The following is a 57,671-nucleotide window of genomic DNA, read 5'->3' as shown; positions in this document are numbered from 1 at the left end:
TCGGACTCGACCTGCTGCGTACCGCCCTCGGGGCCGACGCGGGCGCCGTGCGCTTCATCGACATGACCACGGTCGGGCGCAACCCCGGGCGCATCATTCCGGCCGTGCTCCGCGCCTTCTGCGACGCGCAGCCGCCGGGTCCGGTCCGGATCATCGGCGAGCCGATCTGGCCGGGGCGCACCGCGCTGGAGTACCCGGCCTGCGTCCAGCACGAGGCGCTGATCAACACCGCCTTCGCCGGGCGGCAGGTGACGATCCTGTGTCCGTACGACGCGGCCGGGCTCGCCCCCGACGTCCTGGACGACGCGCACGCCACCCATCCGGTGGTGATCGAGGCGGGCCGCGAGCGGCCCAGCGACCGCTACGCGCCGGACCACGCCGTCGCCTCCGGCAACACCCCGCTGCCCGAGCCGCGGGACGCCGCGTCCTTCGCCTTCGACGACCAACGCCTGCGCGACGCGCGGCGCTTCGCCGTCCGGCTGGCGGGCGGCTTCGGCCTGACCGGCACCCGGCTGGACGACCTGGCCCTCGCGGTCTCCGAACTCATCACCAACAGCGTTCTGCACGGCGGCGGTTCCGGCACGATCCGGCTGTGGACCGAGAACGACCAGGTGGTCTGCGAGGTCCGCGACGGCGGCAGGCTCAGCGACCCGATGGCGGGCCGCCGCCTGCCTCCGAACGGCCGTCCGGGCGGTCGCGGTCTGCTGATGGTCAATCACATCGCGGACCTCGTCCGCGTCCACGCCGCCCCCGACGGCACGGCGATCCGCTGCTACCTCGGCGGCGCTCCCGTCCCGGCCGGAGCCGCGGACTGACCGACCCCGAACCGCCCCGCCCCGCCGACGTCGCGTGAGCGGGGCCTTTCGCTGTGCGCGCACGGTGTGGTCTCGCGGTACGCGGACGGCGGGGACCCTCTGCCAGGCGGACCCCTTGACGGCGGGGACCCTCCGCCACGCCGAGCCCCTTGACGCCGGGGGAGGGGCCTGGCTACATGAACGCGGTGACATGGGAGCGCTCCCATCGTGCCCTGCGCTGCCGAGCCGTCACCCATCCCCCCACGAACTGGTGAAGGGACTTACCAGTGACACGTCATCCCGCCCGTCCTCGCTCCGGGCCGCTCGCACGGCCCTGGCTGCCCCGTCCGCCCCGTCCGCTCCGTCGGAACCGGCCCCATCCGCTCCGGCGGCTCCACCGGCTGCGCCCGGCGGTCGCGGTGCTCGCCGCCGTCGCGGCGCTGCTGCTGCCGCTGACCACCGCGACGACCGCGCACGCCGACCCCGTCTCGACCTGCGCGCCGCAGGGCACCCTCCCGGTGGCCGGCGGCGAGTACACGCTCCAGGCCAACGAGTGGAACTCCACCGCCCAGCAGTGCGTCACGTACTCCAGCGGCACCGCGTGGTCGCTGGCGACGGCCGACTTCAACCTGCCGACGAACGGCGCGCCCGCCACGTATCCCTCGCTCTTCAAGGGCTGCCACTGGGGCGACTGCACGCCGAACAGCGGTATGCCGATCCAGATCAGCAAGCTGGGCAGCGCGGTCTCCTCGTGGAGCACGGTGCAACCGGCGTCCGGCGCCTACGACGTCGCGTACGACCTGTGGATCAACTCGACGCCGACCACGGCCGGTCAGCCTGACGGCACCGAGATCATGATCTGGCTCAACAGCCGCGGCGGGGTGCAGCCGTTCGGCGGGAAGAGCGGCACGTCGGCCGCCGCGGGGCACAACTGGGACGTGTGGACCGGCCGTCAGACCTCGTGGAAGATCATCTCCTACGTGTTGCAGGGCGGCGGGACCTCGGTCTCGAACCTCGACGTCAAGGCGCTGATCGACGACGCGGTCGGCCGCGGTTCGGCCGACCCGGCGCACTACCTCATCGACGCAGAGGCCGGTTTCGAGGTCTGGCAGGGCGGCCAGGGTCTGGCCACCACCGGCTTCTCCTTCAGCGCGAGCGCGGCGGGCTCCGGCGGCACCGGCTCCGACACCCAGGCGCCGACCGCGCCCGGCGGCCTCGGCGTCACCGGGACCACGGCGACCTCGGTCTCCCTGGGCTGGTCGGCGGCGACCGACAACGTCGGGGTGACGGCGTACGACGTCTACCGCGGCGGCGCGTTGGTGGGGACGACCGCCGGCCGGTCGTACACCGACTCGGGGCTGACCGCCGCGACGGCGTACACGTACACCGTCAAGGCCCGCGACGCGGCGGGCAACACCTCCGCCGCCTCGGCGCCGGTCACCGCGACCACCTCCAGCGGGTCCAACGGCGGTGGCGGCAGCGGCTGTTCCGCCAGCTACACGGTGAGCAACGACTGGGGGAGCGGCTTCACCGCCGATGTGACGGTGGCCAACAGCGGTACGTCGGCGACGCGTTCGTGGACGGTGTCGTGGACCTACCCCGGCAGCCAGCGCGTCACCAACTCCTGGAACGCCACCGTCGCCCAGTCGGGCGCGGCGGTGACCGCGGCGAGTCTCGCCTACAACGGCGCCCTCGCGCCGTCCGCCGAGACCCACTTCGGCTTCCAGGGCACGTACAGCGGCGGGAACGCCGTTCCCGTGCTGACCTGCAAGGCGACCTGACGCACCGTCCGGTCGCGCCTCGCGGCGGCCCGGCGAGCGGGGAGACCCGCTCGCCGGGCCGCCGTGCGTAGCGGACACATTGCGCCGCCGCACGGCTGATTCTTGGTGTGGACATGACTAAATCCTGGGACTAGGGTGCGACTTGGTCTAGACCTGGATCGGTGTGGTCTTGTGCCGCACGGGCAGGTCCGGGCCGCGTACGACCGTAGACATCCGCGGAACTCCCCCACGTTCTCAAGGAGTACGCCATGCGCAAGAAGATCAGTGCGGCCGTGATCGGGCTCGGCGTCGCCGGTTCGTTCGTGCTCGCCACCGGAAGCGCCAGCAGTCACGGCTACATCAGCACCCCGCCCAGCCGCCAGGCGCTGTGCGCCGCCGGGACCGTCACGAACTGCGGCGACATCCAGTACGAGCCGCAGAGCGTCGAGGGCCCCAAGGGCTTCCCGGCCGGCGGTCCCGCCGACGGCAAGATCTGCAGCGGCGCCAACAGCCGCTTCGCCCAGCTCGACGACCCGCGCAACGGCGGCTGGCCCGCCACGCACGTGACGGGCGGTCAGAGCTACACCTTCACCTGGAAGTTGACCGCACGGCACTCGACGACCGACTTCTCGTACTACCTGACCAAGGCCGGGTACGACCCGAAGAAGCCGCTCACCCGGGCGATGCTCAACACCACGCCCTTCCTGAAGATCCCCTACAACGGCTCCCAGCCGCCCGCCACCGTCGTCCACCAGGGCACGATCCCCAGCGGGCTGAGCGGCAAGCAGCTCATCGTCGGCGTCTGGACCATCGCGGACACCGCGAACGCCTTCTACTCCTGCGCCGACGTGCAGTTCTGACGCACCGTCCTGGGCCGCCGCCGTCCTGCTCCGCTGACGGTGCGTCACCGTAACGCCTGGCGTGGGCAGCCGCGCCCGCGCCGCCGCGTAGGGCAGTGTCGAAGCCGGAACCGGGCCGTTCGGACGCCCGGACGGCGCGCGACACGACGACGGAGGCGGCAGCGGGATGCGGACACGACGGGGACGGCGACTGACGCGGGGCCTCGGCCCGAGGCGGGCGCGCGGCGGAGTGCTCGCCGTGGCGGCCCTCACGGCTGCGGCGGCGCTCGCCGGAACGGGAGCGGGCGCGGCGACGGCGACGGCGGCGCCCGGCGACGGGGTACGGGACTCGGCCTTCGCCCCGGTGCCGGACGCTTCCGCTGCCGCGCCCGCGCCCGGCGGCCCCGACCTGCCGGGGTGGCGCAGCCGCCGCGCGGCCGGGCCCGAGCGGGACGAGGAACTGCGCGCCGTGGCGGCCCGCGACTCGCTCGACGCGTGGTCGGTCGGCTACCGCGAGGACCCGTCGGGCGTGAACGTCCCCGTCGCCGAGCGCTTCGACGGCGCCCGGTGGAACGCCACCGGCCCGCTCGCCCACCGGCCGTCCGGCGGCGCGGCGGCGAACGGCAAGCTCGACGCCGTACTGCCGCTGTCCGCCCGTGACGTCTGGGCCGTCGGCTCCTGGAACGACGCCGCGGCGTTCCAGGACCGCTCGCTGGCCGAGCACTTCGACGGCCGCCGCTGGCAGGAGGTCCCGCTGCCCGCGGAGGCCGCCGACCGGTCGGCGTACCCGTCGGCGCTGGCGGGCACCGGCCCGGACGACCTCTGGACGGTCGGCGTCACCGCGCAGGACCGGATCGGCGCGCCGCGCCCGCTGGCGTACCACTGGAACGGGCGCGCCTGGTCGTCGGTCGCCACCCCGGAGCCTGGCGGCGACGCGCTGCTGTCGGGTGCGGCGGCCGACGGCGACGGTCGTGTCTGGGCCGTCGGTGTCGTCTACGACGCGCGGGGCGAGGGCCGCCCGCTCGTCGAGCGCTGGGACGGCGCGGCCTGGCGGATCGTGCCGACGCCGCACACCGCCGGCCGCGGCGAGTCGCTGGAGAGCGTCGCCGTGCTCGGCCCCGACGACGTGTGGGCGGTCGGCGGGAGCAGCACGCCGGACGGCACGAACTCCCCGCTGACCCTGCACTGGGACGGGCGTACGTGGACGGAGGTCGCGGGGCCCGCCGTCCACGCGGACCTGCACGGCGTCACCGCGTACGGCGAGCACGGCCTGATCGCCGTCGGCGAGCAACAGGGCGTGGCCACACCGGCGTTCACCATGCGCTGGGACGGCGCGGCCTGGCACGCCGAGCCCGCGGCGACTGACGCGGCGGGCCAGGGTGCCTCGCTCTTCGGCGTGGCCGCCGTGCCGCACCCGCTGCCCGGCACACCCACCGCGTGGGCGGTCGGCTCGACGCTTTCCCAGTTCCAGCCGACCTGGCGGCCGATCGTCCAGGGCTACGGCGGGGTGCCGGTGCGCTGAGCGGCAGGGGCCGCCTCCGGCGCGAGACGGCCCCCCTTGCTGGCCGGCTCCTCAGGTACGGCCCGTGGTCCAGGCGCCGGTTGATCGAGGCCCGGGTGTGACCGAGGCCCGGGTGTGACCGAGGCCCGGGTGTGACCGAGGCCCGGGTGTGATCGAGGTCCGAGGTGGTCGAGGCCCGGGTGTGTTCGAAGCCCGAGCTCGGGCTGGTCGAGGTTCGAGGCGATCGAGGCACGGGTTAATCGAGTGGTCCGGCGGGCGGCCTGCGGCGATGATGCCGGGATGGAACGTGACTTCGACGCGCTGGTGGCGGAGGCCGACTCGGTGTCGGTCGACGGGTGGGACTTCTCCTGGCTGGACGGGCGGGCCACCGAGCAGCGGCCGTCGTGGGGGTATCAGCGGCGGATGGGCGAGCGTCTCGGCCGGGCGTCGGCCGCGCTCGACATCCAGACCGGCGGCGGCGAAGTGCTCGCCGGGGTGCCCGCGCTGCCGCCGCTGATGGCCGCGACCGAGTCGTGGCCGCCGAATGTGGCCAAGGCGACCGCTCTGCTGCACCCGCGCGGCGCGGTCGTCGTCGCGGACACGGACGAGCCCCCGCTGCCCTTCGCCGACGAGGCGTTCGACCTGGTGACCAGCCGCCACCCCGTGACGGTGTGGTGGGACGAGATCGCGCGCGTCCTGCGCCCCGGCGGCACGTACTTCTCCCAGCAGGTCGGCCCGGCCAGCGCGTTCGAACTCGTGGAGTTCTTCCTCGGAGAGCAGCCCGACGCGGTGCGCGGCGCGCGCCACCCCGACCTGGCGCGTGCGGGCGCCGCCGCGGCCGGACTCGAGGTGGTCGACCTGCGCGCCGAGTCGCTGCGAATGGAATTCCACGACATCGGCGCGGTCGTCTACTACCTGCGCAAGGTCATCTGGATGGTCCCCGGCTTCACGGTCGCCGAGCACCGCGACACCCTGCGCGCCCTGCACGAACACATCACGTCCGAGGGGTCGTTCACGGCCACGGTGACCCGCTTCCTCATCGAGGCGCGGAAGGCGGCCTGACGCCGGGACCGCCCCCCGCGACGCCCGTCGCGGTTACGCGCGGGGCCGGTCGGTGTGGAAGGTGCCGAACGCCCCGTCGTGGTGGACCAGCGGCGAGTCCGCGCCGGGACCGCCCGCGTCCTCCACATGGCCGACCACGAGGAAGTGGTCGCCGACATCGTGGACGTGCACGGTACGGGCGGTCAGCCAGGCCGGCACCCCGGACAGCAGCGGCAGCCCGCCCGTGTCCGGTGTCCAGGCCACCCCGGCGAACCGGTCCACGCCACTGCGCGCGAAGCCCCGCGCCAGGTCCTCCTGGTCGGACCCGAGCAGATGCACGGCGAAACGGTCGGCCGACCTGACGGCGCCCGCCGTGGACGCCGTGGTGGACAAGTAGAAGGACACCAGGGCCGGTTCGAGGGACGCCGAGGTGAAGGACGTCGCGGTGAATCCCGCGGGACCCGGCACGGTCACGACGGTCACCGCCGTCGCCTGCCGCCGCAGCGTACGCCGCAGCAGATCGGCCGGACGTACCGCTCCGGCGGCGGAACGGGTGTGATCCACGGGTGAGTTGGTGGCAGCGGCGAGCGACGGGGTCGCGGTCATGACGGGCGGTCCTTCCGGGTCGGATGCCAGGGGAGTGGCCGGACCCCTTACGGGGCCCGGCGCATGGCGGGGCGTCAGGGCGCGGCGACCGGGGTCACCGTGAGGATCGGCGGGAGCGAGGGAGCGATACGCAGCCGCTCCAGCCACTGGACGACGAGGGCGGCGACACTGCGGTGCTGGATGTCGTTGAGCACGTCGTGCCTGCCGTCCGTCACCGTGGCCAGGGTCGCCGCGGGCAGCCGCGCGGCCAGGGAGTGGGCGACGGACGGCGCGGAGACCGGATCGGCCGCGCCGTGCAGCACGAGGGCCGGGAACGGGAGCCCGGCTGTGAGCGCCGCGTCGGCGGCCTCGGCCAGCGCGCCGGGGACGGGGGCGGCGAGGGCGCCGGCGACGAACAGCGGATCGGCGTCCAGCCGCCCCCGGTGCGTCGGGCACGCCGTGCGTACGGCCAGCTCGTCGTCCCACCCGGCCGCCGCGCCCGGTTCCGGCGCCCCGGCGAGCAGCAGCGCGTCCGGTGCGACGCCCGTACGCCCCGCGGCTGCCAGCGCGTGCAGGGCCCCGCTGTCGGAACCGGCCAGCACCAGCGGCCTGGCCGCGCCCGCCGCGATCGCTTCGACGGCGCCCGCGACCGGCTCGGGATCGCCGTCCTCGGGCACGTCGAGGACGTGGACGACATACGCGTCGGCCGCCAGCCGTCGGCCGAACCGCTCGTACACGCCCGGGTGTTCACCGCGCCCGGGGAGCAGGACGACGGTGCCGCGGTGCGCCAGGCCCGCGGCCGGGTACCAGTCCGCGACCGGCGCGGCCTCCTCCGCCGGGCTCGGGACTCGCGGGTGCACCGGGTCTCCGGTGGCCTCGGCGAGGCCGACCGGGGCGCTCATCGGGCACCGCTCACGGCGGCGACCGCGGGAGCGGAGCCGGACACGCCCGTCGCGTCCGCGTCGCGCCGGGCCACCTCGGCCCGGACCAGCGGCAGCAGATCACGGCCGTAGTCGATCACGTCGTCCAGCGGGTCGTAGCCGCGGATCAGCAGCGTGGTGACGCCGATGTCCACGTAGTCCAGCAGCGCCTGGGCGACGGTCTCCGGCGTGCCGACCAGGGCGGTCGAATTGCCCGCCGCCCCGGTCGCCTTGGCGGTGGGGGTCCACAACGCGCGGTCGTGCAGCTCACCCTTGGCCGCGGCGGCGAGCAGCCGCTGCGAGCCGGTGTTCTGCGGCTGGGCGTCCGGGCCGACCGGCAGGGTCGTGCGGCGGCTGCCGACGAACGAGCCCGCCGCGCCACGGGAGTTGATGGTGTCCAGGATGCGGTGCGCGCGGTCCCACGCCTCCTCCTCGGTACGGCCGAGGATCGGCCGGAAGGAGACGCTGATCCGCGGCGGCTCGGTGCGGCCCGCCGCCTCGGCCGCGGCCCGCACGGACGCGATCTGCTCCGCCGTCTCCGCCAGCGGTTCGCCCCACAGCGCGAAGACGTCGGCGTGCTTGCCGCCGACCCGGTAGGCCGCCTCGGACGAGCCGCCGAAGTACAGCGGGATGCGGGGCTCGGTGACCGGGCGCACCTCGGAGAGGTAGTCCTCATAGTGGTAGAAGCGGCCCTCGTGGCTGACCGGTTCCGTGCTGGTCCAGGCGGACTTGAGGATGTCGAGGTACTCGTCGGTCCGCGCGTAGCGGTCGTCCTTGCCGAGGTGGTCGCCGTCCCTGCGCTGCTCGGCGTCATGCCCGCCGGTGATGATGTGCACCGCGGTGCGCCCGCCGGAGAACTGGTCGAGAGTGGCGAAGGTCCTGGCCGCAAGGGTCGGGGCGACGAAGCCGGGGCGGTGCGCCACCAGCAGGCCCAACCGCTCGGTGTGCGCGGCGACATGGGCGGCGACCTGCGTACCGTCGGGGCTGCCGGAGCCGTAGCCGATCAGGACGCGGTCGAAGCCCGCCTCCTCGTGGGCGAGGGCGAACCGCCGCGTGTAGTCGGGGTCGACGACCGGCCCGGACGGAGGACGGACCTCGGAGACGTCGCGGGTGCCGATCATGCCGATGAACTCAACAGGCATGGCTGCTGGGGCCTTTCGTGAGAGGGAGCGGAAGAGAAAGCGAAAAGGGGGTCAGCGGGCGGACCCGCCGAGATCGAGGGCGGCGCGCCCGGTGCCGAGCAGCACCGAGTCGTCCTGCGGGGTGTGGACGCGGGAGCACAGCACGTCCCGCAGATGGCGTTGCAGCGGGTTGTCGTTGGTCAGGCCGTTGTTGCCGATCAGCGCGACGGCCTGCTCGACCGAACCGATCGCGGCCCGGGTGCCGAGCACCTTCGCGCCGCCCGCCTCCGCGGCGGCGAGCGGATCACCGCTGTCGACGGCCTCGGCCAGCGCCGCCACCAGCCTCTCCGCACCGGCCAGTTGGACCTCGATCTCGCCGACCGCGCTCTGGAAGCGCGGCAGCGTGGCCAGCGGAGCGCCGAGCGCGCTGGGCACGCGCTCGTGCAGGAAACCGGTCAGCCACCGCTGGGCGGCGCGCGCCACGCCGAGGTAGAGCGCGGTCAGGCCCAGCGAGTTCCAGGCACCGCCCACGACGTCCCGGCCGCCGTCCTGGCCGGGCTCCGCGAGCCCGGCGGTGCGGCCGAGCGGCACACGGACCGAGTCAAACAGCACGTCGTCGCTGCGGCTGGCGCGCAGCCCCAAGTGGTTCCAGGTGGGCCGCACTTCGATGCCCGGCGAGTCGGTGCGCACCAGGAACGAACCGGTCCGCACCGGCTCCTCGTCGGTGCGCGCCCACACCATCATCCAGCGCAGCGCCACCGCGCCGGTCGAGAAGATCTTGTGCCCGGTCAGCTCCCAGTGGTCCTCGCGCCGCCGCGCGGTGGCCGCCGGAAGCCCGCCGCGTACCGGACTGCCCAGATCGGGCTCCACCCGCAGGGCGTTCACCAGCGCCGGGCGTCGCGCGGACTCGGCCAGCAGCTCGCCGTAGGTGTCCTGCGGCCAGTGCGGGGCGCGGGCCTGCGCCGCGTGCGCGAACAGCGTCATCGACGTGACCAGCGCGACCGCCGGATCGCCGCCGCCGAGCGCCCGCAGGATGCGTACGGTGTCGGCGAGACCGGCCCCCGCGCCGCCGTGGCCGCGGTCGACGGTCGCGGTGAGCAGTCCGGCGGCGTGCACGGCGGCCACGCCCTCGTGCGGGAAGCTCGCGTCCCGGTCGTGCTCACCGGCCCGCGCGGCCAGCGCCGCCGCGACCTCGGGCAGCCGGTCGTAGTCGGGTGCGGGCAGGCCGGTGGCGGTGGCGTCCGCGGGCGCGGCGGAGCCGGTGCCGGACGAGGACGCGAGGTCGGTGGTCACGGTGTGGCCTTCCTGTGGTGGGGCCGTTCGAAGTGGGGATCGCCGGGCTCGGGTGGTCCGAGGCGGCCGTACGGGCCGGGCGCGTACGTGTCAGCGGTGGCCGGTCCCGCGGCGGCCGTCGAGGGTGTCGCGTGCGCCGTACGGCCCGCGCGCGGATCGTCGGCGAAGGCGGGCGGCCGGCGGACGGTCACCTCGGGCGGCGGCCCTCCGGCCCACAACTCGACCTCGACCAGCGCGTGTTGGCCGGTGCAGCCCTGGGAGAGCCGGGAGCTGGGGATGTCGGCGGTCAGCACGTTCGGATTGCCGTGCGCGCACAGCGGCGGCTCGTGACCGGGTACCGGGTCGAACCACGCGCCGGTCGGCAGCCGTACGACACCGGGCCGTACCCGGTCGGTGAGCACCGCGCCCGCCAGGCAGGCGCCCCGGTCGTTGAAGATCCGCACCAGATCGCCGTCGTGGACCGAACGGGCCGCCGCGTCCGCCGGATGGATCCGCAGCGCCTCGCGCCCGGCGACCTTGGCGTCCAGGCTCGCGGCCCCGGTGTCGAGCTGACTGTGCAGCCGGTTGGCGGGCTGGTTCGCGATCAGCAGCAGCGGCAGCCGGTCCGCGGCCGGGGCGCCCGGCCACTCGTCGGGTTCGAGCCAGGCCGGGTGGCCGGGGCAGTCGGGCAGCCCGAGGGCGGCCACCGTCGCGCTGGTCAGCTCGATCCGGCCGCTGGGGGTGGCCAGGGGCGCGCCCAGCGGGTCGGCCCTGAAGTCGGCGAAGAGCGTGCGCTCGGCGGGCTGCGGCGGCAGTTCCCACTCGCCCGCCGACCAGAAGTCCGCGAAGGCGGGCGGCTCGCCGCCCCCGGTCGCCGCCAACTCCTCGGCCCACCGGGTGTACAGGTGCTCCAGCCATCCCGCCGGGTCCCGTCCCTCGGTGAACCGCTCGCCGAATCCGAGGCGTTCGGCCAGACCGGCCAGGATCGCGTGGTCGTCGCGGGCCTCGCCGACCGGCTCGACCGCGCGGTGCATGGCGATCAGATGGGTGTCGCGCCGCCCGCCGCCGATGTCCTCACGCTCCAGGGACGTGGTGGCGGGGAACACCAGATCGGCGTGGCGGGCGGTCGCCGTCCAGTGCGTCTCGTGCACCAGCACGGTGTCCGGCCGCCCGAAGGCGCGCCGCAGCCTGCCCAGGTCCTGATGGTGGTGGAAGGGGTTGCCGCCGGCCCAGTGCACCAGCCGGATGTCCGGGTAGCGGCGGCGTGTGCCGTCGTAGTCGTACTCCTCGCCGGGACGCAGCAGCAGGTCCGCGATCCGGGCGCAGGGGATGAACTCCGCGACGGGATTGGGCCCTTGGGGCAGATACGGCAGCCGGACCTGCGGACCGGTGTCGCCCACGTCGCCCATCGAGCCGTAGCCGTGGCCGAATCCGCCGCCCGGAAGTCCGATCTGGCCAAGCAGCGCGGCCAGCGCGAGCGCCGCCCACACCGGCTGCTCGCCGTGCTGGATGCGCTGCAACGACCAGGTGACGGTGACCAGGGTGCGCTGCCGCGCGGCGCTGCGGGCCAGGTCGCGGATTCGGTCGGCCGGGATGCCGGTGAGCGCCGCGGCCCACCGCGCGTCCTTCACCGTGCCGTCGTCGGCGCCGCGCAGATAGCGCAGGAAGGTGTCGGCCCCGGCGCAGTACCGGTCGACGAACTCCCGGTCGTACAGCCCCTCGTCGACCAGGGTGTGGGCGAGCGCCAGCATCAGCGCGGTGTCGGTCGCCGGGCGGATCGGATACCAGTCGGCGTCCAGGCCGTCCGGCAGGTCGTCGCGCAGCGGGCTGACCAGCGCGACCCGGGCACCGGCCGCGGCCAGCGCCGACAGATGGCCGGGCGTGCCGTGCCGGGTCACCCCGCCGGGGGTGACATGCACGTTCTTCGCGGGGATTCCGCCGAAGGCGATGATCAGTTCGGTGTGCCCGGTGATCGTCGGCCAGGTGGACGAGGACCGCAGCACCGACTCCGCGTCGCCGACCAGATACGGCAGCAGCACCAGCGAGGTGCCCAGGCTGTACGAGTTGCGCGAGCCCGTGTAGCCGCCGAACTGCGCCAGGAACCGGTGGAGTTGGCTCTGCGCGTGGTGGAAGCGCCCCGCGCTCGCCCAGCCGTACGAGCCGCCGAACACCGCTGTGTTGCCGAACTCGTCGCGGACCCGCGCCAGTTCGGCGGCGGCCAGGCCAAGCGCCTCGTCCCAGCCGAGTTCCACGAAGGGCTCGTCGCCGCGCCCGGAGGTGGGACCGGGGCCGTGCTCCAGCCAGCCGCGCCGGGCGGCGGGCCGCCGGATCCGGGTGGCGTGCCGGAGCGAGCCCGGCACACCGCGCAGCAGCGGTGACGGCGAGGGGTCGGCGGGGTGCGGGACGGCGGTGACCGTGCCGTCCGCGTTCCGCCGTACCCCGAACGCCCCCCAGTGGGAGGTCGTCGGGGTGACCGCCCCGGCCCTCCTCCCCACCGAGGGCGCGCTCCCGGTCCCGGCGGTCATACGGCAGCCGCTCCGGTCAGCGCGGCGCCGTCGGTCTGCTCGCGGACCAGCCGCACCAGGGAACCGTAGTCGCGGGCGTCCTCCAGCGGGCTGAAGCCGCGGATCAGGAGGGTGGACACGCCCAGGCCCACGTAGTCCAGCAGCGACTCGGCGACCTGCTCGTAACTGCCCACCAGCGCGGTGGAGTTGCCCGCGGCCCCGGTGACCTTGGCGACCGCCGTCCACAGCCGCTTGTCGTGCACGTCGCCCTTGGCGGCGTATTCGAGCAGCCTGCGCGAGCCCTCCTGCGCGGTGTGGTCGAGGTTGAACGCCTTGCGCACCTCGCCCGCCTTCTCCTTCGTCAGCCGCAGGACGTCCTCGGCGCGGCGCCACGCCTCGGCCTCCGTGGCGGCCGGTATCGGGCGCAGGCTGACGCTGAACCGCGGGTCGCGGCCGTACGGCGACGCCGCCGCGCGGACCTGCCGGATGCGCTCGGCGATCCCCGCGAGCGGCTCGCCCCAGAAGGCGTACACATCCGCGTGCTTGCCGCCGACCCGCACCGCGTCACCGGACGCGCCGCCGAAGTACACCGGGATCGGATCGGCCGGGCGGACCGACGAGTAGCCGCCGCGCACGGTGTAGAACTCGCCCTCGTAGTCGAAGGGTTCGGCCGACTCCCACTCCTTGCGCACCACGTCGAGGAACTCGTCGGTGCGCCGGTAGCGGGTCGGCTTGTCGCTGAGGTCGCCGTCCCGCGCCTGGTCGGCGTCGTCGCCTCCGGTGATGACGTGCAGCGCGACCCGGCCAGGGTGGAAGGCGTCGAGCGTGGCGTACTTGCGGGCCGTGAGCGTCGGGGCGACGAAACCGGGACGGTGGGCGAGCAGCACACCGAGCCGGGTCGTACGGCTCAGGATCTGGTCGGCGACGGTGAAGCCGTCGGGGCTCGCGGAGGAGTGCGCGACCAGCACACGGTCGAAGCCGGACTCCTCGTGCGCCAGGGCCAGTTCGGTCAGGTAGCCGGGGTCGACGACAGGCCCGGACGCGGCGCCGGTCTCACTGAACTGCTGGGTGCTGGCGATGCCGATGAATTCGATGGGCACGAGGTCTCTCCCGAAGATCGTGGGGTTGCTGGTGGTGGGCGCGGGTCAGCGGGCGGCGGCGACCGGGTGGTGACAGGCGGCGGCCCGCTCGCCCGAGTGCGGCGAACTGCCCGGTTGCGTGCGGCAGTCGGCGTCCGCCAGCGGGCAGCGGTGGGCGAAGACGCAGGCGCCGGGGTCGGCCGCCCAGACCGGCACCTCACCGGGCGGCCCCGGCCGCTCGCGCCGCTTCGACGGATCGCGGTCCACGCGGGGCGCGGACGCGGTGAGCAGCGCGGTGTACGGGTGCAGCGGGCGGGCCAGCACATCGGCGGTCGGGCCCTGTTCGACCAGCCGCCCCCGGTACAGCACCGCGATCCGGTCGGCGATCCCGGCCAGCGAGCTGAGGTCGTGCGAGATGACGACGACGGCCACGCCCAGGTCGCGGCGCAACTCGTCCAGCAGCCGCAGCACATGGTTGCGGTTCGAGGCGTCCAGCGCGCTGACCGGCTCGTCCGCCAGCAGCAACGCGGGCCGCGTGACGATCGCCCGCGCCAAGGACACGCGCTGACGCTGGCCGCCGGAGAGCTGGGCCGGAATCCGGCCGCCCAGGGTGTCCGCGTCGAGCCCCACCCGGTGCAGCGCCTCCGCCACCCGGCCGCGCCGCTCGGCGCGCTCCACCCCGGCGACCGCCAACGGCTCGCCCACCAGGTCGTTCACCGTCAGATCCGGGTCCAGCGACCGCAGCGGGTCCTGGAACATGTACTGCACCAGCCCGGACCGCCGGTGGTCGCGCAACTCTCGTCCGCGCAGCGCGCCGACCTCGACGCCCGCGACGCCGATCCGCCCGGCCACCACCGGCGCCAGCCCGACCACGGCCCGCGCCAGCGTCGTCTTACCCGACCCGGTCTCGCCGATCACCCCGAGGATCTGACCGGCCGTCACCTCCAGGTCGACACCGCTCAGCACGGGGGCGCTGTGGCTGTGGCCGGGGCGCCGCTGGTAGGTGACACCGAGCCCTTCGACCTGGAGCGCGGGCGCGGACGCCCGCGTCTCGCGTTCGGCGGCGGGCACCGCGGACGGCGCGACCGGCCGCTCGATGTCCGCCGTGGGCGGGGAGACGTCGGAGACCGGCGCCGTGCGGGCCGCGGGGGTGGTGGTCATGCGGGCACCTCCTGGAGGGGCGGCGGGGACAGGGCGAGTTCCGCGGCGCGCACGCAGCGGACACGGCGGCCGTCGGCGGTCGCGGTGAGCGGCACCGGCCGCGTACGGCAGCGGTCCTCGGCGAAGGCGCAGCGGTCGGCGAACCGGCAGCCGACCGGGGCCTCGCCCGCCTCGGGCGGACGGCCGGGGATGACGGCCAGCTCGCGGCGGTTCCAGTCGCCGAGGGAGGCGACGCGCAGCAGCGCGGCGGTGTAGGGGTGCGCGGGGCGGTGGACGACGTCCTGGGTGGGACCGTCCTCGACGATCTCGCCCGCGTAGAAGACCAGCACCCGGTCGGTGACCTCGGCGACGACGGCCAGGTCGTGGGTGACCAGCAGCAGGGCGAGACCGCGCTCGTCGCGCAACTGGGCCAGCAGATCGAGGACTTCGGCCTGCACGACGGTGTCGAGCGCCGTCGTCGCCTCGTCCGCGACGAGCAGCCGCGGATCGCAGGCGACCGCGATGGCGATCAGGACGCGTTGCAGCATGCCGCCCGACAGCTCGTGCGGGTACCGGTGGTAGACGTCGGCGGGATCGCGCAGGCCGACCGAGGCGAAGAGTTCCACGGCCCGCTCGTGCGCCCGCGCCCGTTTCAGACCGAGGCGTACGCGCAGCGGCTCGGCGAGCTGGCGGCCCACGGTCAGCGCCGGGTTGAGATACGAGGCCGGGTCCTGGAAGACCGCGCCCAGCTCCACCCCGCGCAGCCGCTCCCACTGCCGCTTGTCGAGCGCGGTCAGATCGGTACCGGCCGACGAGGCGGCGCCCGACGACTTCCTGGCCGAGGACTTCGCGGCCGACGCCTTGCCGAACGACCGGCTTGCGGGCGACGAGCTTGCGGGCGACGCCTTTTCGGCCGCCGACGCACCCGCCGCCGACCCACCCGCGGCCGAGGCACCCGCGGCCGAGGCACCGGCCGTCGCCGTACCGACCGCTTCCGTACCGTCGGGATCCGCACCGGCCAGCGCCGCGCTGCCCGCCGACACCTCGCAGCCGGGCGGCAGCACGCCGAGCAGCGAGCGGCAGGTCAGCGTCTTGCCGCTGCCCGACTCGCCGACGACGCCGACGGCCTCGCCCGCGTGGACGGTGAAGGACACGTCGCGGACGGCCTCGGCGCGACCGCCGGAGACGGTGATGTGCAGCCCGTCCACGGTGAGTACGGGTCCGGTCGCACCGACGGTGCGGGCACGGCCCGGCTCAGACAGCGACGACACGGTCATCGGCCTTCCTCCCCTGGGGTTCGCGGGCGGCTCGCGGCTCGGCCCCGACATCGGCGCCGCTGTCCCGTACGGCGTCCGCGAGCAGATTGAGCGCGCCGACGGTGATCATGATCAGGACGCCGGGCAGGGCGGGCGCCCACGGCTGCTGGGCGAGATAGCCCAGGTCGCTGGCGAGCATGCCGCCCCAGGTCGGGGCGGGCGGCTGGACGCCGACGCCGAGGAAGGTCAGCGAGGCGACGGTCAGCAGCGCCGTCGCCAGCGCGTGGGCCGTGGTCACGGCGATCGTCGGCAGCACCTTCGCGGCGATGTGGGTCCGCAGGATCCGGCCGCGCGAGGCGCCCATCAGCTCCGCGGCCTCCACGTACTGGGCCTGCTTCAGGCCCAGCGCGGCGGCGCGGGACACCCGGAAGAACAGCGGGGCCAGCAGCACGCCGAGCGCGAGCATCGCCTGGTTGAGGCCGTTGCCGAAGACGCCGATCGCGGCGATGGCGAAGAGCGTGAACGGCAGCGTCATCAGCGCGTCCACCGCGCGCAGCGCGGCCCACTCGAAGCCGCGGCCGAGCCACAGCGACGCGAGGCCCGGCACGACGCCGAGGACCATCGCCGCGCCGACCGACTCGACCGCGCCGAGCACGGAGCGGCCGGTGCCCGCCAGCAGCCTGCTCAGGACGTCCCTGCCGAGGTAGTCCGTCCCCAACAGGTGTGATCCGCTGGGACCTTGGAGCACCCGCGCGGTGTCCTGCGCGAGCGGGTCCTGCGGGGCGATCACCCCGCCGAGCACCGCGAGCAGGGCGACGACGGCGAGTACGGCCAGTGCGAAACGGGCGGCGGGCACCCGTCCGGTGCGGCGCAGCGTCCTCATGAGACACCGCCACGTGACGCGCCGTCAGCGAGCGCGGCGTCTCCCGATGCCGCGTTCGCCTTGGAACGGCCCCTGCGGGCGGCCGGGTTGAGCGCCAGCAGACCGGCGTTGATCGCGATGTTGGCGAGCAGGACCACCGCCACCGTGACCAGCAGCGTGCCCTGGATGACCGGCACATCGTGCTGCTGTGCGGCCTGGAGGGAGAGCTGCGCGATACCGGGCAGGTTGAAGATCCGCTCGGTGACGACCGCGCCGCCGATCAGCATCGGCACGCTCATGCCGAGGACGGTGAGCGCGGGTCCCGCCGCGTTGCGCAGCACGTGCCCGAAGAGCACCCGCCGGGCCGACAGACCGCGCATCATCGCGCCCGTCACGTAATTCGCCCGCAACTCCCCGACCAGCGAGGCCCGTAGCTGCCGGGCCACGTTCGCGGCGGCGTCCAGGCTGAGCGCGAAGGCGGGCAGCGCCGCGAAGCGCAGCCACTGCGCCGGATCGTCGCCGAAGGCGGTGTAGCCGCCGGACGGCAGCCACCCGAGCTTCACCGACACCACCGCGATCAGACCGATCGCGACGACGAAGGCCGGCAGCGTACCGAGCACCGAGCAGGCCGCCGTGATCGCGCGGTCCAGCCGCCCGCCGTTGCTGTACGCGGCGGCGATCCCGCCCGCCGCGCCGAGCAGCACGGCGATCACCAGGGCGAGACCGGCGATCGACAGGTCCACCGGCAGCGCCCGGAAGACGCTGTCGGAGACCGGGAGCGTGGTGAACCAGGAGCGCCCGAGATCGCCGGTCAGGGCGTGGCCGAGCCAGCTCACGTACTGCACCGGCAGCGGCCGGTCCAGGCCGAAGGCGTGGTTCATCCGGTCGATGTCGGCGGGCGTGGCGGTCTCGCCGAGCACCGCCGCGCCGGGGTTGGCGTTCGACAGCGCGCCGAGCCCGAAGGTCAGCAGCGACGACAGCAGGAACACGGTGGCGGTGGTGAGCACCGCGGAACCGATCGGCCGCGGCGCGATCAGCGCCCGGCGGGCCCGTGCCGACCGCCGCCGGGGCAGCGCGGCGGCGAGCGCCGTCATCCGACGGTCACCCCTTCGAAGCGCTGCACCACCGTGGTCTCGGGCAGCGCCGACACCCCGCGGGCCCTGGCGAGGATGCGCGGCACCGTGAACAGGAAGACGTTCGGCGTGGTGCGCACCGCGGTGGCGCTCGCGGCCTGGAGGACCTTCGGGTATTCGGGGGAGTCGAGCGGAGTGCGGGTCACCTTGTCGATGGCGGCGGCCAGCTCCGGCGGCGTGGTGCGGCCCGGATTCATCAACCCCTGCTCACCGAACAGCACTTGGAACGCCTGCACGGCGGAGTCGCGGCCCGCGAACTGGTCGACGGCCAACTGCCGGTCGTGCTGGATGTAGATGATCTGGGTGAACTGCGCCTCGGGGATGACCTCGATCTTCGCGTTGATCCCGACCTTCTTGAGCTGCGCCTGGATCTGCTCGGGCTCGCCCTGCGCGGCGCCCGTGGTCAGCGTGAGGTCCAGGCCGCCCGCGTGCCCGGCCTCCGCGAGCAACCGCTTGGCCTTCTCCGGGTCGTACGGGAAGAGATTCGCGCTGGCCGGGTCGTACCCCGCGTAACCCTTCGGGAAGGGCTGGTAGCTGACCTCGCCGTGGCCGAACGCCTGGGTCTTCAGCAGCGCCTCACGGTCGATCGCGTACTTCAGCGCCTCGACCACCTTGGGGTCGTCGAACGGCGCCTTGCTGCTGTTCACATCCAGGGTGGCGACCACCATCGAGGGAATGACCTGCACTTCGAGCCCGGCGGCCTTGGCCGCCTCGACCTGGCTGCCCGGGATCTGCGCCACGTTGTACTGCCCCGACTGGAGCGCCGCGACGACCGTGGAGGCGTCGGGCAGCGGGTACAGCTCGAAGTTGTTCAGCTTGATTGACGCCGCGTCCCAGTACGTGGGGTTGCGCCGCAGGACGGCCTTGGCGTTCTGGGTGTACGAGGTCAGCGTGAAGGGTCCCGAGCCGGCCGGTTTGGAGGCGATGCCCGCGGCGTCCGAGGTGAAGGCGGCCGGATTGACGACCATCCCGGTCTTGCCCGCCAGCAGGTTGGGGAGCTGGTAGTCCGCGTGCGTCAGGTCGATCACGACGGTCGTGGCGTTCGGCGCGGACACCGCCTTGACCGAGGTGAGCTGCGGTGCGACCAGCGACTTGGGGTCGGTACGGCCGCGGTCGAGGCTCTTCTTGACGGCGGTGGCGTCCAGCGCGGAGCCGTCGGAGAAGGTCAGTCCGGGACGCAGGGTGAAGGTCACCTGCGTGCCCAGGGCGTTGTACTTCCACGCGCTGGCGAGCGCCGGTACGGCCGCGCCGTGCGGGTCGAGCTTCGTGAGGCCCGCGTAGACCAGGGAGAGCGAGTGCACGTCCCATCCGGCGGAGGAGAAGACCGGGTCCCACGAAGTGGGCAGCGCCCAGCCCCACTTGAGGACGGAGGAGCCCGCGCTGCTCCCCGAGGTACCGCTGCCACTGCCGCAGGCCGCGAGCGCCAGGGCGGCGCCCGCGCCGAGGCCGAGCCCGAGGAAGGAACGTCTGCTCGGGGAGGAGGGAAGGGAACTGGTCACGGCGGCACGATTCATGACGAGGCGTCACCTTTCGAGGGTGCGTTTCGAGGGGGTGCCCTCGACGGTGAGGGCGGCGCGACGGGGGCGGTGTACAGCGTGCCGTTCCGCTCGGCGACGGCCAGGAGACCGGCGCGCCGAGGACGGAGGCGGCACGGATCGCGGTGCGGCGCCATGGCGGCGGCACTGTGCGGTGGGCGTGACAGGGGAGTGCCGCGCCGGGGGCGGGTGCCTCAGGCGGTTACGGCGGGGGTCATGGCGTGGACGTCACGGGACGACGGGGCCACGGAAAGACGAGCGGGAGGACGCGTGGGCGGGGCGCACGGGCCTGGACACAGGCCGGCCGATCGGGGGCCTGGGGCCTGGGGTCTGCGGGGCGGTCAGGCGCCGCGCGAGGGCCACGGGCGTACGGTCAGCGACAGAGAGCGCTGCTGGTACGCAGGAAGTCCACGTAGCGGCACACCACACCGGGGTGCGTCGTAAGCATGTGCCCATCCTGACTGCCGGGGTGAGCCGATGTCAATGGACACCAAAAGGTGTCTCATTCGGTGGAACGGTGACCGCGTGCGAAAGACCCGCTGGTCAACGCGGCAGCGGGGGTACGGATACGGGGGCCGGGTATGCCGCGGCCTCGGCCGGGTGGAGCCACAGCGGGCCGTTCCCGGTGGCCACCGGGACGGCCGACGCGGGCGGCGCGACCCCCGGCGCCAGCAGTTCCCACTCCGGCCCGGTCAGGCTGCGGTGGTACGCCAACAGGGCCTCGGCGGACGGCTGTTCGGCCGACACGGACACCCCGGGGGCGACCGCGAGCGCCGCCTCCAGATAGCTCGCCGCCGGGCGCCTGCCGGGCACCACGCGACGCCCGAGCGGCCCGGTCAGCACGACGGTGGGCAGCGCGTACCGCAGCTCTCCCGACGGGGTCTCCTTGGCGGTGCCCGGATGCGGCCCCGCCGCTGTGACGGTCAGCACATCGGCCAGCGGGGCGCGCGTCTCGCGGTGGTCAGCCGTCACCGCGGCGAGCACCCGGGGGGACGCGGCGTCGGCGGCCAGGCGTACGGGGTCGAGACCGGGCACGCCGTCGGCGGCGGCCAGCGCCAGGTCCAGTGTGTCGGCGGGCTCGCCGGTCACGAACATCGTCTCGCGCAGCCGCCGCAGCACCTGGTCGGCCACCTGCCCGCCCTGCGCCTCGGCCGCCTTGGCGACCAGCGAGGCGGGCCAGCTCGTCGCCGCCACCCGGCTCAGCCGCACCGCGTGCGGAGCCCCGGTGTGCCCGCTGATCTCCCGGACGAAGCCCTCGTACCACCGGGTCTCGGCCGCCGGATCGGGCGCCGGGTCGTCGTCGGTGTCGAAGAGGATGCCGAACACCCGCCGCCATGACGCCTGTTCGCCGAGCGCGGCCCGCAGCGCGCGGAAGACGGGCTCGGAGCCCCACGCCCACGGACAGAGCGGATCGGTGTACTCGGTGACCTGGAGGCGGTCGGTGCCACCGGGCGGCGGGGGACCGGTCATGCCACGCCCGCCAGGCGGTCCTCGCCCGCCGAAGGGGCGGCCGGAGCGGCGATCGGAGCGGTGTCCGGCGCGGCGGCCTGTGCGCCGCCGGCCGCGGCCGACCCGGACGGCAGCAGCGCGGCGATCGTCACCCCGGCCAGCACGGCGGCGGCGCCCTCCTCGATCGTGCGCCACACACTCGGCAGGCCCGTGGCGGGCGTCGGATAGGCCAGCTCGGCCAACGGCTCGCCGCGCAGCGTGATCACCTCGCCGTCCACGGCGCGCACCACGTCGAGCAGCGTGATCTCGGCGGCGGGTCTGGTCAGCCAGTAGCCGCCCTCACAGCCGCGCTGGCTGCGCACCAGCCCCGCCCGCCGCAGCTCGCCGACCACGGACTTCAGGAATCGGAACGGAATCTCCTGCGAGGAGGCGATGGCCTCGCAGGTCAGCGGGCGGTCGATGTCGCAGGCCAGCTCCATGAGGGCCCGCGCGGCGTAGTCCGCCTTCGCGGAGATATGCATGGCTCCAGTATGGCGCGCCGGACGGCGGAAGTCGGCACCGCGGGCGGCTCCACCGGCCACGGAAGGGTGCGTCTGTGCAGGTGAGCCGTAATGGACACCTCTTGACATCTTTTCCGGGCGCCCTCTAGCGTCGTCTGCCATGAGCGACCAGCCGACCATCGCCGGTGAGGGATTCCATCCGCATCTCCCGGCCGGTTCCGACCCTTCGCACGGCTCGCTGCGCAGCCGACTGCACCACATCAAGGCCGACGGCCTCGACGGCGACACCGCGCAGACCGGCGGCATGCGGCGGTTCGCGGCGATCAGCGGCGGGACCGTCGGGTCCGAGCGGCTGTGGATGGGCCAGACCCATGTCGCCCCCGCCACCGCCTCCTCCGACCACCACCACGGCGAGTCGGAGACCGCGATCTATGTCGTCAGCGGACGCCCGGAGTTCGTCTTCGTGGACGACTCCGGCGGCGAGCCCGAGGAGGTACGGCTGCGCGCCGCGCCCGGCGACTACATCTTCGTACCCCCCTTCGTGCCGCACCGCGAGGAGAACCCGGACGACTCCGAGGAGGCCGTGGTCGTCATCGCCCGCAGCACCCAGGAGGCGATCGTGGTGAACCTCCCGAGCCTGTACGCGCTTCCGGGTGACGGCTCCTGACGAGCCGTCACCCGGAAGGTCACGCGAAGCGGTCACCGAGACCGGTCACCGGGGGCCGGTGCCGTCACGTGTGTCCGAGACCGGCGGCCGAGGTCAGTCGTTGACCAGGTCGAACTCCTCCCAGGGGCCGATCGCCGCACGGTTGGCGATCAGGGCGGCGGCGCCCGCGTTCTCCGCCGTCACGTACTGATGGTTGGAGTGGGCGCGCAGCGTCACCGCGCCGTCCGGGTCGTGGATCAGGTCGAAGGTCTCGGCGGCGCCGATGGTACTGCTGCTCGCGATCAGCGCACCGGCCCCGGAGTTGGGGGTGGTCACGTACTTGTTGTTGGCGTGCGCCCGCAGCGCGACCGTCCCTGAACCGAGGTCGATCGCGTCGAAGGTCTCCCAGGGGCCGATCGCCGTACGGTTGGCGATGAGCGCCGCCGCGCCCGCGTTCTCCGCCGTCACGTACTGGCTGTTGGCGTGCGCCTTGAGGCTGATCGTGGTGCTCTGGCCCGGATTCCCCGTCCCGCCGCCCGGGATGGTGGTCTGGCCGGTGAGGCGGATGTCGCGGGAGGAGGAGCCGACGTAGACGGCGTTGGTGCCGGCCGCGTTGGTCCAGGTGGTGGTCCAATACTGGAAGCTGCGGGCGTCCAGGGTGACCGTGACGTGCTGGCTCTGGCCGGGGTTGAGGCTGACCCGCTGGAAGCCGCGCAGGTTCTTGGGCGGTTCGCCGGTGGTGGCGGGCTGTCCGACGTAGACCTGGGCGACCTCGGCGCCCGCTCGTGTGCCGGTGTTGGTGACGTCGAAGCCGACGGCCACGTTGCCGTTCGCGTCGGGCGCGCCGACCGTCAGGCTCGAGTAGCCGAAGGTCGTGTAGGACAGGCCGAAGCCGAACGGGTAGGCCGGGGTCTTGTTCTGCGAGTCGTACCAGCGGTAGCCGACGTTGATGCCCTCGCTGTACTGCACGGTGTTGTTCTGGCCGGGCCATTGGGCCGGGGTGTGGGCGGGGACGTCCGCGAGGGAGGCGGGGAAGGTCACCGGCAGCTTGCCGGAGAAGTTGACGTCGCCGTACAGCAGCCGGGCGATGGCGTTGCCGTCCTCCTGGCCCGGATACCAGTTCTCGATGATGCCCCGGACGGAGTTGGCCCACGGCATGGCGATCGCCGAGCCGCTGTTGACGACCACGATGGTGTTGGGGTTGGCCGCCGCGACATCGGTGACGAGCTGGTTCTGGTCGCCGGACAGCGAGATGTCGTTGATGTCGGCGCCTTCGCCCTCGCCCTTGTTCACGAAGACGATCGCGGTGTCCGCGTTGCGCGCCGCCGTGACGGCCTCGCCGTGCAGGTCCTGGTTGGGGATCTGCCAGCCCAGTTCCAGCTCGCTGCCGCCGCCGTCCTGGAAGTAGTCGATCTCGACGCTGACCGGCTGGCCCGCGGTGAGCGTCACCGTGCCCGTCTTCGTGGTGGTCGGCTGATTCGCCCAGTTGTTGATGATCTGCTGGCCGTTGACGAACAGCCTGCTGCCGTCGTCACTGGTCAGGGCGAAGGTGTACGTACCGGTGGTCGGCGGGGTCAGCGTGCCGGTCCACTTCGCCGACCAGCCGGTCGCCGGGACACCGGACGCCGGAGAGGCGCCGCCCCACAGGAAGTTCAGCGTCGGGTCGACCCGCGAGAGGACCGGCGTGCCGCCCATCGACGTCCCGTTGTAGAACTGCCCGTACAGGCCGTGGCCGCTGCCCGAAGAGGGCGTCAGATACGGGCTGTCGACGATCTCGCCGCTCGGGGAGGCGTACCCCTGGGCGTAGTTGACGCTCGCGCCGCTGCCCGCGCGGGTGACCAGCGCCGAGTACGGGGTCACGACCGAGGACGAGCCGACGTGCGTGCTGCCGCCGCCCGCCGTCATGGCGTTGGGACCCGCGTCGTCGCCGATCACGGCGATCTTCTTGTTCGCCGAGCCCAGCGGCAGCGCGGCGGAGGCGTTCTTCAGCAGGACGCTGCCCTCCTCGGCGACCTGCCGGGCCGTGGTCCGGTGCGCGTCCGTGCTGACCGGCGTGGTGATGGTGCCGGTCTGCGTGGTGTCGAAGAGCCCGGAGGCGAACATCGCGGTGAGGATGCGGCGGACGTGCCCGTCGAGCGTGGCCTGCGAGACCTGGCCGGAGGCCACCGCGTTGGTGAGCGCCGTGCCGTAGAAGTCGCTGCCGTTCATCTCCATGTCCAGGCCGTTGTTGGCCGAGGCGACCGTGGAGTGGGTGCCGCCCCAGTCGGAGGTGACGAAGCCGGTGAAGCCGAGGTCGCCCTCCAGCACCTGCTGGATCAACTGGGCGTTCTCGCAGGCGAAGGTGCCCGCGACCGAGGCGTAGGAACACATCACCGAGTACGCCTGGCCCTGCTTGACGGCGGCCTCGAAGGCGGGCAGGTAGATCTCCCGCTGGGTACGGTCGGACATGATGACGTTGTCCGAGGCGTTGTTGCGGTTGGTCTCCTGGTTGTAGTCCGCGTAGTGCTTGACCTGGGCCATCGGGCCCTGGCTCTGGATGCCCTGGATGTCGGCTGCGCCCAACTGGCCTGTCAGATACGGGTCTTCGCCCAGTGACTCGAAGGCGCGGCCCCAGCGCGGGTCGCGCACGATGTTGATCGTCGGGCCGAGCACCACATTGGCGCCCTTGCCCCACTCCTCGTTGCCGATCACCTGGCCGTAGCTCTTGGCCAGGTCGCGGTCCCAGGAGGCCGCGGCGGCCACCGGGGCCGGGAGCTGTGTGACGCCGCCCGCGCCGTCCGCGACGCCCGCCGGGCCGTCCTGGAGGCGTAACTGGGGTATGCCGAGACGGGTGTTGGCGTCCACGCAGGCGCCCCATGAGCACTGCGCGCCGCCGTGCATCATCGTGATCTTCTCGGCGTTGGTCATCTGCGCCAGCAGAGCGTCGGCGCGCTGCGCGGGGGTGTCGGCCGCGCTCATCCACGGCCGGGCGTCGACCGCCGACGCGGACTGCGCGGGCAGGGGTCCGGCGGTCAGCGCGGCCAGCGCGGCGACCGCGATGGCGAGCACGCTGGAGAGCAGGGGGCGTCGTCTCATCGCCACTCCGTTCGGGTTCGGCGGGCGGTGTGGGGTGCCGCCCGTGCCAGGGGGGATGGAGCCCAAGAGTGCTCACCGAGGATTGTGCTCAACTTGCGCACAGGTCAAGGGTTATTGCAGATTCGACGCCGCCATATTGCGTGAAGTCGGCCGCTACGACCGCCTGTTGCGTCCGCGACTGCCCTGATTAGGTGCGATCCCGAACACCCGGAGTCGGCCCGAGACGGCACGCGCCGAGCGGCCCGGGCCCGCGCGCGCCGAGCGGCCCGGGCCCGCGCGCGCCGGGCGGCCCGGACCCGTACGGCCCGCTCCCGGACATGCGGAAGGGCCGCCGCCCTGAACAGGGCGGCGGCCCTTCGCACTCGGTGGTGCCCGTAGGCGCGCCTGTGGGGCGACGCGCCTACGGGGTCTCAGGCGCCATGACGGCCTTCGTCATGGGGTTACGGGTACGACGTCACCGTGGACGGTACGGTCGAGGTGCCCGACGTGCCCGGCCCGGTGTTGTTGATGACGTGGGCGTATTGGCCCATGCCGCCGAGCGAGACGACCAACAGGTCGTGGAACTTCACGCCCGCCGTGGTCGGTGCCTCGAAGCCGTGGTCCTGGATGATCGACGGATCGGCCGTGTAGTTGCAGTAGCTGCCGAGGCCCCAGCCCTCGTGGGTGGTGACGTTGTCGTCCACCTTGTAGGCCGCGAACCCGCGGATACTGCCGTTCTGGACCGCCGCCTGGTTCGGGGCGTCGTAGGCCTTCTCGTTCTGGAAGAAGATCGTCCTGCCGTTCTGACCGGACCACTCCACGTCGTACTTCTTGAAGTGCTCCACGAACAGGCCGGTCGCCAGCACGTTGTTGCCGTTGACCTTCAGACCGATGTCGGCCGGGTTGACGTTCCAGCCGGTCGGCGCGCTGCCGTGGTCGGCACGCCAGATCCAGGTGTGGTCGATGATGACGTCATTGCTGTTGATCTCGAACGCGGTCTGGGCCTGAGCGGCGCGCGCGCCGCCGACCCGGGCGAACACGTCCTGGACCGTGGTCGGGTTGGCCGAGTGGTTCGCGGACGAACCGGGCGCGCCGACCTGGAGGAGCTGCGGCGAGTTGCCCGCACCGGCGTCGATCAGGAAGCTCGCCAGCCGGACGCCGTCCACGTCGGCGACCTTCACCGCGTCCACGCCGTTGTCCGGGACGACCGTGGCGTAGCCGAGGCCGAGGACGACGGTGTTGGCGCGCGTGACGTTGATCGGCTGGTCCACGTGGTAGATGCCCGGAGTGAGCAGCAGGTTCAGCCCCTGCGCGAGCGCCGCGTTGATGGTCGCCGCGGAGTCGCCGGGGTGCGCCACGTAGAACTGCGTCAGCGGGATCGACGTACCCGGCGTGTTGGGCCAGGAGGTGCCGCTCGCGTTCTGCCGCAGGCTCGGCACGAACACCGAGTAGTTGTTGCCGTCCAGGTACATGTACGGCTTCTCACGCGACTCCGGCGTCGTGGCCAGCGTCGTGTAGACCGGGTTCGGGAAGCCCTGCGCCGGAGCGCCCTTCACACCCGAGAACACCATGTTCCACACGCCGTTGGTCCAGCCGCCGATGGAGCTGTCGCGGGTGTACCACTGCTGCTGCGAGTACGGGCCCACGGTGCCGTCGATCTTGCTGTCGGCGATGTAGCCGCCACTCGCCCAGCCGTAACCGGCCGGTGCCAGGTTCAGACCGCCCTGGACGTGGATCCGGCGGAACGGCGCGGCCTGCGCGACGGCCCAGCGGTCGTCGCCGCTGACCGGCTTGATGGCCAGGTTCTCCACCGAGCGCCAGAAGTTCTGGGTCGCGTTGCCGTTGAACCAGCCCGCGTCGACGGTGATGTCACCGTTGATCTGGACGTCGTCCGGGTTCTTGCCCAGGCCGGAGACCGAGGTGTAGAAGCCGACCTGGTCGTTGATGCCGTTGTACGTACCCGGCTTGAAGAAGACCTGGTAGCGGGCGTCACCGAACTGGTTGGACTCCTGCTGGGCGAAGATCTGGTCGAGCTGGCCCTGGAGGTTGGGCGTGGACGGGTCGAAGACCTTGACGTTGGGGCCGAGGTCGCCGCCGCCCTGGATCGGGCCGGTGCCGCCACCGCCGCTGCCCGCGGTGCCGAACACCTGGAACTCCCACAGGGAGTAGCCGTATCCGGTGGCGCGGACCGTGCCGTACACCCGGACGTAGCGCCCGGTGCCGGTCACGGTGAGCGTCTGGTTGCCGCCCGTGCCGGTGGTGGTGGAGTAGATGTCGGTCCAGTTCGTGCCGTCGGCCGAGGTCTGGATCTTGAAGGACTTGGCGTACGCCGCCTCCCAGTTGAGCGCGACCGAGCTGATGGTCGCGGACGCGCCCAGGTCGACCTGGAGCCACTGCGGGTCGCTGGCCGCGCTGGACCAGCGGGTGCCGGCGTTGCCGTCGACCGCGGCCGAGGCGGGCGTGCCCGCGTTCTCGGTCGAGGACGCGGTGGCGGTCTTGCCCTGCGAGAGCAGCGTCCCGGTGGCCGGCGGGTTGGCCCCGCCGCCCGTGCTGCCGTAGACCTGGAACTCCCAGAGCGAGTAACCGTAACCGGTCGCGCGCGCCGTACCGTACATACGGACATAACGCCCGGAAGCGTTTACGGCGACTGTCTGGACACCACCGGTCGCGGTGGTGGTGGAGTAGGCGTCGGTCCAGTTCGTGCCGTCGGCCGAGGTCTGGATCTTGAACGCCTTGGCGTACGCCGCCTCCCAGTTGAGGGTGACGGAGCTGATGGTCGCCGTGGCGCCGAGGTCGACCTGGAGCCACTGCGGGTCGGAGGCGGCGCTGGACCAGCGGGTGCCGGTGTTGCCGTCGACCGCGGCCGAGGCGGGCGTGCCCGCGTTCTCGGTCGACGACGCCGTCGCGGTCTTGCCCTGGGAGAGCAGTGTGTCCGCCGCGCGGGCGGAGTGCGAGGGTACGAAGAGGAGCAACGAGGCGATCAGGGCCGTGATGATCGCCGCGGCGGTGTTACGCCGATTCGCCGGTGCTGATGGTCTCAGCGCCGTCGAGCCGGAGGGGGGAGCGAGCATGAGCAACTCTCCTGGTTCCACACGTGGGGGGGCAGGGGTCGGTGATCGTCCGGCCGGACTGCGGTGGCCGGACGACAGGATGCTGCTGAAACGGTGAAGTCCGGGCGGGCGCCCACCTGTTGAGGTGAGAGCGCTCTCCCGGGTGCACACCGCGATGGTTCTCCCTGTGTTTCATCCATGTCAAGAGTTGTGCACAGAGTGCGTCCTCCCGAATGGGGAAGCTCCAGAAATCCGGGCAAAGCCGTCGTAGCTGGTGACACAAGTTGAACGCACTGCGGTGACCAGCGGGTATGTCAGGACGTCTCCGCGCGGCGGGCCGCTTGACGCGCCGTCGCACCTCGCCCGCACCCCGGTCCGACCCGGAAACGCTTCCGTATACCTTCAGAGCATGAAGCCGCAGTGGACTGCGGTGGTATGTGCGGCGGATGGCGAAAAGGGCCGTTCCCGGCGCGCGCGAGGCGTACCGGGAACGGCCCTGGGGCAGAGCGTCGGATCAGACCGCGGTGGTCGAACGGCGACGGCCGCGGCGGGCGTAGTAGAGCGCCCCGCCGCCGACGAGCAGTACGCCCGCGGTGATGCCCAGCGGCAGGACCGGGGAGGTGCCGCCGGTCTCCGCGAGGGTCTGCGTGGAGGCGTCGTTGTGACCGCCGGACGAGCCGCCCGAGTGCGAACCGCCGTTGGAGCCGCCGGAGTTCGCCCCGCCGGAGTTCGCGCCGCCCGAGGGGGAGCCGCCGGAGGTGCCATGGCCGCCCCCGCCGTGGGTGTCGATGTCCTTGACCGACTTCACGGAGCCGTCGGCGTTCAGCAGCACCTGCTTGTTGTTCGGGTGCTTGAAGTCGAACGCGCCGGTCAGCGAGTTGGCGCGGCTGTCGAAGGACGCGTCACCGACCCGGCCGGTCTTCCAGTTGTCCTCGATGAACTTGGTGATCGACGCCTGCTCGGTGCGGGTGTGGTCGACCGAATTCACCTTGCTGTACGGGGAGATGACCAGCAGCGGCTGCCGGGTGCCGGGGCCGCAGCGGTCCGCGTAGCCACCGGCCGACGCGGGACCGGCCTGGCACGCCGGGCTGTCGACGGCCTTGCCGTTGGAGCCGACCGTGCTGTCCTTCGAGCCGTTCTGCGGCTTGGCGTACGCGTGGTCGTACCAGCCGTCGGAGTCGTCGTACGCGACGACGACCGCGGTGTCCTTCCAGGAGGACGACGCCTGGACCGCGTTGATCTCCTTGACGAGGAAGTTCTGCTCGTCGGTCGGGTCGGAGTAGGCGGCGTGGCCGTCCTGGTACTCGGCGGCCTTGAGGAAGCTGACGGCGGGCAGGCTGCCCGCCTTGAGCGCGGAGTCGAAGTCGGTCAGGTCGTAGTTGTGGTTCGCCTGGCCGTTGTGCCCGATCTCGGCGGTGTTCTTCGGCGCGAGGTGGTGCGGGTTCGACGTCGACGCGTAGTACTGGAACGGCGAGTGGTGGGGGCTGTAGTCGACCGAGGACGCGCCGGCGATGTTGGCGTGCGTGGAGTTGGCGCAGCTCGCGTAGTCGCCGCTCTTGCCGTCCCACGCGGTGGAGGGACGGAAGCCGCCCTGGAACCAGCCCCAGGTGACCTTCTTGGAGTTCAGCAGGTCGCCGACGTTCTTGCCGCGCATGACCGCCAGCGCGTTGGTGCCGGTGTGGCTGTTGTCCGAGCAGTCGTCGAACGCCGGGTCGGGGTCGTTGATGACCGTGCCGACGCCCTTGGCGTCGGGGGAGACCACCGTGTACGCGTCCGGCGTCGCCGTCTGCTTCGGGTGCTCGGTGCCCGAGGCCGGGTCGACCGAGATGACACCGTGCGTCTGACCGGAGATCAGATTGAGCGCGCCCGGCGTGGACGGACCGTACGTGGAGCTGTACGAGTTGTCGCCCAGCGAGTAGTGCTGCGCGTAGTTCCACAGGCCCGTGACGGTGTTGCCGTCGTAGTAGTCCATCACCAGACCGGGCTCGCCGAACAGGCCGCCAGAACACTTGCTGGTCTCGGTGTTCTGGACGTACGCGTCGGCCTTGCCGCCGTTGGCCGCGTACTGCTCGGGGCCGTAGTTGTGGTTCTGGTCGCAGGTCACGGCCTGGTCGGGGGAGAGCCGCTTGGGCGCGTACTGGTTCGGGTTGGTCTTGAGCAGACCGGCGTGCGCGAGGGTGTCGATGTTCTTCGGCGTGTTCCCGGCCGCCGTGAACTTCGTGCCGTCGGTGTTCGCCGCGGCCGGGTAGCTGCCGAAGTAGTGGTCGAAGGAGACGTTCTCCTGGAAGATCACCACCAGGTGCTTGATCGGCGTCTCGGTGCCGCCACCGCCGTTGTGCGACGGGGAGTCGGCCAGGGCCGGCGCCGCCGTCCCGCCCATCAGCACGAGCGCCGCAGCTCCGGCGAACGCCCCCCACCGGGCGGCCCGTACGCGCGGGCCCGCCCCTCTGCTCGTGCCAGAACCGCTTGTGGTGCTCATACTTTCTCAGCCTCCGCTAAGTGCCGCGTCGCGCGTGCCGCTGTCATTCGTGCACGGTGTCGAACGCGATCGTCATGGCGGTCCGCGACATGACAAAGGCACAGCGGTGGAGGCCGGGTGAACAGCGGGTCAGTAAAATCTTAGGAAGCCTTGACCCCGCTTTTACACTCTGAGCTGCGGTTTCAGGCGAGCAGCCTGCTGCCGAGCCAGTCGGACCGGTCGCGCACTCCCGGCAGGACGAAGAAATAGCCGCCGCCGAACGGGGTGATGTAGTCCACCAGCGGCTCACCCGCGAGGCGCTTTTGCACCGCCGCGAACTGCCGCTCGATGTCCTGCTGATAACAGACGAAGATCAGCCCCATGTCGAGGTTGCCATTGCTGTCCATACCCCGGTCGTAGTTGTAACCACGGCGCAGAATACGGGAGTTGTCGGTGCGCGCGGTGCGCGGATTGGCGACCCGGATATGGCTGTCCAACGGGATCACATCGCCGGTCGGATCCTGCGCGAATCGCGGTGTGTCGAATTCCCTGGTCCCGTCAAGCGGCGCGCCGGTGTCCCGGCTGCGGCCGAACATCCGCTCCTGTTCGGTGATCGAGACCCGGTCCCAGAACTCCACCAGCATCCGGATCGTCCGCACCACCTGGTACGTGCCTCCGGTCGTCCAGGCGGGCTCGCCGCCGCCCCCGGCGCCCCGCACCCAGAGCAGCTCGTTCGCGGTGGCCGGATCGCTGATGTCCGGATTGGAGGTGCCGTCCTTGAAACCCATGTGGTTGCGCGGTGTGCCGCTGGGCCGCGGCGGGCTGGTGAAACCGTCCAGCCGCCAGCGCACCTGCATCCCGCCGCGGGTGTGCCGGGCGATGTCGCGCAGCGCGTGCAGCGCCGTGTCCGGGTGCGGCGCGGAGAGCTGGAGGCTCAGGTCCCCGTGGCACCAGTCGGGTTGGAGGTCGTCGTCCTCGAACGCGGGCATCGTGCTCAGCCGCAGCGGCTTGCGGTCCTTGAGCCCGAACCGCTCGTCGAAGAGCGACGCGCCCACCCCGACGGTGACGGTCAGACCGTCGCCCGGCACCTTCGGGCCCAGCGTGCCGCTGTCCGACGGCGAGTCCGTGATGCCGAGCGCCGCGGGTGTGCCGCCGCCGGTCAGGAACCTCGCCCGGTCGGTGACGATGTGCAGCAGCTCGGTCAGTTCACGCCGGTCGGCGGCGGTGACGTCGAAGGACAGGAAGAGCGAGGACTGCTGCACCGGCCGCGTGACGCCCGCCTGGTGCGGGCCGTGGAAGTCGGCGTTCGCGCGTGCCGCCGGCGCCGGGGCCGGGGCCGGTCCGGCGGCGGAAGCGGTCGCGCCCGTCAGCGCGGCGGCGCCACCGGCCACCGCGCCGACGGCGCCCACACCGAGCGCCGCGCCGCGCAGAAAGCCGCGCCGCCGCAGGTCGCCCGCGCCCGCCACGGGCCCGTGCGTGTCCGTCATGCCGTCCTCCGTACATCGAAGATCGTCGCCACCGGGGCGAGTTGTTCGAGCAGATCGCCGAAGTCGGCGTTGATCCGCTGGCGCTGATCGTGTGTCAGCTTGTCGAGCGGCGTCCACGTCCCACCGTGGTGCGCGGCGTCCAGGTCGCGCTCCGCGCGCTTGAGCGACGCGTCGAGCTCGGCGGTCCGCGGGTCGCGCGGGGCGAGCAGGGCGTGCAGCCGGTCGAGCAGTTCCTTCGTGCCGTCGAGATTCGCGCGGGCCGTGGCCAGATTCGTACCGCTGCCGTAGTCCGTACGGCCGGTCAGCTCGAACTGCTCGGCGTTCTCCACGATCTCGTGCGCGCGCAGTCCCAGGTCGGCCGGGTCCATCCGCTCCTGCGACCAGCCGTCGCGCAGCGTCGCCACGTTCTTGACCAGCGCGGCGGCCGGGCCGCGCAGCGAGTCGGCGGAGGCGCCGTGCCACAGCCCGTACTCGATCCGGTGGAAGCCGGTGAAGTCCGCGGAGGCGACCGAGCCAGGCGTGAGCGAGGCCGTGCCGTTGATCGCGCCGTCCGCGTCGCCGAAGGTGCCGTACGCGGCGCCCATCCGCTCGTAGACCAGGTGCGCGCTCAGCCAGTCGCGGCGGGCCGCGGTCAGATCGCCGCCGCCGATGTCCGACCTGAGGGCGCCGACGCCGCGGGCGAGGTCGTCGATCCGGGCGCCGACCCACCGCTGATACGCCAGCGTCGGCGGGATCAGATCGTGCTGGGTGACCGGCACCGCGGCCGGACCCCGGGGAGCCCTGCCCGGTACGACGACGGTCGGCCCGGTGACCGCGTCGGTGTCCTCCTGGAGGCACTTGAACGCGTACGAGCCGCTGCCCAGGTCCACCGCCATCGGCCGGGTGATGCCCGGCGCCAGGCCCTCCACCTCGCCGTAGACCTTCCCGCTGCGCGGGTCGGTCAGATAGACCTCGGTGGCGCTCGCGCCGGTGTTGCGCAGGTCGAAGACCTGCGTGCCCGGCTTCGGCGTGATCCAGCCCCGGCCGCAGCCGCCCGTGGACGCGTCCACCGCCGTGTGCCGCAGACCGTCCGACGCGGTGGCGGGAGCGGCGTGCTTGTCGGTGTGACCGCCACCGCCGCCGACGGTGAGCACCGCCGCGGTGACCGCTCCGGCGACGGCGAGCCCGGCCGCGGCCACCTGCCACATCGGCACGCGGCGGAGTCGGTTCGGTGGCGGCGGAGCTATGCCGTCTGGTTCGGCGGACACACCGGACCTCCAGATGTCGGTGCAGTGGAACGGGGCGCCGTTCATGCTAAGCACCTCACGACCGCGCACCCACCTGCGCCAAGGTCAGGAATCCACAATTCCCCGGCAGTTCACCCTTGGGTCACATAAGGGCACCCTTACCGGGGTTTTCGGCCGGGTCCCGGCCGGTGAAGTGCCGGTTCGCGCCCGGAGCACCGTAGCGCTTTAGCAGCACCGTCACGCGTGGCGCCTCAGCAGCTCAGCAGGCCCGCGTTGACCTTGGCGGTCAGGATGCGGTGCAGACTGTCGTCGACCGCGGCGCGCAGCGTCGCGTCCTTCGGGAGCCGGTCGATGACGGCGGCGGTCATCGGCGCGATGTCGCTCGGCCGGACCGTCAGCAGCATGTTGCCGCCCGCGGCGAAGAAGTCCAGCGCGCGCTGCGCGGGGGTACGGTCGCTGACGGCGACGGCCGCGCCGATGTCGTCGGAGATGACCGCGCCCTTGAAGCCGAGCTGGGTGCGCAGCAGGTCGTGCAGGACGATGCGCGAGAAGACCGCCTGGTTCTCGGGGTCGATCTTCGTATAGGTCGCCGACGAGACCATGATGAACGGCGTGCCCGCCTGGATGGCGCTGCGGAACGGCTGGAGGTAGGAGTCGTTACGGGTGGTCACCGTGTCCGTGACGCCCGCCGTCAGGTCGGTGTTGCCGCGGACCCGGCCGAGGCCGGGAAAGTGCTTGGCCGTGGGAACGACCCCGGACTGCCGCATGCCGAGCAGAAACGCGTCGCTGTGCGTGGCGACGGTCGCGGGATCGTTTCCGTACTCCCGGTGCAGCTCGCCGATCGGCGCGTTGACGCCCACCAGATCCGCCGGGACCGTGTCCGCGACCGGGGCCAGGTTCATGTTCACCCCGGCCGCCTTGAGCTGGCCCGCCCACGTCGCCGCCTCCTGCCGGAGCCGCGACGCGGACCACTGACCCTGCGTGACCGCGTTCGGCATGCTGGAGAAGCCGGGGCCGTTGAGCACCTGGACCTCGCCGCCCTCCTGGTCGGTGGAGACCAGCAGCCGCAGATTCGAGCCCTTGACGGAGGTGGCGAGCGTCCGCACCCGGTCGGTGACCCCCTTGACCGCCTGCGTGCCCGCCGAGGTGTGGCCCATCAGGATGACCGCGCCCACCTTGCCCTGCGTGATCGCCGACGCCTCGGAGCCGGTCATCCCGGTGGACGTCACGGCCGACATGAAGAGCTGCCCGACGCGCTGGGCGGTCGACATCGCGCCCGCCGTCCGGTCCACGCAGCTCGCCTGCGCCTTGGTCGTGCTCGCCGCGGGCGGCGGTACGGGAGTGGCGCGCGTCGTGCTGGGCGACGGTGACGCCGACGGACGGGCCGACGTGGCCGTGGTCGTCGGGGCCGCGCTGGGCGACGCCGACGTCGTACCGGGCGCCACGGACGTGGCCGACGTGTCACCGCTCCCGCCCCCGTTGGAACAGGCCGCGACAGTGACCATCAGCCCCACCGCGAGCCCCACCCCACGCCGTCGCGAGCGGGACGTTCGGCTGGCGGCACCAGGAGCAGTCGGCAGACGCACGGGAAGACCTCACACCTTTTCGATCACACGGAAACGGAACGTATGCACTCATCCCCTTCCCCCTGAGGCGCCAGTTGTCTCATGTGACGTGGAGAAACCCCCGCGATGGGTGTGACACGCCCGGCAAGGCCCTTACCAGGGGAAGGCGTCGGAGCGGCCGTCAGCCGTCGGCCGGGTCCGGGGCGGTGGGAGGCGTCGAGCCGGACGTTCCGGTGCCGGATTCGACCTCGGCCAGGCGGCGGAGGAGGAAACGGCGTTCCGGCGGGGTGGGGGAGAGGGCGATGGCCTCGCGGTAGGCGTCGGCGGCGGCGTCGGAGCGGCCGAGGCGGCGCAGCAGGTCGGCGCGGGTGGCGGGGAGCAGGTGGTAGCCGTCGAGTCGGCCGCTCGCGGTGAGGGCGTCTACCAGGGCGAGGCCCGCGGCGGGCCCGCGGGCCATGGCGACGGCGACCGCGCGGTTGAGCTCGACCACGGGGCCCGGCGTCATGCGCGCCAGTTCGCCGTAGAGGAGCGCGATCTGCGGCCAGTCGGTGGCGGCGGCCTCGGCGGCGCTCGCGTGACAGGCGGCGATGGCGGCCTGGACCTGGTACGGCCCCGGGCGGCGGGCGAGCAGGGCGTCCTCCACGACGGCGAGCCCCTCGGCGATCTCGTCCCGGTCCCAGGCCGTACGGTCCTGCTCGTCGAGCGGCACCAGGTCACCGGCCGCGTCGGTACGGGCGGCGGCGCGCGCGTCGTGCAGCAGCATCAGCGCGAGCAGGCCGCGCGCCTCCGGTTCGTACGGCAGCAGCGCGGCCAGCAGCCGGGCCAGCCGGATCGCCTCGGCCGTGACGCGCCGCTGGTCGGCGCTGTCCGCCGTGTCGGCCCCGGGCGCGTAACCGGCGTTGAACAGCAGGTACAACACGGCGAGTACGGCGGAGGTCCGCTCCGGGAGCAGGTCGCGCGGCGGCACGCGGAAGGGGATGCCCGCGTGCCGGATCTTGCTCTTGGCGCGGGTGAGCCGCTGTCCCATCGTGCCCTCGGGCACCAGGAAGGCCCGCGCGATCTCCGCCGTGCTCAGCCCGGTCAGGGTGCGCAGGGTCAGCGCGACGCGGGACGGCAGCGGCAGCGCGGGGTGGCAGCAGGTGAAGATCAGCCGCAGCCGGTCGTCCGGTACGGGATCGTCGTCGTTCCCGGGCGGCGGGAGGGCGTCGTCCACCGGGGTCAGCACGGCCGCCTCCCGCAGCTTGCGTTTCTCGTTCGCCGCCCTGCGCAGCCGGTCCAGGGCGCGGTTGCGGGCGGTGGTGGTCAGCCAGGCGCCGGGCCTGCGCGGCACGCCGTCGACCGGCCAGCGCTCCAGCGCCCGCGCGAAGGCGTCCTGCGCGCACTCCTCCGCGAGGTCCCAGTCGCCGGTCATGCCGATCACCGCGGCCACGACCCGGCCCCACTCCTCGGACCAGGCCGCGGCGACGGCTTCCCTGACGGGGTCGGGGCGGCGCGGCCCCGACGGGGGACGCGCCTGTCCGCACCCGGAGTCCCCGTGTGCCCCGGTCACCGCCCAGGACTCCGCGTCCCGACCCGTCATCGCCTCACTCCGCCCCGCCACCTCGTCAGCCCGCGGCTCGCGTCACTCCGTCCAGAACGGCCGCACCTCGACCATCCCGTACCGCGCCACCGGATGCTTCGCGGCGATCGCGATCGCCTCGTCCAGATCGGCGCAGTCGATGATGTCGAAGCCGCAGATCTGCTCCTTCGTCTCGGCGAAGGGCCCGTCCGTGATCAGCGGCGCGCCGTCCTTGAACCGTACGGTGGTCGCGTCCTGCGCCGGACGGATGCGGCTGCCCAGCAGCCGGGTGCCGTTGCGGGTCGTCTCGGCGACCCACGGCATCGCGTCCATCTCCTCCTCGGGCGCGTCGGCCAGCGATCCGTCGTCGCAGATGAGCAGCAGATACTTCATGGTCCTTCTCCTTCTCCGGTCACTCCGGAGGTCGCGATGCCTCCGGCGGCCACGGGCCTCTTCTTCCTCCCGTGCGTCCACCCCTACGACGATCGGGAACCGCCGGAAACTACACCGGGCGGAAAGAACTTCGGCACGAGCCGCGTCCGCGTCACGCCGCCGCCGTCCAGCCGAGCGCCGAGCGCCGGTGCGGGAACAGCGCCACCGCCACCGCGACCAGCGCCGCACCGGCGATGAGCAGCGGCAGCGCCCGGTGCCCGTGCCCGATCAGCGCGGCACCGGCCAGGGCCCCGAGGAACATCGCCGCCGCCGAGAGCAGCCTGCGCCCCGCCTTGCTCGTCTCGCCGCCCGCCAGGCGGCTGTCCGAGGCCACGCCGGTGATGGTCAGGGTCAGCACCGTGGTCGTCAGGTCGGGCACGGCCAGCCGCCGTACCACCGCGTTCTGCCCGCCCATCGCGAAGCCCAGCAGCACGACCAGGCACCAGCGGCTCCACCCGGCGGCCGGCAGGTCGACCAGCTCGCCGACCACGTAACAGACCAGGACGAGCAGAGCCTGTCCGGCCGTCACCGCGAGCAGCAGCCGCGCCCGGTGCCGCACGACACGGTTGGCCAGCCGACCCGCGGCCAGCGCGCCCACGGCGAAGGAGAGCAGCGACAGGACGGAGGCGGTCAGCGAGAAGCCGCTGGAACCGGCGAGCGAGAAGGCCATGAAGACGACGTTGCCCGTCATGTTCGCGACGAAGACCCGGCCCAGTGCCAGATAGCTGAAGGCGTCGACCAGCCCGGTCACGACGGTGAGCCCGAGCAGCAGCGGCGGCAGCGGCCCGTGCCGCCCGCCGAAGTCGGGTACGAGCGTGTCGCGGGCCTCGCGGAGCGTGGAGTTCACGGCGGCCGTCCTCCGATCATGCGTTCCCTGGGCGACCCATGGTCCCGCCCCGCAGCCCGTCAGACCCCCCGCCGCGCGGGACCTTCCGCCGTAAGCGGGCCGTTGCCCGTACGAACGCCGTGGCGCGCCGGTCCGAAAGTCGGCCCGCGCCGGTCTGAAGATCGGTCCGCGCCCGTACCGACACACGGACCGCCCACAGCCGTGCCGGCGCCCGCTCCCGCGCCCGAACGGGCACGTCAGCCGTGCCGCGCGTGGCATACGGGGGACGCGCGGGCTGTCGGCGCCGTACGGGCCCGCGCCGGTGTGAGACTGGCCCGCGACGTGGCGATCCTGGAGCGCGCGAGCAGCGGCGCGGCATGACGGCACGTCAAGGGGGCAGCCGCGCAAGGGTCGGGCCGTCGGCCCGGCTCGGACCGGCTCACGTCGAGCCGTCGGTACGGCTCATGAAGGAGGGACCCATGGCGTCAGCGCCGGAAGCCGCGTCCGGCGGCACGATCACCACCGACGTCCCCGCGCGCCTCGACCGGCTGCCGTGGTCGCGCTGGCACTGGATGATCGTGATCGGCCTGGGCACCGTGTGGATTCTCGACGGCCTCGAGGTGACCACCGTCGGCAACATCGCCGGGCGGATCTCCGAACAGGGCAGCGGGCTGTCGATCACGTCCGCCCAGATCACGGGCATCGCCGCCGCGCTCTACGTGGCGGGCTCCTGCGCGGGCGCGCTGTTCTTCGGCTGGCTGACCGACCGCTTCGGCCGCAAGAAGCTCTTCATGGTCACCCTCGCGGTCTACCTCACCGCGACCGCGATGACCGCGCTGTCCTTCCAGCCCTGGTGGTTCTTCACCTTCCGCTTCCTGACCGGCTTCGGCATCGGCGGCGAGTACGCGGCGATCAACTCGGCCATCGACGAACTGATCCCGTCCCGATTCCGCGGCCGGGTCGACCTGATCATCAACGGCAGTTACTGGCTCGGCGCCATCGGCGGCTCGCTGCTGTCGATCGTCGCGCTGAACACCGACATCTTCCCCAAGGACGTCGGCTGGCGGCTCACCTTCGCCCTCGGCGTCGTCCTCGGTCTGGTGATCCTGGTGGTACGGCGGCACGTGCCGGAGAGCCCGCGCTGGCAGTTCATCCACGGCTACGGCGACGAGGCGGACCAACTGGTCGGCACGGTCGAGCGGGAGATCGAGGAGGAGAAGGGCGAGCGGCTGCCGCGCGCCAAGAACTCGATCACCATCCACCAGCGCAAGAGCATCGGATTCGGGCTGATCGCCAAGACCGTCTTCCACAAGTACCCCAAGCGCGCGGTGCTCGGCCTGTCGCTCTTCATCGGCCAGGCATTCCTCTACAACGCCATCACCTTCGGGTTCGGCTCCATCCTCACCACCTTCTTCGGCGTCTCGACCGGCAAGACCGGCTACTACTTCGCGGTCATCGCGGCGGGCAACTTCCTCGGCCCGCTGCTGCTCGGCAAGCTCTTCGACACCGTCGGCCGCCGGATCATGATCTCCTCGACGTATCTGATCTCCGGCATCCTGCTGTTCGGCACGGCGTGGCTCTTCCACCGCGGCTCGCTGGACGCCACGACGATGACCGCGTGCTGGTGCGTCGTGCTGTTCTTCGCCTCCGCCGGTGCCAGCAGCGCGTATCTGACCGTCTCGGAGATCTTCCCGATGGAGACCCGCGCCATGGCCATCGCCTTCTTCTACGCGATCGGTACGGCCGCCGGCGGCATCAGCGGTCCGCTGGTCTTCGCCGACCTCACCAAGTCCGGTGTCGTGGACGACACTGTGCTGGCCTTCGTGATCGGCGCGTCCCTGATGTGCGCGGCGGGCCTGGTCGCGGCGGTGCTCGCGGTCAAGGCCGAGGGCCGCTCGCTCGAGGACATCGCCACCCCGCTGTCGTCCGCCGAACCGGCGTCCGCCTCCGCCTAGCGGCGGGCCCCGCGGGGCGAATCGAGTGGACGCGGCCGGATTCCGGTCGCGTCCACTGTCTTGTCCGGGGCCCGGAGCCGGTGCTACGTTCACCGCCAATCGAACGAATCGAATCAGTTCGACAGTCGAGGGACTCGGAGTCGGTCATGACGGTGACGATCGCGGATGTGGCGCGGCACGCGGGCGTTTCGCGCAGCACGGTGTCGTACGTCCTGAGCGGCAACCGGACCATCTCGCCCGAGACCATCAGGCGCGTCGAACTGAGCATCGAGACGCTGGGGTTCAGGCCGCACGCCGGGGCGCGGTCCATCCGCACCCGCCGCACCGGTGTGATCGCGATGGCCCTGCCGATGGTCTACGGCCCGCACAACCAGGTGCAGATGCCGTACGTCTGGGCCGCCCTCACCGCGGCCCAGGACAGCGGGCTCAAGGTGCTGATGCTGACCGACGACGACGGTGAGGCGGCCATCAGGGACGCGGTCGCCAGCGCGCTCGTCGACGGCGTGATGCTGATGGAGGTGCAGCGGCAGGACCCCAGGATCCCGCTGCTCACCGAGTTGAAGTGCCCAGCGGTGCTGGTCGGCACGCCGGACGACCCGCACGGACTGCCGCGCGTCGACTTCGACTTCGCGCTGGCCGCGCGGGCCTGCGCGGAGCATCTGCACGAGTCGGGCCACACCCGGGTCGGCTACCTCGGGCAGGCGCCCGAGGCGTTCGGCCGTGACGTGGCCTACGCGGTGCACGCCCGCGAGTCGGTGCTGGCCGCGCTGGAGAGCGGGGGCAGGACCGCGGTCTGGGCCGCGTGCGAGCCCGCTCCCGGCGGGGTGGTCCGCGCGCTGGACGACCTGCTGACCCGCGAGCCCGAACTGACCGCGCTGATCGTCTACAACGAGCGCGTGCTGCCGCTGGTGATGGACCGGCTCGCCGGTATGGGGTGCGCGGTCCCGCGCGACATCTCCGTCATCGCGATCTGTCCCGACGACGAGGCCGAGCGGTGCACCCCGCCGCTGACCTCGGTGTCGCTGCCCGCCGAGGAACTGGCCAGGGCGGCCGTACGCAGCCTGGCCCGGCGGATCAAGGGCGAGGAGCTGCCCGCGAGCACGCTGCTCGCCCCGACGCTGAAGGTGCGCGGCAGTACGGGTCCAGCCCGCTGAGGCGCGTCCACCGGCGCTTACCGCCTCCGCTCTGACCGGGGCGTCACCCCTCTGACCCGGTGTCACCGCACCGACCCGGTGTCACACCGCACCACCCTCTGCGTTTCCTTGCCCACACTCCCTCACGCACGGCGCGGACCGGTGGGCGGTCCCGTGCCCGCGGCGCCACTGTCGAATCAATTCGAAAGGCACGTCGATGAGCCGCTCCCTCCCCTTCCCCCGCCTCTCCCGCACCGCCGCCCGACCCGGCACGCTGGCGGCGCTGGCCGCCGCCGGGGTACTCGTGCTGGCCGCCTGCGGCACCGGCTCCGGCAGTTCGGGCTCCGGCTCCGACACGCTGACGGAGATCGACTACTACGACGCGGCGCCGCAGAACACCCAACTGCCGCGGATACTCGACGAGTGCGCCGCCAAGTCCGGCGTGCACATCAAGCACCAGCAGGTGCCGCGCGCCCAGTTCATGCCGAAACTGCTCCAGCAGGCATCGGCCCGCACCCTCCCCGACCTGGCGCTGATCGACAACCCCGACCTCCAGCAACTGGCCGCCACCGGGGGCCTGGTGTCGCTGTCGAAGGCCGGACTGACCACCGAGGGCCTGTACCCGTCGATCGTCGCCGCGGGGCAGTACGACGGCCAGACGTACGGGATCGCGCCGGGCGTCAACGGCCTGGCGCTCTACTACAACAAGGACCTGTTCACCCGGGCGGGGCTCACGCCGCCGAAGACCTGGGACGAACTGACCGCCGCGGCGAAGAAGTTGACCAAGGGCTCCCGCTACGGCGTCGCGTTCAGCGCGGTCGGCACCGAGGAGGGCAGCTTCCAGTTCGAGCCCTTCTTCTGGACCGCGGGCGCCAGCCTGAAGGCACTGGACTCGCCGCAGGCCGTCAAGGCGCTCACGCTGTGGAAGGACCTGGTCGGTACGGGCTCGGCCTCCAAATCGGTGGTCACCTGGACGCAGGCGGACGTCAACGACCAGTTCCTCGCCGGGAACGCGGCGATGATGGTGAACGGCCCCTGGCAGCTCCCCACGCTCAACGCGGCCAAGGACCTGCGCTTCGGCGTGGTGCCCATACCGGTGCCCGATCCCTCCGCGAAGCCGGTCGTACCGCTGGGCGGCGAGGTCTGGACGGTCGGGCACAGCAACGCGGCGCGCGAGGCCAAGGCCGTATCCGTGGTGAAGTGCCTGCTCGGCCAGGAGGAGAGCCTGAAGTGGTCCAAGGACGCGGGCTACATCCCCAGCAACCAGCAGGCCGCCGCGCGACTGGCGACCAGTCAGCCGCAGTTGGCGGCCTTCGTGGCGGAGGTCGGCACCGCGCGGGCCAGGACCACGGAACTGGGCACCGACTACCCCAAGGTCAGCCAGGCGCTCGCCGACGCGATCCAGGCCGCGCTCGCGGGCGGCACCAGCCCGCAGTCCGCGCTCGCCCAGGCGCAGCGCTCCGCGCGGAACTAGGCGGGGCCGACCGATGTCCACCACTGTCCGCAGCGCCCCGGTGGCACGGGCGAAGCCCGTCGCCGCCCGGCAGGACGGCCACGGCCGCCGCCCCCGGCGCCGCACCGGCCGCTGGGCGGCCTTCGCCTTCATCGCCCCCGCCTGGCTCTACGTCCTCGGCTTCTATCTGTACCCGCTGGCCGGCAACGTCCGGATGGGCTTCCAGAACTACACCGTCTCCTCCTTCTACACCGGCGTCGCGCCGTACGTCGGCTGGGACAACTACACGGCTGTCCTCCACGACAGCCACTTCTCCCGCACCGTCGTCAACACCGTGCTGTTCACGGCCGGTTCGCTGGCCTTCCAGTTCGCCATCGGCCTGGCCCTCGCGGTCTTCTTCAACCGGTCCTTCCCGCTGGGCGGCCCGCTGCGCTCACTGCTGCTGATCCCCTGGCTGCTCCCGCTGGTGGTCTCGGGCACCGCCTGGCGCTGGATCCTCGACACCGACTCGGGCGTGCTCAACCACGCGCTGCTGAGCCTGGGTCTGACGGGCCATCCGATCCCGTGGCTCGCCAGCACCCACGACTCGCTGATCGCCGTGACGCTGGTCAACATCTGGGTCGGCATCCCCTTCAACATGGTGATCCTCTACGGCGGACTCCAGAGCATTCCGGGGGAGCTGTACGAGGCCGCGTCGCTGGACGGCGCGAACGCCTGGCGCCGCTTCCGGCACATCACGCTCCCGCTGCTGCGGCCGGTCACCGCCGTGGTGCTGACGCTGGGGCTGATCTACACCATCAAGGTCTTCGACGTGATCATGATCCTCACCCAGGGCGGCCCCGCCGGGTCCTCGCAGACGCTGACCACCTACGCGTACAACCTCTCCTTCCAGCAACTGCTGTTCGGGCGGGGCGCGGCGGTGGGCAACCTGCTCATCGTGGTCGCGGTGGTCTTCGCCGCGGTCTATCTGCGCAGCACCCGTGAGCAGCGGCAGGCGGGACGGTGAGCGCCCCCGCCACCGGCGCGCGCCGGTTCACCCGCCCGCTGAACACCGTGATCGCGCTGCTGATCCTCGCGGTGATGCTCTTCCCGCTGTACTGGATGCTCAACGCGTCGCTGCTGCCCTCGACCGATCTGGTGAAGAGCTCCCCGACCTGGTTCCCGCTGCACGGCACGCTCCAGGGCTACCGCAGGGCGCTGTCCAGCCAGGGCGGCCACCTCCTGGTCAGCCTCGGGGTGTCGGCCGGGACCGTCCTGGTGGTGCTGCTGATCGCGGTGCCCGCCGCGTACGGTATGGCCCAGCTGCGGGCGCCCGGCGGCCGGATGCTCACCTTCGCCTTCCTGGTGGCGCAGATGATCCCCGGCGTGGTGATGGCCAACTCGCTCTACACGATGGCCAACAAGCTCCAGTTGCTGAATTCGCCGCTGGCGCTGATCCTTGCCGACTCCACGCTGTGCGTGCCCTTCGCGGCACTCATCCTGACCACCGCCATGCGCGGTGTGCCCGCGGAGCTGAGCGAGGCGGCGGAACTCGACGGCGCGTCACGGCTGCGCACCCTGCTGTCGGTGATCCTGCCGGTCAGCAGGAACGCCGTGGTCACCGCGAGCCTGTTCTCCTTCCTCTTCGCGTGGGCCGACTTCCTGTTCGCCGTCACCCTCACCACCCAGGACGACCGGGCGCCCGTCACCGTCGGCATCTACCGCTTCATCGGCGCCCATCTCAGCGACTGGAACAGCGTGATGGCCACCGGGATCATCGCCTCGCTCCCGGCCGCGGTGCTGCTCGTCATCGCCCAGCGCTACGTGGCGGCGGGCGTGACCAGCGGCGCCGTCAAGGACTGACCCCCAACAGCCCCGCCCGGCCCAACAGCCCCGCCCGGCCCCGCGACCACGACCGGACCCTGCGACCCCGCCCGGCCCCGCGACCCCGACCACCGAGGAGAGACCTTGCCGTCCGCGTTCACCCGCTCCCCGAACCGCCTGCGGTGGCGTCACGGCCACCACGTGCTGGAGATCCAGCCGTGGGGACCCGACAGCGTCCGCGTGCGGGCCGGTGTCCACCGCGTCACCGACGGCCTGCCCGGCGCGCTGGAGACCGCGCCCGCACCCTCCGCGTGCGAGATCGACGTCCACGACACGCACGCCACCTTGACCAACGGCCTGCTGCGGATCACCGTCGCCGCCTCCGACGGACTGCTCACGGCCGTACGCGCCGACACCGGCGCGGAGTTGCTGCGCGAGGAGCCGCCGCACTTCTGGTGGCCGGGAGCACGGCACTTCGAGTCGGCGGGCGGCGGCAAGTACCGGATCGAGCAGCGCTTCGCCGCGTACGACGACGAACGGATCCACGGCCTCGGCCAGCACGGCCACGGCCGCTTCGACCAGAAGGGCACGGTCCTCGAACTCCAGCAGCGCAACGGCGAGGTGACCGTCCCCTTCGCCGTGTCCAGCCGAGGCTACGGCTTCCTGTGGAACAGCCCGGCGGTCGGCCGGGTGGAATTCGCCGCCAACGGCACCCGCTGGGTCGCCGACCGCGCCCAGCAGCTCGACTACTGGCTCACCGCGGGCCGCACCCCCGCCGACGTCCTCGGCCACTACGCCGCCGCCACCGGACACGCCCCCGCCTTCCCGCGCTGGGCCTCCGGACTGTGGCAGAGCAAGCTCCGCTACCGCGATCAGGACGAACTCCTCGCCGTCGCCCGCGAATACGCCCGCCGGGGCCTGCCGCTGTCGGTGATCGTCGTCGACTACCTGCACTGGCGCAATCTCGGCGACTGGGACTTCGACCGCCGCGACTGGCCGGACCCGCGCGCCATGGTCGAGGAACTGCGCGCGCTCGGCGTCGAGTTGGCCGTCTCCGTCTGGCCGTCGGTCAGCCCGCTGTCCACCGGCTACGCGGCGCTGCGGGACGCGGGCCAGCTCGTCGCCACGTACAACGGCGTGACCTCGCACGGCGACTGGCCGGACACCGAGGACGCGGCCGAGGGCATCGGCGTCGCCTTCTACGACGCCACCGACCCCGCCGCCCGCGCTGCCCTGTGGGACCGGCTCCAGGAGCACTACTACAAGCTCGGCGTCCGCGCCTTCTGGCTGGACGCCTGCGAACCGGAGATGCGCCCCGGGCACCCGCACAATCTCAGCTACGCGGCGGGCCCCGGCAGCGAGGTCGCCAACCTCTACCCGCGCGAACACGCCCGCGGTGTGTACGAACACCTCGCCGAGCAGGGCGAGACGGAGATCCTGTCGCTGGTCAGATCCGCGTGGGCGGGCTCGCAGCGGTACGGCGTCGCGCTCTGGTCCGGCGACATCCCCGCGACCTTCGACGCGCTCGCCGACTCCATCAGGGCCGGGCTCAACGTCGCCATGAGCGGCATCCCGTGGTGGACCACCGACATCGGCGGCTTCCACGGCGGCGACCCGGACGACGAGGACTACCGCGAGCTGATGGTCCGCTGGTTCCAATTCGCCGTGTTCTGCCCGCTGTTGCGGCTGCACGGTCACCGCGAGCCGCGCGTCTTCCACGGCCCGATCGGCACCGGCGGCGGGCCCAACGAGATCTGGTCCTACGGCGCGGTCGCCGAGCGCGCGATGACCGGCGCGCTGGCCCTGCGCGAGCGGCTGCGCCCCTACCTGCACGCCCAGTTGGACGCGGGGCGCGAGGACGGGCTGCCGCTGCTCCGCCCGCTGCTGCTCGCATTCCCCGACGACGCCACCGCCTGGTCGGTGGACGACCAATTCCTGTGCGGACACGACCTGTTGGTGGCCCCGGTCACACGCCCCGGCGCCCGTGAGCGCCGCGTCTACCTCCCCGCGGGCGCCGACTGGACGCACCTCGAAGGCGCCGGGGCCCCGGACCACCCCACAACGCCGACACCGACGCGGTACGCGGGCGGCCGGTGGGTCACCGTCCCCGCCCCGCTCGACGCCGTACCGCTGTTCGTGCGCGACCGCGCCGAACCGCTCGGCCCACCTGCTGACGTACCCCCCACCCCACCTGTCAAGGAGGACAGATGAACCCGTCCACGGCACGACCCCGGTGGCGCGCCACCGCACTGGCGGCGGCGGCGCTGGCCGCCGCCGTCCTGGCCTGCGCCACCCTCGGCCCGTCCCCGGCCGCCGCGGCCGACACCACCGTCTCCGTCGACCTCGGCAACCAGGGCGCGGTGCCCAACCAGGCCGGCTCCGGCTTCCTCTACGGCCTCAGCCAGGACGGCTCGGGGCCCGTCGACAGCCTGCTCCAACCCCTCAAGCCCACCCTCTTCCGCGGCGGCGGCGCCCGGATCGCGGGCGGCGGCTGGCTGGGCGACGGCTACACCGCGGGCTCCGGCTACCGGATACGCGTCGACTCCGCGCTGTCCCAGGCCCGCCGCGTCACCGCCGCGCCCTACCGCGCCACCTACCACCTGCTGGTCTCCGACGTCTGGGGCGCCGACACCACCCAGCCGTCGAACACCGTCTACCCCTGCGACAACGGCGACTGCTCCAACTGGGCGGCCTTCATCGACCGGCTCGTCGCCGACGTCCAGGCGTCCGGGGTGCCCGTCAGCTACGACATCTGGAACGAGCCGGACGGCACCGGCTTCTGGCAGCGCGGTGTCAACAGCGCGCAGTATTACCAGATGTGGGACACGGCGGTGCGCGAGATCCGCCGCCTGGTGCCCTCCGCGCAGATCGTCGGCCCCTCCTACAGCGGCTACAACCACGGCTGGCTCGACGACTTCCTCGGCCGTACCAAGACTGACAACACCCTGCCGACCGTCGTCAACTGGCATTTCGGCAACGACCCCGCGGCCGACGCCGCCGACGCCCGCGCCCTGCTGTCCGCGCACGCCATCGCCCCGCTCCCGCTGACCATCAACGAGTACCTGTTCTCGCAGCAGCAGAACGCCGCCTACACCGCCTGGTTCCTCGACCGGCTCTCCGCCTCGGGCGTCGCGTCCGCCGCGCACGCGATCTGGACCGACTGCTGCGGGGCCGGGACGCTCGACTCCCTGCTCGTCGGCGGCCAGCCGACCGGCCAGTGGTGGGTCTACCAGGCGTACGCGCGGATCGGCGGCCACCTGCTGGGCACCACGGGCAGCGGCGGTATCGCCGTCGCCGCGGGCGCGGACACCACCGCCCACCAGGTCCTCGCGCTGATCGGCAACAACTCGGGCCAGGGCGGCACCACCACGGTCACCTTCCAGAATCTGTCCGCCGCCTCCTGGCTGCGCGGCGGCAACGGCAAGGTGCACGCCAAGATCCAGCGCATCCCCGACCAGTCCCCGCTCGGCGCGCCCGCCACCGTCCTGGACTCCGACCTCACCCCCGACGGCAACACCCTGCGCGTCCCCGTCACCCTCACCAGCGGCACCGACGCCTACACGGTCACCCTGACCGCGGGCAACGGCTCCACCGGACCCGTCGACCCGGTGACGACCGTCGTGGACGGCACCGCCACCAACTCCGGCGACGCCAACTACTTCCAGTACGGCGCCAACTGGGGCGTCGCCAACGGCATCACCGACATGTACCAGCAGACCGCCAACTGGACGTTCACCGCGGGCGCCTCGGCGACCTTCCACTTCCACGGGAGCACCGTCGCCCTGCACGCCGTCCGCGACACCGACCAGGGCATCATGTCGCTCTCGGTCGACGGCGGTTCACCCGTCACCGTCGACAACTACGCGGCCGCCCGCAACGCCTCGGGCACCGTGTGGACCAGCCCCGCGCTCCCGTCCGGCAGCCACACCCTGACCATCACCAACACCGGCGCGCGCAACGCGCACAGCACCGGGAACAACATCGCCGTCGACCGCGCGGACGTCTCGTAGTCCCGACCGTCTCCGCCACGCACACGGGCCCGTCCGCGACCTCCGGCCTTCCGGCCACGGGGCCGCGGACGGGCACCGGTCACGCGGCCTCGCCGCCCACCGGCTGCCGAAGGACCAGTCGCAACGCGTAAGCGGGCTCCGTCTCCTGGCGCGCCCAGCCGACCGAGGCGACCGTGTAGGCGGGCCCCTCGCGCAGCCAGTCCGTGGCGGCCTGGAAGAGCTCGGCGGCGTCGCCACCGGCGAGGATCAGCACCCCGTCGTCCTCCACCGTCACCCACATGTCGACATGGCTGTTCACGAACGCGCCCGCCCGGTCGCGCAGTTCGTCCGACACCGACTGGCTGTCACTGGCAATGGTCATGGACCGCACCCCTTCGTCATCCGTCATCCGGATCCCTCATCCCGCAATCGTCAACTACCCCTCGCATTCCCCGTTCACTGTCCGTCACACACTTCACGTGTCGCGCAATCGACGGGGGAGCGGTACGGGCAGGCGTGAACGGCTGAGGGGCCTCCCGGTCCGGGAGGCCCCTCAGCCGTTCGTCGTGCTCGCTGCCTGCTTCCGGCTGCCTACTTCTGCGTCATCAGGCCCGCGCGCAGGCCGGCGATGGTGCGGCTCAGCAGCCGCGACACGTGCATCTGCGAGTAGCCCAGCTCCTCGCCGATCTGCGCCTGCGTCATCTCCTCGCCGAAGCGCATCTGGAGGATCTGCCGGTCGCGCTCGGGGAGCTTGGCGATCAGCGGGGCCAGGCTCTGGAAGTTCTCGATGAGGTCCATCGCGTAGTCGCACTCGCCGAAGGTGTCGGCCAGCGTGCGGCCCTCGCCGTCACCGCCGCTCTCACCGTCGTTGTACGGCGTGTCCAGCGAGCCCGCGGTGTAGCCGTTGGCGGCGACCAGGCCCTCGATGACCTCTTCCTCGGTCAGGTCGAGGTGCGCGGCCAGCTCGGCCACCGTCGGGTCGCGGTCCAGCACCAGCGCGAGCGCTTCCTTGGCCTTGCTCAGCTCGACGCGCAGCTCCTGGAGGCGGCGCGGCACGTGCACGGCCCAGGAGGTGTCGCGGAAGAACCGCTTCATCTCGCCGACGATGTACGGGATGGCGAAGGTGGTGAACTCGTTCTCCCGCGACAGGTCGAACCGGTCGATGGCCTTGATCAGGCCGATCGTGCCGACCTGGACGATCTCCTCCATGTCGGTGGCCGGCCGGTTGCGGTAGCGCCCGGCGGCGAAGTGCACCAACGAGAGGTTCATCTCGATCAGCGTGTTGCGGGCGTACTGGTATTCACGGGTGCCCTCTTCGACGGCCTGGAGCCGGTCGAAGAAGAGCTTCGACAGCGCCCGCGCGTCCTTGGGGGCTACCGCCGTGGCGTCGTCGATCCGCGGAAGTTCACCAATCAAGCCGCCCTCGGATCGCGGTGATGCCTCAAGCGTCGCCGTTTCGTACGCGCTGTCCGACTGCTGAACCTGTGTGGTCACGTCATCGCCTCGCCTCGGTAAGACTGTCCACAAGCCGCTTGCCCGCTGTCGAACGTCCTATGCCAACTTTTTTTCGAGCAATTTTTCCGGGCCCCGAACGGGTCCGAGCGGCGGCCTGTTTCGCGTCCTTGTCCGTGTTCTGCCGGGTCCCGTCGCGCGTCCCGTCTCCGGCCGCGCGCCGCGACTACTGCCCCGCACGGTAGCGCAATCCGTCCATGAGCAGGTCCAGCAGACGTCCCGCCTGCGCCCTGCGCTCCGGACCGGCCGCCGACAGCGCCACCCCGCCGAGCCCGACGAGCACGTCTTCGGGGTCGGCGTCCGCCCGCAGCGTCCCGGCCTCCGCGCCCGCCCGCAGCAGGGTGCCGACCGCGCCGAGCAGCGCCTCACGGCTGTGCGCGAAGGGGTCGCCGCCGGACGCGATCACGGCGCGCAGCGCGTCGGCCATGCCGCGCTTGGTCGTCATGTAGTCGATGAAGTGGTCCATCCAGGCGCGCGCCGCCACGTCGGGGGGAGCGGCGGTGAGCAGCCGGGGCGCGGCGTCGCACAGCCGGGTCAGCTCGTTGCGGTACGCGGCCTCGACCAGCGCCTCTCGGGTCGGGAAGTTCCGGTAGAGCGTGCCGATGCCGACCCCCGCGTCCTTGGCGATGGCCTCGAGCGTCACCTCGGGGCCGTCGTGGGCGAACGCGCGCACGGCGGCGGCCAGCAGCCGGTCGCGATTGCGCTGCGCGTCGGCGCGCAGGGGGCGGGGTGAGGTGCCCGGCACGGTGTCTCTCCTCGGTGGGACGCGGATCGTCGGGGCACGGCGGCCCGGCGAATTTGCAAGCGGAGGTTCCTCCACTTACGGTGGATCTGAGCGGAGGTTCCTCCGGTTTTTATCGTACCGGCAGTGCCATGCCCTCCGCGCTACCGAGGAGACGCACGGATCATGACGTCAAACCCCCTCATCACCACCCCCTTCACCAGGGAGTCCACCGCCGCCGACGTGCTGGCGGGCATCGATCTGACCGGCCGCCGCGCCGTCGTGACCGGTGGCGCGTCCGGCATCGGTGTCGAGACCGCCCGCGCCCTGGCCGCCGCCGGGGCCGAGGTGACGCTGGCCGTACGGGACGCGGAGGCAGGCCGGCGGACCGCCGAGGACATCACGAGGACCACCGGGAACGAGCAGGTGCGGGTCGCTCCGCTCGACCTGGCCGACCAGGCGTCCGTCGCCGCCTTCGTCGCGGACTGGCAGGGCCCGCTGCACATGCTGGTCAACAACGCCGGAATCATGGCCTCGCCCGAGATGCGCACCCCGCAGGGCTGGGAGATGCAGTTCGCCACCAACCACCTGGGCCACTTCGCCCTGGCCACCGGCCTGCGCCCGGCGCTCGCCGCGGCGGGCGGCGCCCGCGTGGTCGCGGTCAGCTCCAGCGCCCATCTGCGCTCGCCCGTCGTCTTCGACGACATCCACTTCCGCGAGCGGCCGTACGAGCCCTGGTCCGCGTACGGCCAGTCCAAGACCGCCAACGTGCTGTTCGCCGTCGAGGCCACCAAGCGCTGGGCGAGTGACGGCATCACCGTCAACGCGCTGATGCCGGGCGGGATCAGGACCAAGCTCCAGCGCTACGTGTCCGACGAGGAGCTGAACCGGCTGCGCGCCGAGCGCGGCCCCGACCTCCCGCGGTGGAAGACCCCGGAGCAGGGCGCGGCGACCTCGGTGCTGGTCGCGGCCTCTCCGCTGCTCGACGGCGTCGGCGGCCGGTACTTCGAGGACTGCGACGAGGCGGCGGAGAACCGGCCCGGCGCCCCCGACGGCGTCGCGGCCTACGCCCTCGACCCGGAGGCGGCGCGGCGGCTGTGGGAGGTGTCCGTGGCGACCCTGGCCGCCGGATAGCGCGGCGGGGACATCTCCGGGGACAACGGCGGGGACATCTCCGGTGGCATCGGTGGGGACGTCTCCGGGAACGCACGGAGACTTCCGTATATACGGTGGCGCCGCGGTACGTCACGCACCGCGGCGCCCGGCCGATGGCCGCTCACCCGCGCTTCTGACCGCCTTCGCGCCCGGTGCGGTCGGGGTCGGTGGTGCACCCGCCTTTACGGCAGTTCACGTCGGAGCATGACATCGTGGATCACCTCCTCTCGTCCGGCTCGGTCCCCGGCAGGTCGCCGGGGACGCAGTCCAGCAGGAGTTTGTCGACGCGCCTGCCCTGCCACAGCGCGGCGCTGCGCAGCCGCCCGGCGTCACGGAAACCGGCCTTGAGGTAGGCGTGCACCGCGGCGGTGTGCGGAGCGAGTACCTCCAGCCACACCGCGCTCAGCGACGCGATGGTGAAAGCCCAGTCGAGGGTGAGTGCGGTGGCCTCGGCGGCGTAGCCCAGGCCGCGGTGCTCCGGGGCGATGACAAGGGTGTACTCGGCGCTGTTGGCCGACTGGTCGACGCTCAGCGCGGTGGTCCCGACCGGAATGCCACTGTCCGTGGTGATCACTTCGAAGAGTTGGTAGTGGGTGGAGGTATGGCCACTGTGGAAACGAGCCTGGAAGACTTCCCAGGACACCGGCCAGCGGGCCCCGAATCCGACGACGGTCGCCGGATCGGTCTCCCACCGGTGGTAGTCCTGCATCATCTCTTCCCTCGCCAGTGCCAGCGCCAACCGTGCCCCGCTGCGCAGCGGAACGGGTGCGGCGGAGCGGCTGTTGGTCATCACGCGCGGTCTCTCCTCCGTGTGCCCTGTCCGGCTCCGGACAGCCGTCCGTAAAGCGTCATTCCACTTTCCGCGTCACCTGGGCAGATCCGCTGTATTGGCCATCGCCCGGTGGGCCGTGTGCTTGCGCCCCCGGCACGCGGGCGGCCCGGCCGGCCCCGGCGCACGTCGGCCGGGCGGCTCGCCGGATCTGGCGGGAAAACGATGCACCTGTTCCGCGCACGCCCGCCTGCGCGTGCCCCTGCGTCGTACGCGGTGCGGGTGACCGGTGTGACGCGTGGTCCAGTGCGATCCGGACGATTTCCCGCAGAACGGCCGCACCGCCGTCCGAGGCCCGCGCGACGCACGCCCGTTCGGGGGAATGCCGGGCCAGGGGCTCGCGTTCGCGGATACGGAGAACGGGCCGGCCGCTTGGTTAAGGTGACCGGTGGGACCCGTATTGACCACATCTGTCAGGAGCGGTGAATGAGCGACGGCGACGACTTCAATGCCCGGATCACGGCCGAGTTCCGGGCCAGCCACGGGAAGGTCGGCGGCCCCTTCGAGGGCGCGCCGATGGTGCTGCTGCACACCCGCGGCGCCCGTACCGGCATCGAGCGCGTCAACCCGCTGATGTACATGGCCGACGGGGACCGCTATCTGGTCTTCGCCTCGAAGGGCGGCGCCGACACCCACCCCGCCTGGTACCTCAACCTCCTCGCGCACCCCGACATCGACATCGAGATCGGCGACGAGACCATCCCCGTGCACGCCGAGGAGCTCAAGGGCGCCGAGCGCGACGAGAAGTACGCCGAGCAGGCGTCCCGCTTCCCCGGCTTCGCCGACTACCAGAAGAAGACCAGCCGGGTCATCCCGGTGATCGCGCTCAGCCGCCGCTAGGACCGCGCGCGGCGGGTGCGACCTGCCGTCGGACCGCGCGGGCGGCGGAATTACGTCAGGCTCCCGCGCGGTAGGCCGCGTCCAACCGGGGAAGGCAACAGGGGCACACGGTTGTCGACGGCAGGAGGTCTCGGTGAAGGTGGGTCTGTTGACCCGGGAATATCCGCCGGATGTATACGGCGGAGCCGGGGTCCACGTGGAGTTCCTGGCCCGTGAACTGCGCTCATTGGTGGATGTCGCCGTGCACTGCTGGGGCGACGGGGCGGACAGCCCCGACACGGGGGTGACCCGGCACCACGCCCCGTCCACGCTCGACGGCGCCAACGACGCGCTGCGCACCTTCTCCGTCGACCTGGCCATGGCCGCCGGTCTTCAGGGCCGCGACCTCGTCCACTCGCACACCTGGTACGCCAACCTCGCGGGCCATCTGAGCAAGCTGCTCTACGGCATACCGCACGTGCTCACCGCCCACTCGCTGGAGCCGCTGCGGCCCTGGAAGGCGGAGCAGCTCGGCGGCGGCTACGCCCTGTCGAGCTGGGCCGAGCGCACGGCGATGGAGTCGGCCGACGCGGTGGTCGCGGTCTCCGACGGCATGCGCGGCGACATCCTGGGCTGCTATCCGGCGCTCGACCCCGACCGGGTGCACGTCATCCGCAACGGGATCGACACCGCCACCTACCGGCCCGACCCGCGCACCGACGTGCTCAGCCGGATCGGCATCGATCCGCAGCGCCCCTACGTGCTCTTCGTCGGCCGGATCACCCGGCAGAAGGGCGTGCCCCATCTCCTGCGGGCCGCCCGCGAACTCGACCCGTCCGCGCAGCTCGTGCTGTGCGCGGGAGCGCCGGACACCCCCGCGCTCGACCGCGAATTCCGCGCGCTCTTCGACGAGCTGAACGCGGTACGCGACGGCGTGCACTGGATCCCGGCGATGCTGCCACGCCCCGCCGTGGTCCAACTCCTCACCCACGCGGCGGTGTTCGCGTGTCCTTCGGTGTACGAGCCGCTGGGCATCGTGAATCTGGAGGCGATGGGCTGCGGCACACCCGTGGTCGCCTCCGCGGTCGGCGGCATCCCCGAGGTCGTCGAGGACGGCGTCACCGGGCTGCTCGTGCCCTACCGCGAGGAGGACCCCGCCGCGTTCGAGGCGGGACTCGCGCGGGCGCTCAACCGGGTGATCGGCGACCGCGCCGAGGCGGAGCGGATGGGGGCGGCGGGCCGGGACCGCGCGGTGCGCGAATTCGGCTGGGACACCGTGGCACGGCGTACGGCGGAGCTGTACGCGTCGGTGCTGGCGCAGGGCCGGTAGGCGGAGTGAGCCGGTGAACGCCGGAACACGGGACCGGGATCAGGCACGAGAACGGCACGAGGAGCAGATATGAGCGGCAGAGACGACAAGGGGGGGTCTCGATGCGTGGAGGACCTTCGGTACTGGGCATAGTGCTGGCCGGTGGCGCGGGAAAGCGGCTGATGCCGCTGACCGCCGACCGGGCCAAACCAGCGGTGACCTTCGGCGGCACGTACCGCCTGGTCGATTTCGTCCTGTCGAACCTGGTGAACGCGGACATCCTGCGGATCTGCGTGCTGACGCAGTACAAGTCCCACTCGCTCGACCGCCATGTGACCACCACCTGGCGGATGTCCAGCCTGCTGGGCAACTACGTGACGCCGGTACCGGCACAGCAGCGGCTCGGCCCGCGCTGGTACCTCGGCAGCGCGGACGCGATCCTTCAGTCCCTCAATCTCGTGCACGACGAACAGCCGGACTACATCGCGGTGTTCGGCGCCGACCATGTGTACCGGATGGACCCCCGGCAGATGCTGGCGCAGCACATCGAGCACGGCGCGGGCGTCACCGTCGCGGGAATCAAGGTGCCCAGAGCCGACGCGGCGGGCTTCGGCGTGATCTCGCCCGCCGCCGACGGCATACAAGTGGAACGCTTCCTGGAGAAACCCCTCGACCCGCCGGGGCTGCCCGGCGACCCCCAGCATGTCTTCGCCTCGATGGGCAACTACCTGTTCAGTACGAAGACCCTGATCGACGCCCTGCACGAGGACGCGGAGGACCCGCAGTCCGTGCACGACATGGGCGGCAGCATCCTGCCCCGGCTCACCGACCAGGGCGTCGCCCAGGTCTACGACTTCGACGACAACCACGTGCCGGGCGAGACCGCCCGCGACCACGGCTACTGGCGCGACGTCGGCACGCTGGACGCGTACTACGACGCGCACATGGACCTGATCTCCGACCAGCCCGCCTTCAGCCTGCACAACCGGCGCTGGCCCATCTACACCCACTCCGGGCAGCTCCCGCCCGCCAAGATCGCCGCGGGCGGCATCGTGGGCGAGTCGGTGGTGAGCCCCGGCTGTGAGATCCGCGGGCAGGTCACCCGCTCGGTGCTGTCGCCCGGCGTGGTCGTGGACACCGGCGCCGTCGTCCAGGGCTCGGTACTGCACGACAACGTACGGGTCGGGCGCGGCGCCATCGTCAGGGGCGCGGTGCTCGACAAGAACGTCGACGTGCCGCCGGGCGCCACCATCGGCGTCAACCCGGACCGCGACCGCGAGCTGTACACGGTCTCCGCGGCGGGGGTGATCGCGCTGGGCAAGGCCCAGTTGGTGCTCTGACACGCACCGCCCGTACGCGGAACGGCGGCCACCCCTCGGTGTGAGGGATGGCCGCCGGTTCTCGTACGGCCGGGGGAGCGCCGCCTAGCTGCCGTACACCTCCAACTCGTAGATCCGCGCCGCCGGATCGGTGTTCTGGGTCGGCGTGATCACGCTGAGCCGCACATAACGGGCCGTGGCGCTCACCGCGTTGGTCGTGGAATCAGCGGTGTTGCCGCGGACCTGGGCGACGGTGGTCCAGGTGCTGCCGTCGGCGGAGACGGCGAGGTCGAAGTCCTTGGTGTTCCAGCTCGGGTCCTCACCGCCCGCCCCGGCGTGCCGGACGGTCAGCGAGGACAGGGCGTGCGAGGCGCCGAGGTCGACCTGGAGGGTCTTGGTGCCCGACACCTTCGAGCACCACTTGTCGCTGTTGCCGCCGGTGTAACTGCCGTTGACCGCCTTGTCGGGCGTCTCGGTGGTGCCGCACGCGTCGGAGCCGGTCGCGGTGCGGCCGAGCGCGAGATCGGCCTGGCCGCCGCCGTACACCTCCAGTTCGTAGAGCCTGGCGGCCACGGTCGAGCCTGCCGCGTCGTTGACCGGCGAGGAGATGGCGACCTTCACATAGCGGGCCTGGCGCGCCGAGACCGGGTGGTAGGTACGGCTGGAGCGCGAGCCCGTGACGGTGGCCGCGGTGGTCCAGTTGGCGCCGTCGGTACTGGTCTGGATGGTGAACGCGGCCGTGTTCCAGCCGGTGTTCTCCCCGCCGAGCCCGGCGTGCTTGAGCACGAACGACGACACGGTCTGCACCGAGCCGAGGTCCACCTGGATCGACGGATTGGCCACTGTGGAGCACCACTTGCTGTTGTCCTTCAGCGTGCCGTCCACGGCCTTGTCGCCGGACTCCGCGGTCGCGCACGGCGTCGAGGCCGTCACCGGCTTGCCCTTGGCCAGGTCCGTGCCCAGTTCGGGCGCGGCCGGCACCGGGGTCGCTCCGTCGGTGAAGGACGGCGGGACGTCGCCCGCGCCCGTTCCCCAACTCGCGCTCGGCGTACCGCCCATGGTGAAGTTCAGCGTCCCGCCGCCCGCCACGTCCGGGTAGCGCAGGTAATTGTGGCTGGTGGCCGTCCCGTTGACGCTGACGCCCTGCACATAGCCGCCGCTGCCCGAGGAGTTGATGGTGATGTTGCCGCCGGGCCGCTGGAGCAGCACGGACGGGAACTGCGGGCCGTGGATCGCCAGTGTGTCCGCGCCGGGCGTCGCCGGGTACACCCCGAGCGCGGCCCACACGTACCAGGCCGAGGTCGCGCCCAGGTCGTCGTTGCCCGGCAGGCCGCCGGGACCGGTGGTGTACGACTCGGTCATCACCTTGCGCACCGCGTCCGAGGCGCCCGCGGGGTCACGCGCGTAGTTGTACGCCCACGGCACACCGTGCTCCGGTTCGTTGCCGATGTAGTAGTACGGCAGGCTCTGGCCCGCGTTGACCTGCGTGAAGTGGTGGTCGAGGCGCTGCACCGCGGTCTGCCGGCCGCCCATGTCGTTGATCAGGTCGGAGAAGTCGTACGGCACCATCCAGGTGTACTGCGACGCGTTGCCCTCGGTGAAGTTGTTCTGGCTGGCCGGATTCAGCGGCCACGCCCAGCTCCCGTCGGAGTTGCGCGGCTGCGTGTAGCCGGACTCGGTGCTGTACGTGTTGCGCCACCACTGCGCGCGCGTCATGTGCGTGGAGTAACTGGACGTGTTCCCCAGCGCCTTGGCGAACTGCGCGACCGCGAAGTCCGACGCGGAGTATTCGAGGGAGTCCGAGGGCGCGCCGGGCAGATAGTGCAGGTTGGTGTACGTGCCCTGATTGCCGCGGATCGGCGAGCCCTGCATCGTGCCGCCGTTGGACGCCTTCTCCATCAGCGACAGCGCGCTCGCGGTGTCGAAGTCCCTGGCCCCGAAGGCGTAGAGACTGCTCACGATGATCGGACCCGGATCGCCCGTCATCACGAAGTCCTCGTTGGTCTGCTGCGACCACTTCGGCAGCAGACCGCCCTGCTGCCCGTCCAGGACCATCGACTTGGCGATGTCGCTCGCCTCGG

At 72.3% G+C, this 57,671-nt stretch carries 44 protein-coding genes (2 of these 44 only partly in view); 17 read left to right on the top strand and 27 right to left on the bottom strand.

Translation table 11 applies throughout. The features are described from left to right. The 5 genes from ACIQCJ_RS20170 to ACIQCJ_RS20150 all read left to right on the top strand — a co-directional run. Positions 1 to 815, top strand: the 3' portion of a protein-coding gene (locus ACIQCJ_RS20170) for an anti-sigma factor RsbA family regulatory protein (protein WP_402712094.1). 136 nt of this gene lie to the left of the window's left edge; 815 of the gene's 951 nt are visible here — the last part of the coding sequence; its start codon lies beyond the left edge, outside the window; the stop codon is at positions 813 to 815. Between the two features lie 398 nt (positions 816 to 1,213). Next, entirely contained in the window at positions 1,214 to 2,575 is a 1,362-nt protein-coding gene (locus tag ACIQCJ_RS20165; protein WP_402712093.1) for a cellulose binding domain-containing protein, read from the top strand. 248 nt (positions 2,576 to 2,823) lie between these two features. Further along, the gene (locus tag ACIQCJ_RS20160; protein ID WP_355350307.1) at positions 2,824 to 3,414 is read left to right on the top strand and encodes a lytic polysaccharide monooxygenase; all 591 of its coding nucleotides are present in this window, start codon (positions 2,824 to 2,826) and stop codon (positions 3,412 to 3,414) included. Between the two features lie 238 nt (positions 3,415 to 3,652). Continuing rightward, positions 3,653 to 4,915 carry a hypothetical protein gene (locus tag ACIQCJ_RS20155; RefSeq protein WP_402712092.1) on the top strand — a complete coding sequence of 421 codons (1,263 nt, stop codon included), beginning with the start codon at positions 3,653 to 3,655 and terminating at the stop codon, positions 4,913 to 4,915. 279 nt (positions 4,916 to 5,194) lie between these two features. Next, positions 5,195 to 5,956, top strand: coding sequence for a class I SAM-dependent methyltransferase (locus ACIQCJ_RS20150; RefSeq protein ID WP_401854251.1), 762 nt, complete (start codon positions 5,195 to 5,197; stop codon positions 5,954 to 5,956). A 33-nt stretch (positions 5,957 to 5,989) separates the two neighbouring features. Here the strand turns inward: ACIQCJ_RS20150 and ACIQCJ_RS20145 are convergent, their stop codons facing one another. The 13 genes from ACIQCJ_RS20145 to ACIQCJ_RS20085 form a co-directional block, all read right to left on the bottom strand. Then, the gene (locus ACIQCJ_RS20145) at positions 5,990 to 6,541 is read right to left on the bottom strand and encodes a flavin reductase family protein (protein WP_402712091.1); all 552 of its coding nucleotides are present in this window, start codon (positions 6,539 to 6,541) and stop codon (positions 5,990 to 5,992) included. Between the two features lie 74 nt (positions 6,542 to 6,615). Continuing rightward, on the bottom strand, positions 6,616 to 7,422 hold the full coding sequence (locus ACIQCJ_RS20140) for a serine aminopeptidase domain-containing protein (protein WP_355345800.1): 807 nt from the start codon (positions 7,420 to 7,422) through the stop codon (positions 6,616 to 6,618). After that, on the bottom strand, positions 7,419 to 8,582 hold the full coding sequence (locus ACIQCJ_RS20135) for an LLM class flavin-dependent oxidoreductase (protein ID WP_355345803.1): 1,164 nt from the start codon (positions 8,580 to 8,582) through the stop codon (positions 7,419 to 7,421). Before ACIQCJ_RS20135 ends, ACIQCJ_RS20140 begins: the two co-directional genes overlap by 4 nt. 51 nt (positions 8,583 to 8,633) lie before the next feature. Further along, entirely contained in the window at positions 8,634 to 9,854 is a 1,221-nt protein-coding gene (locus tag ACIQCJ_RS20130; protein WP_402712090.1) for an acyl-CoA dehydrogenase family protein, read from the bottom strand. Next, the gene (locus ACIQCJ_RS20125) at positions 9,851 to 12,358 is read right to left on the bottom strand and encodes a molybdopterin-dependent oxidoreductase (RefSeq protein ID WP_402712089.1); all 2,508 of its coding nucleotides are present in this window, start codon (positions 12,356 to 12,358) and stop codon (positions 9,851 to 9,853) included. The genes ACIQCJ_RS20130 and ACIQCJ_RS20125 overlap by 4 nt, the downstream gene beginning before the upstream one ends. Continuing rightward, positions 12,355 to 13,437 (bottom strand): LLM class flavin-dependent oxidoreductase, encoded by a 1,083-nt coding sequence (locus ACIQCJ_RS20120; protein WP_391052331.1) that lies wholly within the window; start codon positions 13,435 to 13,437, stop codon positions 12,355 to 12,357. Before ACIQCJ_RS20120 ends, ACIQCJ_RS20125 begins: the two co-directional genes overlap by 4 nt. A gap of 45 nt (positions 13,438 to 13,482) precedes the next feature. Then, positions 13,483 to 14,577, bottom strand: coding sequence for an ABC transporter ATP-binding protein (locus ACIQCJ_RS20115; protein WP_402712088.1), 1,095 nt, complete (start codon positions 14,575 to 14,577; stop codon positions 13,483 to 13,485). Beyond that, positions 14,574 to 15,827: an ABC transporter ATP-binding protein gene (locus tag ACIQCJ_RS20110; protein ID WP_402712087.1), complete on the bottom strand. Its 1,254-nt coding sequence runs from the start codon at positions 15,825 to 15,827 to the stop codon at positions 14,574 to 14,576. The genes ACIQCJ_RS20115 and ACIQCJ_RS20110 overlap by 4 nt, the downstream gene beginning before the upstream one ends. Beyond that, entirely contained in the window at positions 15,811 to 16,695 is an 885-nt protein-coding gene (locus ACIQCJ_RS20105) for an ABC transporter permease subunit (protein ID WP_391052338.1), read from the bottom strand. The genes ACIQCJ_RS20110 and ACIQCJ_RS20105 overlap by 17 nt, the downstream gene beginning before the upstream one ends. Further along, positions 16,692 to 17,768, bottom strand: coding sequence for an ABC transporter permease (locus ACIQCJ_RS20100; protein ID WP_402712086.1), 1,077 nt, complete (start codon positions 17,766 to 17,768; stop codon positions 16,692 to 16,694). The genes ACIQCJ_RS20105 and ACIQCJ_RS20100 overlap by 4 nt, the downstream gene beginning before the upstream one ends. Next, complete coding sequence (locus ACIQCJ_RS20095; protein ID WP_402712085.1) at positions 17,765 to 19,321, bottom strand: ABC transporter substrate-binding protein; 1,557 nt, start codon at positions 19,319 to 19,321, stop codon at positions 17,765 to 17,767. The genes ACIQCJ_RS20100 and ACIQCJ_RS20095 overlap by 4 nt, the downstream gene beginning before the upstream one ends. A gap of 564 nt (positions 19,322 to 19,885) precedes the next feature. Further along, entirely contained in the window at positions 19,886 to 20,812 is a 927-nt protein-coding gene (locus ACIQCJ_RS20090; protein WP_402712084.1) for a DsbA family protein, read from the bottom strand. Further along, positions 20,809 to 21,312, bottom strand: coding sequence for an Rrf2 family transcriptional regulator (locus ACIQCJ_RS20085; RefSeq protein ID WP_355345833.1), 504 nt, complete (start codon positions 21,310 to 21,312; stop codon positions 20,809 to 20,811). The genes ACIQCJ_RS20090 and ACIQCJ_RS20085 overlap by 4 nt, the downstream gene beginning before the upstream one ends. 139 nt (positions 21,313 to 21,451) lie before the next feature. Here ACIQCJ_RS20085 and ACIQCJ_RS20080 point away from each other — a divergent pair, with 139 nt between their 5' ends. Next, entirely contained in the window at positions 21,452 to 21,958 is a 507-nt protein-coding gene (locus tag ACIQCJ_RS20080) for a cupin domain-containing protein (protein ID WP_355345836.1), read from the top strand. A gap of 93 nt (positions 21,959 to 22,051) precedes the next feature. Here ACIQCJ_RS20080 and ACIQCJ_RS20075 read toward each other — a convergent pair whose 3' ends face one another. The 9 genes from ACIQCJ_RS20075 to ACIQCJ_RS20035 all read right to left on the bottom strand — a co-directional run bounded on the left by ACIQCJ_RS20075 (position 22,052) and on the right by ACIQCJ_RS20035 (position 37,614). Further along, a complete protein-coding gene (locus ACIQCJ_RS20075) occupies positions 22,052 to 25,012 on the bottom strand; it encodes a glycoside hydrolase family 3 C-terminal domain-containing protein (protein WP_402712083.1) in 2,961 nt (986 codons plus the stop codon). A gap of 440 nt (positions 25,013 to 25,452) precedes the next feature. Beyond that, positions 25,453 to 28,062 (bottom strand): discoidin domain-containing protein, encoded by a 2,610-nt coding sequence (locus ACIQCJ_RS20070; RefSeq protein WP_402712082.1) that lies wholly within the window; start codon positions 28,060 to 28,062, stop codon positions 25,453 to 25,455. A 493-nt stretch (positions 28,063 to 28,555) separates the two neighbouring features. Next, positions 28,556 to 30,520, bottom strand: a complete 1,965-nt coding sequence (locus ACIQCJ_RS20065) for an alkaline phosphatase family protein (RefSeq protein ID WP_402712081.1) — start codon at positions 30,518 to 30,520, stop codon at positions 28,556 to 28,558. 182 nt (positions 30,521 to 30,702) lie between these two features. Continuing rightward, positions 30,703 to 31,986, bottom strand: coding sequence for an iron uptake transporter deferrochelatase/peroxidase subunit (gene efeB, locus ACIQCJ_RS20060; protein WP_402712080.1), 1,284 nt, complete (start codon positions 31,984 to 31,986; stop codon positions 30,703 to 30,705). Further along, the gene (locus ACIQCJ_RS20055; RefSeq protein WP_402712143.1) at positions 31,983 to 33,173 is read right to left on the bottom strand and encodes an EfeM/EfeO family lipoprotein; all 1,191 of its coding nucleotides are present in this window, start codon (positions 33,171 to 33,173) and stop codon (positions 31,983 to 31,985) included. Before ACIQCJ_RS20055 ends, efeB begins: the two co-directional genes overlap by 4 nt. A 290-nt stretch (positions 33,174 to 33,463) precedes the next feature. Continuing rightward, positions 33,464 to 34,717: a glycoside hydrolase family 3 N-terminal domain-containing protein gene (locus ACIQCJ_RS20050; RefSeq protein ID WP_402712079.1), complete on the bottom strand. Its 1,254-nt coding sequence runs from the start codon at positions 34,715 to 34,717 to the stop codon at positions 33,464 to 33,466. 241 nt (positions 34,718 to 34,958) lie between these two features. Continuing rightward, complete coding sequence (locus ACIQCJ_RS20045) at positions 34,959 to 36,356, bottom strand: RNA polymerase sigma factor (RefSeq protein ID WP_402712078.1); 1,398 nt, start codon at positions 36,354 to 36,356, stop codon at positions 34,959 to 34,961. A 42-nt stretch (positions 36,357 to 36,398) separates the two neighbouring features. Beyond that, the gene (locus ACIQCJ_RS20040; RefSeq protein WP_391117591.1) at positions 36,399 to 36,728 is read right to left on the bottom strand and encodes a YciI family protein; all 330 of its coding nucleotides are present in this window, start codon (positions 36,726 to 36,728) and stop codon (positions 36,399 to 36,401) included. Positions 36,729 to 36,879: 151 nt separating this feature from the next. After that, positions 36,880 to 37,614, bottom strand: coding sequence for a YoaK family protein (locus ACIQCJ_RS20035; RefSeq protein WP_355345862.1), 735 nt, complete (start codon positions 37,612 to 37,614; stop codon positions 36,880 to 36,882). A 458-nt stretch (positions 37,615 to 38,072) separates the two neighbouring features. On the opposite strand from ACIQCJ_RS20035, the gene ACIQCJ_RS20030 reads away from it, so the two are divergent. The 7 genes from ACIQCJ_RS20030 (at position 38,073) to ACIQCJ_RS20000 (ending at position 47,947) form a co-directional block, all read left to right on the top strand. Further along, positions 38,073 to 39,548 (top strand): MFS transporter, encoded by a 1,476-nt coding sequence (locus tag ACIQCJ_RS20030; protein ID WP_355345865.1) that lies wholly within the window; start codon positions 38,073 to 38,075, stop codon positions 39,546 to 39,548. A gap of 146 nt (positions 39,549 to 39,694) precedes the next feature. Then, positions 39,695 to 40,702 carry a substrate-binding domain-containing protein gene (locus ACIQCJ_RS20025; RefSeq protein WP_391052369.1) on the top strand — a complete coding sequence of 336 codons (1,008 nt, stop codon included), beginning with the start codon at positions 39,695 to 39,697 and terminating at the stop codon, positions 40,700 to 40,702. 196 nt (positions 40,703 to 40,898) lie between these two features. Further along, positions 40,899 to 42,155, top strand: coding sequence for an ABC transporter substrate-binding protein (locus tag ACIQCJ_RS20020; protein WP_402712077.1), 1,257 nt, complete (start codon positions 40,899 to 40,901; stop codon positions 42,153 to 42,155). Between the two features lie 13 nt (positions 42,156 to 42,168). Then, a complete protein-coding gene (locus ACIQCJ_RS20015; RefSeq protein WP_391162172.1) occupies positions 42,169 to 43,140 on the top strand; it encodes an ABC transporter permease subunit in 972 nt (323 codons plus the stop codon). Positions 43,141 to 43,214: 74 nt separating this feature from the next. Further along, positions 43,215 to 43,976, top strand: coding sequence for a carbohydrate ABC transporter permease (locus ACIQCJ_RS20010; RefSeq protein WP_402712142.1), 762 nt, complete (start codon positions 43,215 to 43,217; stop codon positions 43,974 to 43,976). A 105-nt stretch (positions 43,977 to 44,081) separates the two neighbouring features. Next, positions 44,082 to 46,148 carry a TIM-barrel domain-containing protein gene (locus ACIQCJ_RS20005; protein ID WP_402712076.1) on the top strand — a complete coding sequence of 689 codons (2,067 nt, stop codon included), beginning with the start codon at positions 44,082 to 44,084 and terminating at the stop codon, positions 46,146 to 46,148. Then, positions 46,145 to 47,947 (top strand): beta-xylosidase, encoded by a 1,803-nt coding sequence (locus ACIQCJ_RS20000; RefSeq protein ID WP_402712075.1) that lies wholly within the window; start codon positions 46,145 to 46,147, stop codon positions 47,945 to 47,947. Before ACIQCJ_RS20005 ends, ACIQCJ_RS20000 begins: the two co-directional genes overlap by 4 nt. 79 nt (positions 47,948 to 48,026) lie before the next feature. On the opposite strand, the gene ACIQCJ_RS19995 is transcribed toward ACIQCJ_RS20000, so the two are convergent. The 3 genes from ACIQCJ_RS19995 to ACIQCJ_RS19985 form a co-directional block, all read right to left on the bottom strand. Further along, complete coding sequence (locus ACIQCJ_RS19995; protein ID WP_402712074.1) at positions 48,027 to 48,308, bottom strand: hypothetical protein; 282 nt, start codon at positions 48,306 to 48,308, stop codon at positions 48,027 to 48,029. A gap of 209 nt (positions 48,309 to 48,517) precedes the next feature. Further along, positions 48,518 to 49,420 (bottom strand): SigB/SigF/SigG family RNA polymerase sigma factor, encoded by a 903-nt coding sequence (locus ACIQCJ_RS19990; protein ID WP_391052386.1) that lies wholly within the window; start codon positions 49,418 to 49,420, stop codon positions 48,518 to 48,520. Between the two features lie 184 nt (positions 49,421 to 49,604). Further along, entirely contained in the window at positions 49,605 to 50,183 is a 579-nt protein-coding gene (locus tag ACIQCJ_RS19985; protein ID WP_355345886.1) for a helix-turn-helix domain-containing protein, read from the bottom strand. A gap of 162 nt (positions 50,184 to 50,345) precedes the next feature. On the opposite strand from ACIQCJ_RS19985, the gene ACIQCJ_RS19980 reads away from it, so the two are divergent. Further along, positions 50,346 to 51,293, top strand: coding sequence for an SDR family NAD(P)-dependent oxidoreductase (locus tag ACIQCJ_RS19980; protein ID WP_391052390.1), 948 nt, complete (start codon positions 50,346 to 50,348; stop codon positions 51,291 to 51,293). Between the two features lie 238 nt (positions 51,294 to 51,531). Here ACIQCJ_RS19980 and ACIQCJ_RS19975 read toward each other — a convergent pair whose 3' ends face one another. Beyond that, a complete protein-coding gene (locus tag ACIQCJ_RS19975; RefSeq protein ID WP_391052393.1) occupies positions 51,532 to 52,104 on the bottom strand; it encodes a GNAT family N-acetyltransferase in 573 nt (190 codons plus the stop codon). A gap of 465 nt (positions 52,105 to 52,569) precedes the next feature. On the opposite strand from ACIQCJ_RS19975, the gene ACIQCJ_RS19970 reads away from it, so the two are divergent. The 3 genes from ACIQCJ_RS19970 to glgC all read left to right on the top strand — a co-directional run bounded on the left by ACIQCJ_RS19970 (position 52,570) and on the right by glgC (position 55,611). Continuing rightward, positions 52,570 to 52,983, top strand: a complete 414-nt coding sequence (locus tag ACIQCJ_RS19970) for a nitroreductase family deazaflavin-dependent oxidoreductase (protein WP_402712073.1) — start codon at positions 52,570 to 52,572, stop codon at positions 52,981 to 52,983. A gap of 133 nt (positions 52,984 to 53,116) precedes the next feature. Next, positions 53,117 to 54,292, top strand: a complete 1,176-nt coding sequence (gene glgA, locus ACIQCJ_RS19965) for a glycogen synthase (protein WP_391045618.1) — start codon at positions 53,117 to 53,119, stop codon at positions 54,290 to 54,292. A 101-nt stretch (positions 54,293 to 54,393) separates the two neighbouring features. Next, a complete protein-coding gene (glgC, locus tag ACIQCJ_RS19960; RefSeq protein ID WP_391117612.1) occupies positions 54,394 to 55,611 on the top strand; it encodes a glucose-1-phosphate adenylyltransferase in 1,218 nt (405 codons plus the stop codon). 84 nt (positions 55,612 to 55,695) lie between these two features. Here the strand turns inward: glgC and ACIQCJ_RS19955 are convergent, their stop codons facing one another. Then, a protein-coding gene (locus ACIQCJ_RS19955; protein WP_402712072.1) for a GH92 family glycosyl hydrolase crosses the window boundary here: on the bottom strand, positions 55,696 to 57,671 show its 3' portion. The gene runs 1,171 nt beyond the window's last position; only the last 1,976 of its 3,147 coding nucleotides appear in the window; its start codon lies off the right edge, out of view; the stop codon is at positions 55,696 to 55,698.

This window comes from Streptomyces sp. NPDC093221, assembly GCF_044753885.1.
Classification (GTDB): domain Bacteria; phylum Actinomycetota; class Actinomycetes; order Streptomycetales; family Streptomycetaceae; genus Actinacidiphila.
Note: the sequence above shows the minus strand (reverse complement) of the source record. Positions and strands in the feature narration are given on the sequence as shown.

What these genes read in the sequence shown, in the direction of transcription:
- ACIQCJ_RS20030 (WP_355345865.1), top strand. Translation starts at nt 38,073, where the DNA reads ATGGCGTCAGCGCCGGAAGCCGCGTCCGGCGGCACGATCACCACCGAC.
- ACIQCJ_RS19995 (WP_402712074.1), bottom strand. Translation starts at nt 48,308, where the DNA reads ATGACCATTGCCAGTGACAGCCAGTCGGTGTCGGACGAACTGCGCGAC.
- ACIQCJ_RS20045 (WP_402712078.1), bottom strand. Translation starts at nt 36,356, where the DNA reads ATGACGGGTCGGGACGCGGAGTCCTGGGCGGTGACCGGGGCACACGGG.
- efeB (WP_402712080.1), bottom strand. Translation starts at nt 31,986, where the DNA reads ATGACGGACACGCACGGGCCCGTGGCGGGCGCGGGCGACCTGCGGCGG.
- ACIQCJ_RS20010 (WP_402712142.1), top strand. Translation starts at nt 43,215, where the DNA reads ATGCTCTTCCCGCTGTACTGGATGCTCAACGCGTCGCTGCTGCCCTCG.
- ACIQCJ_RS19975 (WP_391052393.1), bottom strand. Translation starts at nt 52,104, where the DNA reads ATGACCAACAGCCGCTCCGCCGCACCCGTTCCGCTGCGCAGCGGGGCA.
- ACIQCJ_RS20140 (WP_355345800.1), bottom strand. Translation starts at nt 7,422, where the DNA reads ATGAGCGCCCCGGTCGGCCTCGCCGAGGCCACCGGAGACCCGGTGCAC.
- ACIQCJ_RS20075 (WP_402712083.1), bottom strand. Translation starts at nt 25,012, where the DNA reads ATGAGACGACGCCCCCTGCTCTCCAGCGTGCTCGCCATCGCGGTCGCC.
- ACIQCJ_RS20160 (WP_355350307.1), top strand. Translation starts at nt 2,824, where the DNA reads ATGCGCAAGAAGATCAGTGCGGCCGTGATCGGGCTCGGCGTCGCCGGT.
- ACIQCJ_RS20020 (WP_402712077.1), top strand. Translation starts at nt 40,899, where the DNA reads ATGAGCCGCTCCCTCCCCTTCCCCCGCCTCTCCCGCACCGCCGCCCGA.
- ACIQCJ_RS20070 (WP_402712082.1), bottom strand. Translation starts at nt 28,062, where the DNA reads ATGCTCGCTCCCCCCTCCGGCTCGACGGCGCTGAGACCATCAGCACCG.
- ACIQCJ_RS19970 (WP_402712073.1), top strand. Translation starts at nt 52,570, where the DNA reads ATGAGCGACGGCGACGACTTCAATGCCCGGATCACGGCCGAGTTCCGG.
- ACIQCJ_RS20080 (WP_355345836.1), top strand. Translation starts at nt 21,452, where the DNA reads ATGAGCGACCAGCCGACCATCGCCGGTGAGGGATTCCATCCGCATCTC.
- ACIQCJ_RS20050 (WP_402712079.1), bottom strand. Translation starts at nt 34,717, where the DNA reads ATGGTCACTGTCGCGGCCTGTTCCAACGGGGGCGGGAGCGGTGACACG.
- ACIQCJ_RS20125 (WP_402712089.1), bottom strand. Translation starts at nt 12,358, where the DNA reads ATGACCGCCGGGACCGGGAGCGCGCCCTCGGTGGGGAGGAGGGCCGGG.
- ACIQCJ_RS20095 (WP_402712085.1), bottom strand. Translation starts at nt 19,321, where the DNA reads ATGAATCGTGCCGCCGTGACCAGTTCCCTTCCCTCCTCCCCGAGCAGA.
- ACIQCJ_RS20000 (WP_402712075.1), top strand. Translation starts at nt 46,145, where the DNA reads ATGAACCCGTCCACGGCACGACCCCGGTGGCGCGCCACCGCACTGGCG.
- ACIQCJ_RS20145 (WP_402712091.1), bottom strand. Translation starts at nt 6,541, where the DNA reads ATGACCGCGACCCCGTCGCTCGCCGCTGCCACCAACTCACCCGTGGAT.
- ACIQCJ_RS20065 (WP_402712081.1), bottom strand. Translation starts at nt 30,520, where the DNA reads ATGAGCACCACAAGCGGTTCTGGCACGAGCAGAGGGGCGGGCCCGCGC.
- ACIQCJ_RS20115 (WP_402712088.1), bottom strand. Translation starts at nt 14,577, where the DNA reads ATGACCACCACCCCCGCGGCCCGCACGGCGCCGGTCTCCGACGTCTCC.
- glgC (WP_391117612.1), top strand. Translation starts at nt 54,394, where the DNA reads ATGCGTGGAGGACCTTCGGTACTGGGCATAGTGCTGGCCGGTGGCGCG.
- ACIQCJ_RS20150 (WP_401854251.1), top strand. Translation starts at nt 5,195, where the DNA reads ATGGAACGTGACTTCGACGCGCTGGTGGCGGAGGCCGACTCGGTGTCG.
- ACIQCJ_RS20090 (WP_402712084.1), bottom strand. Translation starts at nt 20,812, where the DNA reads ATGACCGGTCCCCCGCCGCCCGGTGGCACCGACCGCCTCCAGGTCACC.
- ACIQCJ_RS20105 (WP_391052338.1), bottom strand. Translation starts at nt 16,695, where the DNA reads ATGAGGACGCTGCGCCGCACCGGACGGGTGCCCGCCGCCCGTTTCGCA.
- ACIQCJ_RS20135 (WP_355345803.1), bottom strand. Translation starts at nt 8,582, where the DNA reads ATGCCTGTTGAGTTCATCGGCATGATCGGCACCCGCGACGTCTCCGAG.
- ACIQCJ_RS20025 (WP_391052369.1), top strand. Translation starts at nt 39,695, where the DNA reads ATGACGGTGACGATCGCGGATGTGGCGCGGCACGCGGGCGTTTCGCGC.
- ACIQCJ_RS20100 (WP_402712086.1), bottom strand. Translation starts at nt 17,768, where the DNA reads ATGACGGCGCTCGCCGCCGCGCTGCCCCGGCGGCGGTCGGCACGGGCC.
- ACIQCJ_RS20040 (WP_391117591.1), bottom strand. Translation starts at nt 36,728, where the DNA reads ATGAAGTATCTGCTGCTCATCTGCGACGACGGATCGCTGGCCGACGCG.
- ACIQCJ_RS20085 (WP_355345833.1), bottom strand. Translation starts at nt 21,312, where the DNA reads ATGCATATCTCCGCGAAGGCGGACTACGCCGCGCGGGCCCTCATGGAG.
- ACIQCJ_RS20015 (WP_391162172.1), top strand. Translation starts at nt 42,169, where the DNA reads ATGTCCACCACTGTCCGCAGCGCCCCGGTGGCACGGGCGAAGCCCGTC.
- ACIQCJ_RS19980 (WP_391052390.1), top strand. Translation starts at nt 50,346, where the DNA reads ATGACGTCAAACCCCCTCATCACCACCCCCTTCACCAGGGAGTCCACC.
- ACIQCJ_RS20055 (WP_402712143.1), bottom strand. Translation starts at nt 33,173, where the DNA reads ATGTGGCAGGTGGCCGCGGCCGGGCTCGCCGTCGCCGGAGCGGTCACC.